The 55993-nt window shown below is 59.0% G+C and carries 59 protein-coding genes (1 of these 59 cut by a window edge); 33 read left to right on the forward strand and 26 right to left on the reverse strand.

All coding sequences use genetic code 11. The features are described 5' to 3' along the window. Nucleotides 1–260: 260 nt before the first annotated feature. The 5 genes from rplT to LG31_RS0100045 all read right to left on the reverse strand — a co-directional run bounded on the left by rplT (nt 261) and on the right by LG31_RS0100045 (nt 4217). Complete coding sequence (gene rplT / locus LG31_RS0100025) at nt 261–617, reverse strand: 50S ribosomal protein L20 (protein WP_005300683.1); 357 nt, start codon at nt 615–617, stop codon at nt 261–263. Between the two features lie 15 nt (nt 618–632). Continuing rightward, nucleotides 633–830: a 50S ribosomal protein L35 gene (gene rpmI, locus LG31_RS0100030; RefSeq protein WP_005300673.1), complete on the reverse strand. Its 198-nt coding sequence runs from the start codon at nt 828–830 to the stop codon at nt 633–635. Nucleotides 831–916: 86 nt separating this feature from the next. Continuing rightward, on the reverse strand, nt 917–1465 hold the full coding sequence (gene infC, locus LG31_RS0100035) for a translation initiation factor IF-3 (protein ID WP_084059495.1): 549 nt from the start codon (nt 1463–1465) through the stop codon (nt 917–919). A gap of 3 nt (nt 1466–1468) precedes the next feature. Next, nucleotides 1469–3397 (reverse strand): threonine--tRNA ligase, encoded by a 1929-nt coding sequence (gene thrS, locus LG31_RS0100040; RefSeq protein ID WP_033112468.1) that lies wholly within the window; start codon nt 3395–3397, stop codon nt 1469–1471. Nucleotides 3398–3629: 232 nt separating this feature from the next. Next, nucleotides 3630–4217: a tetratricopeptide repeat protein gene (locus tag LG31_RS0100045; RefSeq protein WP_033112469.1), complete on the reverse strand. Its 588-nt coding sequence runs from the start codon at nt 4215–4217 to the stop codon at nt 3630–3632. Between the two features lie 174 nt (nt 4218–4391). Between LG31_RS0100045 and LG31_RS0100050 the strand changes: the two genes are divergently transcribed. Continuing rightward, a complete protein-coding gene (locus tag LG31_RS0100050) occupies nt 4392–5447 on the forward strand; it encodes a PA0069 family radical SAM protein (protein WP_033112470.1) in 1056 nt (351 codons plus the stop codon). A gap of 34 nt (nt 5448–5481) precedes the next feature. On the opposite strand, the gene LG31_RS21380 is transcribed toward LG31_RS0100050, so the two are convergent. Further along, a complete protein-coding gene (locus LG31_RS21380; RefSeq protein ID WP_167334746.1) occupies nt 5482–5637 on the reverse strand; it encodes a hypothetical protein in 156 nt (51 codons plus the stop codon). A 298-nt stretch (nt 5638–5935) separates the two neighbouring features. Between LG31_RS21380 and LG31_RS0100055 the strand changes: the two genes are divergently transcribed. Then, nucleotides 5936–7333: an alpha-amylase family protein gene (locus LG31_RS0100055; protein ID WP_033112471.1), complete on the forward strand. Its 1398-nt coding sequence runs from the start codon at nt 5936–5938 to the stop codon at nt 7331–7333. A 106-nt stretch (nt 7334–7439) separates the two neighbouring features. On the opposite strand, the gene gyrA is transcribed toward LG31_RS0100055, so the two are convergent. Beyond that, nucleotides 7440–10187 (reverse strand): DNA topoisomerase (ATP-hydrolyzing) subunit A, encoded by a 2748-nt coding sequence (gene gyrA, locus LG31_RS0100060; RefSeq protein WP_033112472.1) that lies wholly within the window; start codon nt 10185–10187, stop codon nt 7440–7442. 188 nt (nt 10188–10375) lie between these two features. Here gyrA and ubiG point away from each other — a divergent pair, with 188 nt between their 5' ends. The 5 genes from ubiG to yfaE all read left to right on the forward strand — a co-directional run bounded on the left by ubiG (nt 10376) and on the right by yfaE (nt 16202). Beyond that, nucleotides 10376–11092, forward strand: coding sequence for a bifunctional 2-polyprenyl-6-hydroxyphenol methylase/3-demethylubiquinol 3-O-methyltransferase UbiG (gene ubiG, locus LG31_RS0100065; RefSeq protein ID WP_033112473.1), 717 nt, complete (start codon nt 10376–10378; stop codon nt 11090–11092). Further along, a complete protein-coding gene (locus LG31_RS0100070; protein ID WP_033112474.1) occupies nt 11092–11778 on the forward strand; it encodes an HAD family hydrolase in 687 nt (228 codons plus the stop codon). The genes ubiG and LG31_RS0100070 overlap by 1 nt, the downstream gene beginning before the upstream one ends. Nucleotides 11779–12403: 625 nt before the next feature. After that, complete coding sequence (nrdA, locus tag LG31_RS0100075; protein ID WP_033112475.1) at nt 12404–14671, forward strand: class 1a ribonucleoside-diphosphate reductase subunit alpha; 2268 nt, start codon at nt 12404–12406, stop codon at nt 14669–14671. Between the two features lie 80 nt (nt 14672–14751). Next, on the forward strand, nt 14752–15885 hold the full coding sequence (gene nrdB / locus LG31_RS0100080) for a class Ia ribonucleoside-diphosphate reductase subunit beta (RefSeq protein WP_033112476.1): 1134 nt from the start codon (nt 14752–14754) through the stop codon (nt 15883–15885). Then, nucleotides 15882–16202 (forward strand): class I ribonucleotide reductase maintenance protein YfaE, encoded by a 321-nt coding sequence (yfaE, locus tag LG31_RS0100085; RefSeq protein ID WP_033112477.1) that lies wholly within the window; start codon nt 15882–15884, stop codon nt 16200–16202. Before nrdB ends, yfaE begins: the two co-directional genes overlap by 4 nt. 132 nt (nt 16203–16334) lie before the next feature. Here the strand turns inward: yfaE and mltA are convergent, their stop codons facing one another. Then, complete coding sequence (mltA, locus tag LG31_RS0100090; RefSeq protein ID WP_033112478.1) at nt 16335–17486, reverse strand: murein transglycosylase A; 1152 nt, start codon at nt 17484–17486, stop codon at nt 16335–16337. Nucleotides 17487–17635: 149 nt separating this feature from the next. Here mltA and LG31_RS0100095 point away from each other — a divergent pair, with 149 nt between their 5' ends. Continuing rightward, nucleotides 17636–17887, forward strand: a complete 252-nt coding sequence (locus LG31_RS0100095) for a DUF1289 domain-containing protein (protein WP_033112479.1) — start codon at nt 17636–17638, stop codon at nt 17885–17887. Nucleotides 17888–17994: 107 nt separating this feature from the next. Here the strand turns inward: LG31_RS0100095 and fruA are convergent, their stop codons facing one another. The 3 genes from fruA to fruB are packed head-to-tail and all read right to left on the reverse strand — an operon-like array spanning nt 17995 to nt 21820. Continuing rightward, entirely contained in the window at nt 17995–19719 is a 1725-nt protein-coding gene (fruA, locus tag LG31_RS0100100) for a PTS fructose transporter subunit IIBC (RefSeq protein WP_033112480.1), read from the reverse strand. Then, nucleotides 19716–20705, reverse strand: coding sequence for a 1-phosphofructokinase (gene pfkB / locus LG31_RS0100105; protein WP_033112481.1), 990 nt, complete (start codon nt 20703–20705; stop codon nt 19716–19718). Before pfkB ends, fruA begins: the two co-directional genes overlap by 4 nt. Beyond that, nucleotides 20705–21820 (reverse strand): fused PTS fructose transporter subunit IIA/HPr protein, encoded by a 1116-nt coding sequence (fruB, locus tag LG31_RS0100110; protein ID WP_033112482.1) that lies wholly within the window; start codon nt 21818–21820, stop codon nt 20705–20707. Before fruB ends, pfkB begins: the two co-directional genes overlap by 1 nt. A 307-nt stretch (nt 21821–22127) precedes the next feature. Here fruB and cra point away from each other — a divergent pair, with 307 nt between their 5' ends. The 5 genes from cra (at nt 22128) to LG31_RS0100135 (ending at nt 27060) form a co-directional block, all read left to right on the forward strand. Further along, a complete protein-coding gene (gene cra, locus LG31_RS0100115) occupies nt 22128–23114 on the forward strand; it encodes a catabolite repressor/activator (RefSeq protein ID WP_033112483.1) in 987 nt (328 codons plus the stop codon). Nucleotides 23115–23751: 637 nt separating this feature from the next. Beyond that, nucleotides 23752–24945 carry an aromatic amino acid transport family protein gene (locus LG31_RS0100120; RefSeq protein WP_033112484.1) on the forward strand — a complete coding sequence of 398 codons (1194 nt, stop codon included), beginning with the start codon at nt 23752–23754 and terminating at the stop codon, nt 24943–24945. Nucleotides 24946–25113: 168 nt separating this feature from the next. Next, nucleotides 25114–25779 carry a hypothetical protein gene (locus LG31_RS0100125; RefSeq protein WP_033112485.1) on the forward strand — a complete coding sequence of 222 codons (666 nt, stop codon included), beginning with the start codon at nt 25114–25116 and terminating at the stop codon, nt 25777–25779. Between the two features lie 144 nt (nt 25780–25923). Continuing rightward, on the forward strand, nt 25924–26481 hold the full coding sequence (locus LG31_RS0100130; protein WP_033112486.1) for a hypothetical protein: 558 nt from the start codon (nt 25924–25926) through the stop codon (nt 26479–26481). Between the two features lie 192 nt (nt 26482–26673). Then, a complete protein-coding gene (locus tag LG31_RS0100135; RefSeq protein ID WP_033112487.1) occupies nt 26674–27060 on the forward strand; it encodes an MAPEG family protein in 387 nt (128 codons plus the stop codon). A gap of 112 nt (nt 27061–27172) precedes the next feature. Here LG31_RS0100135 and LG31_RS0100140 read toward each other — a convergent pair whose 3' ends face one another. Beyond that, nucleotides 27173–28576, reverse strand: a complete 1404-nt coding sequence (locus tag LG31_RS0100140) for a DEAD/DEAH box helicase (protein WP_033112488.1) — start codon at nt 28574–28576, stop codon at nt 27173–27175. 341 nt (nt 28577–28917) lie between these two features. Here LG31_RS0100140 and LG31_RS0100145 point away from each other — a divergent pair, with 341 nt between their 5' ends. Beyond that, nucleotides 28918–29733, forward strand: a complete 816-nt coding sequence (locus LG31_RS0100145) for a substrate-binding periplasmic protein (RefSeq protein WP_033112489.1) — start codon at nt 28918–28920, stop codon at nt 29731–29733. Nucleotides 29734–29824: 91 nt separating this feature from the next. Here the strand turns inward: LG31_RS0100145 and aroC are convergent, their stop codons facing one another. Together aroC and prmB are read right to left on the reverse strand one after the other, a co-directional pair. Further along, entirely contained in the window at nt 29825–30913 is a 1089-nt protein-coding gene (gene aroC / locus LG31_RS0100150) for a chorismate synthase (protein ID WP_033112490.1), read from the reverse strand. A 12-nt stretch (nt 30914–30925) separates the two neighbouring features. Beyond that, nucleotides 30926–31861: a 50S ribosomal protein L3 N(5)-glutamine methyltransferase gene (gene prmB / locus LG31_RS0100155; protein WP_033112519.1), complete on the reverse strand. Its 936-nt coding sequence runs from the start codon at nt 31859–31861 to the stop codon at nt 30926–30928. A 65-nt stretch (nt 31862–31926) separates the two neighbouring features. Here prmB and smrB point away from each other — a divergent pair, with 65 nt between their 5' ends. After that, nucleotides 31927–32451: an endonuclease SmrB gene (smrB, locus tag LG31_RS0100160; protein WP_033112491.1), complete on the forward strand. Its 525-nt coding sequence runs from the start codon at nt 31927–31929 to the stop codon at nt 32449–32451. A 57-nt stretch (nt 32452–32508) separates the two neighbouring features. Then, nucleotides 32509–33804, forward strand: a complete 1296-nt coding sequence (locus tag LG31_RS0100165) for a sensor domain-containing diguanylate cyclase (RefSeq protein WP_033112492.1) — start codon at nt 32509–32511, stop codon at nt 33802–33804. A 360-nt stretch (nt 33805–34164) separates the two neighbouring features. Here the strand turns inward: LG31_RS0100165 and LG31_RS0100170 are convergent, their stop codons facing one another. From LG31_RS0100170 to LG31_RS0100185, 4 genes are all read right to left on the reverse strand, one after another. Next, nucleotides 34165–34782 carry a histidine phosphatase family protein gene (locus tag LG31_RS0100170; protein ID WP_033112493.1) on the reverse strand — a complete coding sequence of 206 codons (618 nt, stop codon included), beginning with the start codon at nt 34780–34782 and terminating at the stop codon, nt 34165–34167. Nucleotides 34783–34851: 69 nt separating this feature from the next. Further along, on the reverse strand, nt 34852–35205 hold the full coding sequence (locus LG31_RS20190; protein ID WP_084059496.1) for a GFA family protein: 354 nt from the start codon (nt 35203–35205) through the stop codon (nt 34852–34854). 472 nt (nt 35206–35677) lie between these two features. Continuing rightward, complete coding sequence (locus tag LG31_RS0100180) at nt 35678–37141, reverse strand: chitinase (protein WP_084059498.1); 1464 nt, start codon at nt 37139–37141, stop codon at nt 35678–35680. A 304-nt stretch (nt 37142–37445) separates the two neighbouring features. Beyond that, on the reverse strand, nt 37446–38636 hold the full coding sequence (locus LG31_RS0100185; protein ID WP_084059499.1) for a methyltransferase: 1191 nt from the start codon (nt 38634–38636) through the stop codon (nt 37446–37448). Between the two features lie 216 nt (nt 38637–38852). Between LG31_RS0100185 and LG31_RS0100190 the strand changes: the two genes are divergently transcribed. Continuing rightward, entirely contained in the window at nt 38853–39431 is a 579-nt protein-coding gene (locus LG31_RS0100190) for a PhnA domain-containing protein (RefSeq protein ID WP_033112496.1), read from the forward strand. A gap of 882 nt (nt 39432–40313) precedes the next feature. On the opposite strand, the gene LG31_RS0100195 is transcribed toward LG31_RS0100190, so the two are convergent. Next, nucleotides 40314–40592 (reverse strand): YcgL domain-containing protein, encoded by a 279-nt coding sequence (locus LG31_RS0100195; RefSeq protein ID WP_033112497.1) that lies wholly within the window; start codon nt 40590–40592, stop codon nt 40314–40316. A 107-nt stretch (nt 40593–40699) separates the two neighbouring features. On the opposite strand from LG31_RS0100195, the gene minC reads away from it, so the two are divergent. The 5 genes from minC (at nt 40700) to mtgA (ending at nt 43828) form a co-directional block, all read left to right on the forward strand. Further along, on the forward strand, nt 40700–41425 hold the full coding sequence (gene minC / locus LG31_RS0100200) for a septum site-determining protein MinC (protein WP_033112498.1): 726 nt from the start codon (nt 40700–40702) through the stop codon (nt 41423–41425). A gap of 18 nt (nt 41426–41443) precedes the next feature. Beyond that, entirely contained in the window at nt 41444–42256 is an 813-nt protein-coding gene (gene minD / locus LG31_RS0100205; RefSeq protein ID WP_033112499.1) for a septum site-determining protein MinD, read from the forward strand. A gap of 2 nt (nt 42257–42258) precedes the next feature. Continuing rightward, nucleotides 42259–42528, forward strand: coding sequence for a cell division topological specificity factor MinE (gene minE, locus LG31_RS0100210; RefSeq protein ID WP_033112500.1), 270 nt, complete (start codon nt 42259–42261; stop codon nt 42526–42528). A 191-nt stretch (nt 42529–42719) separates the two neighbouring features. After that, nucleotides 42720–43046 carry an HI1450 family dsDNA-mimic protein gene (locus tag LG31_RS0100215; RefSeq protein WP_033112501.1) on the forward strand — a complete coding sequence of 109 codons (327 nt, stop codon included), beginning with the start codon at nt 42720–42722 and terminating at the stop codon, nt 43044–43046. Continuing rightward, nucleotides 43031–43828 carry a monofunctional biosynthetic peptidoglycan transglycosylase gene (gene mtgA / locus LG31_RS0100220; protein ID WP_033112502.1) on the forward strand — a complete coding sequence of 266 codons (798 nt, stop codon included), beginning with the start codon at nt 43031–43033 and terminating at the stop codon, nt 43826–43828. The genes LG31_RS0100215 and mtgA overlap by 16 nt, the downstream gene beginning before the upstream one ends. A gap of 3 nt (nt 43829–43831) precedes the next feature. Here mtgA and LG31_RS21745 read toward each other — a convergent pair whose 3' ends face one another. Continuing rightward, the gene (locus LG31_RS21745) at nt 43832–43960 is read right to left on the reverse strand and encodes a hypothetical protein (RefSeq protein WP_255933624.1); all 129 of its coding nucleotides are present in this window, start codon (nt 43958–43960) and stop codon (nt 43832–43834) included. A gap of 149 nt (nt 43961–44109) precedes the next feature. Here LG31_RS21745 and LG31_RS0100225 point away from each other — a divergent pair, with 149 nt between their 5' ends. Continuing rightward, entirely contained in the window at nt 44110–44433 is a 324-nt protein-coding gene (locus tag LG31_RS0100225; protein ID WP_033112503.1) for an HI1450 family dsDNA-mimic protein, read from the forward strand. 43 nt (nt 44434–44476) lie between these two features. Here the strand turns inward: LG31_RS0100225 and LG31_RS0100230 are convergent, their stop codons facing one another. Both LG31_RS0100230 and LG31_RS0100235 read right to left on the reverse strand, forming a co-directional pair. After that, the gene (locus tag LG31_RS0100230) at nt 44477–44788 is read right to left on the reverse strand and encodes a DUF1289 domain-containing protein (protein WP_033112504.1); all 312 of its coding nucleotides are present in this window, start codon (nt 44786–44788) and stop codon (nt 44477–44479) included. Next, a complete protein-coding gene (locus LG31_RS0100235; RefSeq protein WP_033112505.1) occupies nt 44789–45670 on the reverse strand; it encodes a CvfB family protein in 882 nt (293 codons plus the stop codon). A 193-nt stretch (nt 45671–45863) separates the two neighbouring features. Here LG31_RS0100235 and LG31_RS0100240 point away from each other — a divergent pair, with 193 nt between their 5' ends. From LG31_RS0100240 to LG31_RS21385, 4 genes are all read left to right on the forward strand, one after another. Continuing rightward, entirely contained in the window at nt 45864–47078 is a 1215-nt protein-coding gene (locus LG31_RS0100240) for a YecA/YgfB family protein (protein ID WP_033112506.1), read from the forward strand. A gap of 170 nt (nt 47079–47248) precedes the next feature. Continuing rightward, nucleotides 47249–47713 (forward strand): MarR family winged helix-turn-helix transcriptional regulator, encoded by a 465-nt coding sequence (locus LG31_RS0100245; RefSeq protein ID WP_033112507.1) that lies wholly within the window; start codon nt 47249–47251, stop codon nt 47711–47713. Nucleotide 47714: 1 nt separating this feature from the next. After that, the gene (locus LG31_RS0100250; protein ID WP_033112508.1) at nt 47715–47903 is read left to right on the forward strand and encodes a DUF4250 domain-containing protein; all 189 of its coding nucleotides are present in this window, start codon (nt 47715–47717) and stop codon (nt 47901–47903) included. A 152-nt stretch (nt 47904–48055) separates the two neighbouring features. After that, nucleotides 48056–48232, forward strand: a complete 177-nt coding sequence (locus LG31_RS21385; RefSeq protein WP_164536729.1) for a hypothetical protein — start codon at nt 48056–48058, stop codon at nt 48230–48232. A 114-nt stretch (nt 48233–48346) separates the two neighbouring features. Here LG31_RS21385 and LG31_RS0100255 read toward each other — a convergent pair whose 3' ends face one another. Next, a complete protein-coding gene (locus LG31_RS0100255) occupies nt 48347–48934 on the reverse strand; it encodes an FMN-dependent NADH-azoreductase (protein WP_033112509.1) in 588 nt (195 codons plus the stop codon). Between the two features lie 213 nt (nt 48935–49147). Here LG31_RS0100255 and LG31_RS0100260 point away from each other — a divergent pair, with 213 nt between their 5' ends. The 4 genes from LG31_RS0100260 to LG31_RS0100280 all read left to right on the forward strand — a co-directional run bounded on the left by LG31_RS0100260 (nt 49148) and on the right by LG31_RS0100280 (nt 52845). Then, the gene (locus LG31_RS0100260; protein WP_050513373.1) at nt 49148–50038 is read left to right on the forward strand and encodes a DMT family transporter; all 891 of its coding nucleotides are present in this window, start codon (nt 49148–49150) and stop codon (nt 50036–50038) included. Nucleotides 50039–50123: 85 nt separating this feature from the next. Beyond that, a complete protein-coding gene (gene purT / locus LG31_RS0100265) occupies nt 50124–51302 on the forward strand; it encodes a formate-dependent phosphoribosylglycinamide formyltransferase (RefSeq protein ID WP_033112511.1) in 1179 nt (392 codons plus the stop codon). A 129-nt stretch (nt 51303–51431) separates the two neighbouring features. After that, nucleotides 51432–52091, forward strand: a complete 660-nt coding sequence (hxpB, locus tag LG31_RS0100270) for a hexitol phosphatase HxpB (protein WP_033112512.1) — start codon at nt 51432–51434, stop codon at nt 52089–52091. Between the two features lie 550 nt (nt 52092–52641). Next, entirely contained in the window at nt 52642–52845 is a 204-nt protein-coding gene (locus tag LG31_RS0100280; RefSeq protein ID WP_033112514.1) for a CPXCG motif-containing cysteine-rich protein, read from the forward strand. Nucleotides 52846–52908: 63 nt separating this feature from the next. Here the strand turns inward: LG31_RS0100280 and LG31_RS0100285 are convergent, their stop codons facing one another. The 3 genes from LG31_RS0100285 to LG31_RS0100295 all read right to left on the reverse strand — a co-directional run bounded on the left by LG31_RS0100285 (nt 52909) and on the right by LG31_RS0100295 (nt 54915). Continuing rightward, nucleotides 52909–53292, reverse strand: coding sequence for a VOC family protein (locus LG31_RS0100285; protein ID WP_033112515.1), 384 nt, complete (start codon nt 53290–53292; stop codon nt 52909–52911). A gap of 18 nt (nt 53293–53310) precedes the next feature. After that, on the reverse strand, nt 53311–53925 hold the full coding sequence (locus LG31_RS0100290; RefSeq protein ID WP_033112516.1) for a riboflavin synthase: 615 nt from the start codon (nt 53923–53925) through the stop codon (nt 53311–53313). A gap of 87 nt (nt 53926–54012) precedes the next feature. Beyond that, on the reverse strand, nt 54013–54915 hold the full coding sequence (locus LG31_RS0100295; protein ID WP_033112517.1) for a DMT family transporter: 903 nt from the start codon (nt 54913–54915) through the stop codon (nt 54013–54015). Between the two features lie 130 nt (nt 54916–55045). Here LG31_RS0100295 and LG31_RS0100300 point away from each other — a divergent pair, with 130 nt between their 5' ends. Together LG31_RS0100300 and LG31_RS0100305 are read left to right on the forward strand one after the other, a co-directional pair. Then, complete coding sequence (locus tag LG31_RS0100300; RefSeq protein WP_005352334.1) at nt 55046–55252, forward strand: YaeP family protein; 207 nt, start codon at nt 55046–55048, stop codon at nt 55250–55252. A gap of 147 nt (nt 55253–55399) precedes the next feature. Next, a protein-coding gene (locus tag LG31_RS0100305) for an MATE family efflux transporter (protein ID WP_033112518.1) crosses the window boundary here: on the forward strand, nt 55400–55993 show its beginning. The gene runs 786 nt beyond the window's last position; the window shows 594 of its 1380 coding nt (coding positions 1–594); it begins with the start codon at nt 55400–55402; its stop codon lies off the right edge, out of view.

The raw sequence follows: 55993 nt of genomic DNA on the forward strand, positions 1-55993 counted from the left end.
GAATAGTTTTAGGTAAAATTATATAACCAGAATAGGTACCAAGATGAACATTGATGGAAAATCGCAAAGGTAGCGTAACTATAGGTTTCGAAAAATTATTACGTTAGATAGATCAGATGAAACTTGATTTGTAACTTTGAATTAAGAATATCAATCTTAATTTAGCTCACTAAAGAATATATATATAAATACTGAAATTAAATATTACACCAACAAAAAAGGAGGCCTGAGCCTCCTTTATTTTTTATAACAGAGCTGGATTAGACCAGAGCTGCTTTAGCTTTTTCAACCAGGGCGGTGAAAGCCAGCTTGTCGTGAACGGCGATATCGGACAGGATCTTGCGATCGATCTCGATAGAAGCCTTCTTCAGACCGTTGATCAGACGGCTGTAGGACAGACCGTTCTGACGGGCAGCAGCGTTGATACGCGCAATCCACAGCTGACGGAACTGACGCTTTTTCTGGCGACGGTCACGGTAGGCATACTGACCAGCTTTGGTTACCGCTTGTACCGCTACGCGGTAAACACGGGAACGGGCGCCGTAGTAACCCTTGGCGGCTTTCATTACTTTCTTGTGACGAGCACGAGCAGTCACACCACGTTTAACTCTTGGCATTTTTCACATCCCCCCTTATGCGTACGGCAGACAAGCGACAACACGTTTGTGGTCGGCAGCGGAAACAAAGAACTTCGGTCCCAGCTGACGCTTACGCTTACTGCTCTTCTTGGTCAGGATGTGACGCAGGTGGTTGTGCTTGCACTTGAAGCGACCTGAGCCAGTCTTCTTGAAGCGCTTTGCGGCGCCCCGGTTGGTTTTCATCTTCGGCATTTCATACTCCGCATTGTGAGTGACAACAAAATCGCAAGGCGAACCGACTCATGGAGCGAGCCCCATGAGTCAATTTCTTGTGGGCCTTAAGATTTCTTCTTAGGTGCGAGGACCATCACAGCTTGACGGCCTTCGACTTTCGGGAACGACTCGACTACGGCCAACTCTTCCAGATCGTTCTTGACGCGCTCCAGAACCTTGATACCAAGCTCCTGGTGTGCCATTTCACGACCACGGAAGCGCAGGGTGACCTTAGCTTTGTCCCCGTCTTCCAGAAAGCGAACCAGGTTGCGTAGTTTTACCTGATAGTCGCCTTCGTCAGTGCCAGGACGGAATTTGATTTCCTTGACCTGGACGACTTTCTGCTTTTTCTTCTGTTCTTTGGTTGTTTTGCTCTTTTCGTAGAGGAATTTGCCGTAATCCATGATCCGGCAAACGGGCGGCTCAGCATTTGGACTGATCTCGACCAGATCAACTCCGGCCTCTGCGGCCAAGTTCAGAGCATCCTGAATGGAGGTGATGCCAATGGCTTCACCATCCAGACCAGTCAGACGAACTTCTTTCAGACGGATCTCTTCATTGATCCGGTGAGCGCGGGCTTGCGGTTGCTTGCCCAGTTTTTTTCCGCCTTTTATAGCTTATTCCTCCACTTTCTTTTGTCCGCGGGTCTGAACTTCCTGGGTCAACAGAGCGATGAACTCTTCGACAGGATAAGTGCCCAGGTCAGCCCCTTTACGAGTACGTACTGCAATCTGGCCGGCTTCAACTTCTTTATCGCCACAGACCAGCATGAACGGTACTCGCTTCAAAGTATGCTCGCGGATTTTAAAGCCAATCTTCTCATTTCTCAAGTCCGCTTTTGCGCGAAGGCCCGCATCATTCAATGCTTTGGCTACTTTCACTGCATATTCGGCCTGATTGTCGGTGATATTCATGACCACTGCCTGGGTCGGAGCCAGCCAGGCCGGGAACAGGCCTGCGTACTCTTCAGTCAGGATACCGATAAAGCGCTCGATGGAGCCCAGAATTGCACGGTGGATCATGACTGGCACGTGGCGCTCGTTGTTTTCACCTACATAGGTGGCGCCCAGACGGCCCGGCAGGGCAAAGTCGAGCTGCACGGTACCACACTGCCACGCACGATCAAGACAATCGTGCAGGGTAAATTCGATCTTCGGACCGTAGAAAGCACCTTCACCCGGCTGCAGATCGTATTTCAGACCGTTGAGCTCCAGCGCTTCGGCCAGTGCCTGCTCAGCGCGATCCCACATTTCGTCGGAGCCGATACGCTGTTCCGGACGAGTGGAGAGCTTGACCACGATGTTCTCGAAGCCAAAAGTACCGTAGACGTCATAGACCATACGAATACAGCCGGAGACCTCTTCCATGATCTGCTCTTCGGTACAGAAGATATGAGCGTCATCCTGAGTAAACCCGCGCACCCGCATCAGACCGTGCAGGGAGCCTGACGGTTCGTTACGGTGGCAAGAGCCAAACTCGGCCATACGCAGCGGCAGATCACGGTAGGATTTCAGGCCCTGGTTGAAGATCTGGACGTGACCCGGGCAGTTCATCGGCTTGATGGCGTACTCGCGGTTCTCGGACTGGGTGGTGAACATGGCCTGGGCATATTTCTCCCAGTGACCTGAACGCTCCCACAGGACGCGGTCCATCATGAACGGACCTTTAACTTCCTGATAGTCGTACTCTTTGAGCTTGCCGCGGATGAAGGTTTCCAGCTCGCGGAAGATGGTCCAGCCATCGTTGTGCCAGAACACCATGCCCGGCGCTTCTTCCTGCATGTGATACAGGTCGAGCTGCTTGCCGATCTTGCGGTGGTCGCGCTTGGCGGCCTCTTCCAGACGCTGCAGATAGGCCTTGAGCTGCTTCTTGTCAGCCCAGGCAGTACCGTAGATACGCTGCAGCATCTTGTTGTTGGAGTCGCCACGCCAGTAGGCGCCGGACATCTTCAGCAACTTGAAGTGGTGGCAGTGACGCATGTTGGGCACGTGGGGGCCACGACACATGTCGATGTACTCTTCGTGATGATAAAGACCGGGCTTGTCATCACGGGCAATGTTCTGATCCAGGATTTCGACCTTGTAGGTCTCGCCACGGGCAGCGAACACGTCGCGCGCTTCCTGCCAGGAGACCTTTTTCTTGATAACGTCGTAATCCTTGGCTACCAGCGCCAGCATGCGCTCTTCCAGGGCAGCCAGATCTTCATCGGTCAGGGTACGGTCAAGATCAACGTCATAGTAGAAGCCGTTGTCGATGACAGGACCGATGGCCATCTTGGTCTGGGGCCAGAGTTGCTTGATAGCATGACCCAGCAAGTGGGCGCAGGAGTGGCGCAGAATGTCCAGACCTTCTTCGTCTTTGGCAGTGATGATGGCCAGCGAGGCATCGGCTTCGATCAGCTCGCACGCATCCACCAGTTCACCGTTTACCCGACCGGCAATGCACGCCTTGGCGAGACCGGGACCGATGTCCGCAGCCACATCCATGACGGAAACAGAGTGGGCAAATTGACGTTGGCTGCCGTCAGGCAGAGTAATGATTGGCATTATGTGTTTCCTTATACAGTGGTGACCCCTACCAAAGGTCACATGCGGGATGGAAAAGAGATTCAAAAAGGTGATGTTCTGGTTCTCCACAGCACTTTGCGAAGACGGCCTGCCACCCGAGCGAAAGGTTCAAGGTGACAAACCAAGCCAAAACGGCCCCATGCTACCAGAAGTAACCGTGGCTGTATCGGGTTTGATGAGATTTTCTACAGTTAAATGAGATGCTTGCCGACTATTCACCAAGCAGCGGCTGCCAGTTGAAGTCAAAATCGCTGGCCCCCTCCTCGGCCTGTGCCAGTTGCTGCAGCACGTGCAGCGCCAGCTTGTTGCCCTTTTGGGCCGCCTGATAGAGCCACTGTTTCCCCTGCGAGAGCTCGACACGCCCGCTCGCCCCCATCAGATGGAGCACCCCGACTTTCAGCATGGCCGGCACATCGCCATTGCGGGCGGCAAGATCCATCCAGTGAAAGGCTTGGCGCAGATCCCGCTTCACCCCGGCACCACGCAAATAGGCATCCGCCAACCGGTACTGGCCAAAGGGGTCGCCTGCCTGCGCCGACTGACGATAGAGCGTGATGGCCAAGTTGATATCTTGCTCGCTCCCCTGCCCCACTTCATGGCTCCAGCCCATCAGCGCCTGCGCCCTTGGTTGCCCTTGCTCGGCCAGCGGCGACCAGATCCGGGTTGCCTCATCAAAATGGCCGGTTCGCCAAGCCCGATTGGCCGACGCCAGCTCCTGCTCCGTGGTGAGCGGAACAAGCCGCCAGATAACCAGGGCGATCAGCGTGATGAAAAGCCAGCGAGTAGTGGTTGGGGTCATCTTGATTTCCGTGATCCAGTTCGCATTTCGCTTATGTAAACGAAATGTAGCCGCAGGATCAAGCCAGAGATGCCCTACCGATGCAATTTAAACTCCGGGAGTGACAAAGAGACTTGTCTTTGGTGAGCGATGATCACAGAATTACTGTATGCACATACAGTAAAGATGGAATTCATGGCCGGACGAGGCAGCAATCACAATATCGACCACCGCTTCAGCGGCCCGCGGATCGAGACGGTCGACGATGGCTGGCAGCCTTCCGATTGGGATGCCGCCTTCACTGCCTCTGCCCCCGGCACAGAGGTGCGCGAAATAGAGGCCCGCAGCATTATCAGTTACAACAGCTCGCCGGATGTGCCCTTTGGCCGCTCCATCAATCCCTATCAGGGGTGCGAACACGGCTGCATCTACTGCTATGCAAGACCCAGCCACACCTATCTGGAGCTCTCCCCCGGCCTCGATTTCGAAACCAGGCTGTTTGCCAAACGCAATGCGGCCGATCTGCTGCGCCGAGAGTTTGTCAAACCGGCGTATCAGCCACAGACCATCGTCATCGGTGCCAATACCGACCCCTACCAACCTGTTGAGCAACGCTATCGCCTCACCCGTCAACTGCTGGAAATGATGCTGGCCCACCGCCATCCGGTGGGGCTTATCACCAAAAGCGCCATGATATTGCGCGATCTCGACTTGCTGAGCGAACTCGCCAGAGAAGGGCTCTGTCAGGTGATGGTATCGGTGACAACCTTGAATGAAACCCTGAGACGCCAGCTTGAGCCCAGAGCCAGCTCGGGCGCCGGTCGCTTGAAAGTGGTCGAGAAGCTGGCCAGCGCCGGGGTGCGGGTTGGTGTGTTGGCTGCTCCGATGATCCCTCGCCTCAATGAACCTGAGCTGGAGCAGATCATCAAATCGGCTGCCAACGCTGGCGCCTGTTGCGCCGACTATATCCTGTTGCGGTTGCCTCACGAGCTGGCACCGCTGTTCAGTGACTGGCTGGATGAGCACTACCCCGGCCAGAAGGAGGCGATCCTGAACCAGTTGCGGGCCAGCCGCGGTGGCGGGCTCAACAGTGCAGCCTTTGGCACGCGAATGCGTGGCGAGGGACACTTTGCCGACCTGTTGTCCCAGCGCTTTCGCCTGATCAGCAAGCGGCTGGGGCTTGGCAAACGCCACGTTCAATTAAGGGAGGATCTCTTTATCCGCCCGGGCGAGCAGCTGACACTCTTCTAAAAAGCCATGGGCTGCGAGATGTATCTTGCAACCTTCAGGGTGCGTGCTCATCCCTGCCCTGCTCCAGCAGTTCTGCCGGGAGTCGTGACGGCTCATGGGCCACTTCCAGCGACTCTTCACCACGGATTGGCAGCTCTGCTTCACCCCATACCCGACTCCACCAGATCTCCCAGGTTATCCAACTGGTCATATGCAGCTCCCTGTACGGTCAATGTGAACCACGCTGAGTGTGATGCCAGGATGCATCACTCACCGGACAAGATATCGCGCGGTGATGACAAGCCAGTGACAAACAAATTACTAAAAAACGTCACCTCGGCAGCACAATTTCCAGTGCCATTGAAACCTGAAAGCGCTCACAACTTCGGCGAACTCACCTTGAAATCCATCACAAATTCACCGGAATGCGATTGCGATTGACCTTGGTTGTGCCAAAGCTGCTCTGCCCATTTCAGGCATTGTCACAACAACAAGAAAGGGAAATAACAATGAAACACACAGCGGGAATGCTGGCGATCGCAGGAATGCTGATCGCCCCCTTGGCGCACGCCGATGTCATACTGCACGCCTTCAACTGGAAATACAGTGAAGTGACCGCCAAAGCCGATCTCATCAAGAGTGCCGGCTATAAACAGGTGCTCATCTCACCGCCACTGAAGTCCTCGGGCAACGAGTGGTGGGCCCGTTACCAACCCCAGGATCTGCGCCTTGTCGACTCCCCCCTTGGCAACAAGCAGGATCTCGAGCAGCTGATCGCCGCCATGAAGGCGCGAGGTATCGCCGTCTATGCCGATGTGGTGCTCAACCACATGGCCAACGAAAGCTGGAAGCGCCAGGACCTCAACTACCCCGGCAACGAGCTGCTGCAGAGCTACGCCAGCAACCCCAGCTACTTCGAGCGCCAGAAACTGTTTGGCGATCTGGGGCAAAACTTCCTCTCTGGCCAGGATTTTCATCCGGAAGGGTGCATCACCGACTGGAACAATCCGGGCCATGTCCAGTACTGGCGGCTGTGCGGTGGGCCGGGTGACAAGGGCTTGCCGGACCTTGACCCCAACAACTGGGTGGTGAGCCAGCAGCAGGCCTACCTGCAGGCGCTCAAGGGGATGGGGATCAAAGGCTTTCGGGTCGATGCGGTCAAGCACATGAGTGATTACCAGATCAATGCCATCTTCACCCCCGAAATCAAACAAGGGATGCATGTCTTTGGCGAGGTGATCACCACGGGGGGCGCTGGCAACAGCGACTATGAGAACTTCCTCAAGCCCTACCTCGACAGCAGCGGTCAGGGTGCCTACGACTTCCCGCTCTTTGCCTCCCTGCGCGGGGCGTTCAGTTACGGTGGCAGCATGAACCTGCTGGCCGATCCGGGTGCTTATGGTCAGGCACTGCCCGGCAGCCGTGCGGTCACCTTCGCGGTCACCCACGACATCCCCACCAATGACGGCTTTCGCTACCAGATCCTGAACCAGACAGACGAGTCGCTGGCGTATGCCTACCTGCTCGGCCGCGATGGTGGCTCGCCACTGGTCTACTCCGATCATGGCGAAACCCGAGACAAGGATGGCTTGCGCTGGCAGGACTACTACCTGCGCGCCGATCTCAAGGGGATGATCCGCTTCCACAATGCGGTACAAGGGCAACCGATGCAGCTGGTCGGCAGCGACAACTGTTTCGTACTGTTCAAGCGCGGCAAGCAGGGGCTGGTTGGCATCAACAAATGCGGGCAGGAGCAGGAGTTCTGGCTCGATACCACCAAGTACGAGATGAACTGGTATCGCAACTACCGGGATGTGCTCGATCAGAATGCGGTGGTCAATGTGCAGAGTCAGTGGGTACGGCTGGCGATCCCTGCTCGCAGCGCCAGAATGTGGCTGCAGGAGTAATGATGCCCCGGCATCGCGGGCCCTGTTAAAGAAAATACCCAAGCGAAGAAAATAAAAGAGCGACCGCAAGGTCGCTCTTTTTATCTGCTGCAGCAAGGAGGAACGATTACTCGTCGCCCGCCTCGCCATCAACGGAACCGGCGGCGTCTGCTGCGGTATCAGTGCCTTCGGACACCTCCCCCTCAGCAACCACTGCATCGTTCTCGTCTTCATCGCTTTCGGCAATGCGCTGCAAACCGACGACGGTTTCATCTTCACCGGTACGGATCAGACGCACACCACCAGTGTTGCGACCGATAATGCTTACCTCAGCCACTCGGGTACGCACCAGAGTGCCGCCGTTGGTGATCAGCATGATCTGATCGGTCTCTTCAACCTGGATGGCATCGATGACCTTGCCGTTGCGATCGTCCACCTTGATGGAGATAACGCCCTGGGTACCACGGCTCTTGGTCGGGTACTCGGCCAACGCAGTCCGCTTGCCGTAACCGTTCTCGGTCGCGGTGAGGATGGCACCTTCGCCGCGCGGAACGATGAGGGAAACAACCTTGTCACCGGCGCCCAGCTTGATGCCGCGCACACCGGCCGCGGTACGACCCATCGGGCGCACGCCCTTGAAGGTGCCCTTGCTTTCGGTGCCTTCACCGTTGTCGCTGCCATCATCGTCGTTACCGGCATCATCGTCGGTTTCGACCTCATCGCTGACATCGGCATCAGCGCGACCGCTGCCTTCGGCGAAGCGAACCACTTTGCCCGCGTCGGAGAAGAGCATGATCTCGTTGCTGCCGTCGGTGATATCCACCCCGATCAGCTCATCACCCTCTTTGAGGTTGATGGCACGAATACCGGAGGAGAGCGGACGGCTGAAGTCAGAGAGGCTGGTCTTCTTCACGGTACCGTTGGCGGTGGCGAAGAAGACATACTTCTCGGCGTCATATTCCTTGACCGGCAGGATGGCGGTGATGCGCTCACCCTCGTCCAGCGGCAGCAGGTTGATGATCGGACGACCACGGGCGCCACGGGACGCTTCCGGCAGCTGATAGACCTTGAGCCAGTAGACCTTGCCGCGGGTGGAGAAGCACAGAATGGTGTCGTGGGTGTTGGCCACCAGCAGACGCTCCACAAAGTCCTCTTCCTTGATCCGGGTGGCTGACTTGCCACGACCACCGCGGCGCTGGGCCTCGTAGTCGGAGAGCGGCTGATACTTCACATAGCCTTGGTGAGACAGGGTAACCACCACGTCTTCCGGGGTGATCAGATCTTCGATGTTGATCTCGGCACTGGACATGCTGATCTCGGTGCGACGCTCGTCGCCATACTGCTCGCGCACGGCCAGCAGTTCATCGCGGATCACTTCCATCAGACGAGCCGGGCTCGCCAGGATGTGCAGCAACTCGGCGATCAGATCCAGCAGAGATTGGTACTCTTCCAGGATCTTCTCGTGCTCGAGGCCGGTCAGCTTGTGCAGACGCAGGTCAAGGATGGCCTGTGCTTGCTGTTCGGTCAGGAAGTATTGGCCTTCACGGATACCGAACTCCGGCTCCAGCCACTCTGGCCGTGCCGCGTCGTCGCCCGCTTTCTCCAGCATGGACGCCACGTTACCGAGTTCCCAGCCTTTAGCTACCAGGCCCGCTTTCGCGTCGGCCGGGGTCGCGCTGTGGCGGATCAGCTCGATGATGGGATCGATGTTGGCCAGCGCAACCGCCAGACCTTCCAAAATGTGCGCCCGATCCCGCGCCTTGCGCAGTTCGAACACGGTCCGACGAGTCACCACTTCACGGCGGTGCAGCAGGAACGCATCCAGGATCTCTTTAAGGTTCATCACCTTGGGCTGGTTGTTATCGAGCGCCACCATGTTGATGCCGAACGTGGTCTGCATCTGGGTGTGCTTGTAGAGATTGTTCAGCACAATCTCGCCGGACTCGCCGCGCTTGATCTCGATAACGATGCGCATGCCGTCTTTGTCAGACTCATCGCGCAGGGCACTGATGCCCTCGATCTTCTTCTCTTTGACCAGCTCGGCGATCTTCTCGATCAGACGAGCCTTGTTCACCTGATAGGGGATCTCGTGAACGATGATGGTCTCGCGACTGGTCTTCTCGTCCACTTCCACTTCAGCCTTGGCCCGCACATAGATGGAGCCACGACCGGTGCGATAAGCCTGCACGATACCGGAACGACCGTTGATGATGCCGCCGGTGGGGAAATCGGGGCCGGTGATGTAGGTCATCAGCTCGTCAATGGTGAGGTCGCCGTTTTCGATCAGCGCCAAGCAGCCGTTGACAATCTCGGTGAGGTTGTGAGGCGGAATGTTGGTCGCCATGCCCACCGCAATACCTGAGGAGCCGTTGACCAGCAGGTTGGGAACCTTGGTGGGCATGACCGCCGGGATCATCTCGGTACCGTCATAGTTCGGCACCCAGTCCACGGTCTCTTTGTCCAGATCAGCAAGCAGCTCATGGGAGATGCGGGCCATCCGCACTTCGGTATAACGCATGGCCGCGGCGCTGTCGCCGTCGACTGAACCGAAGTTGCCCTGACCATCGACCAGCATGTAACGCATGGAGAAATCCTGCGCCATCCGGACAATGGTGTCATACACAGCGCTATCGCCGTGCGGGTGATATTTACCGATTACGTCACCGACCACACGGGCCGATTTTTTATAGGGCTTGTTCCAGTCGTTCCCCAACTCGTTCATAGCAAACAGAACGCGGCGGTGAACCGGTTTCAAGCCATCACGCACATCCGGCAGAGCTCGTCCTACGATCACGCTCATGGCGTAATCAAGATAGGAACTCTTGAGCTCTTCTTCGATGTTGACCGGCGTGATCTCTCTGGCCAGATCGCTCATAGAAAGCCTTAATCCCTAATTAGTTGTTCTTTGGCTTAAACAGCGCGACATGGTAACACACCAAGGCGGATTCCTTAAGCCACAAATCGGGCTGGTTTGACAAAGTCCGTCCGTTATAATGCCCGCCAGGACAATAGATTGCGCGCGAGTCACCCGCTCTGCGCGCCCTGCCACAGGATCTTCGATAAATGAACAGTGACGCCAATGTCGACCTGACCGAAATCGCCAAATTTGAAGCCATCGCCTCTCGCTGGTGGGACATGGAGGGCGAGTTCAAGCCTCTGCACCAGATCAATCCGGTGCGCCTTGACTGGATAACCAACAAGAGCGGTGGCCTGTTTGGCAAGCGCGTGCTCGACATCGGCTGCGGCGGCGGCATTCTCGCCGAGAGCATGGCCCGCCGTGGCGCCAAAGTGACCGGCATCGACATGGGCAAGGAGCCCCTTGGCGTCGCTCGCCTGCACGCTCTGGAGCAGGGTGTCGAGCTCGAGTACCGCCAGATCACTGCCGAAGCACACGCAGAAGAAGCCCCCAGCCAGTATGACGTGGTCACCTGCATGGAGATGCTGGAGCACGTGCCGGATCCGGCCTCGGTGCTGCGCGCCATCGCGACCCTGGTGCGCCCGGGTGGCCGGGTGTTCGTCTCCACCATCAACCGCAACCCCAAATCCTATCTGATGATGATCCTCGGCGCCGAGTACCTGATGAAGATGGTGCCCAAGGGGACTCACGATCATAAAAAATTCATCATGCCCGCCGAACTCTGTCGCATGGGTGAAGCCGCGGGCCTGTTGGTGCGCGACATGAGCGGCGTCCACTATGCGCCGCTCTCCAACAGCTTCCGGCTCGGTCGCAACGTCGACGTCAACTATATGGTGGAGTTCATCCGCCCGGAGCACGGCTGATGAGCGCCTCTCACCCGCAGCCCCTTGGCTGTGTGCTGTTCGATCTGGACGGCACCCTGCTCGACACAGCGCCGGATCTGGGCGCGGCCGTCAATCACGTGCTGATAAGCGAAGGCTTTGCGCCGCTTTCTGACGAGATCATTCGCCAGACCACCTCCCACGGCGCCCTCGGGCTGCTCAGGGCTGGCCTCGGCGACGATCTGCTGGAAGAGCTGGGCGCCAACCGCCTGCGCAATGCCCTGCTCGACTACTACGCTGCCAACCTCTGCGTCGGTACCCGCCCCTATGAGGGGATGGTGGATCTCATCGAGTGGCTCGACGAGAAGAAGCTGCCCTGGGGCATCGTCACCAATAAGCCGGCCTTTCTCACCGAGCCGCTGCTGGCGGCCCTGCCCGAGCTCGCCAGTTGCGGCGTCACCGTCAGCGCCGATACCCTGCCGGTACGCAAGCCCGACCCTGCCCCCATGTATTTTGCCTGCGAGAAGCTCGGCGTCGAAGCGAGTCACTGCCTCTATGTGGGGGATCATGTGCGCGACATCGAAGCGGGCCGCAACGCCGGCATGCGCACTGCAGTCGCTGGCTGGGGCTATCTCAATGATGAGGAAGATCCTGCCCAGTGGGGCGCCGATCTGCACTTTGATACCGTGCAGGCGCTGCACCACTGGCTGCGCTACGAGCTGGGCTGAAACTGCCGGTCGTAACGTAGCAAGCGTTGGGGCATCAGGGATCGATGCCCTTTTTTACGGCCTTCTCCTGTCCCGACAGCTAACGAGAAGAGAGCGTAGATAGATAGTCAAGGCAACTTTAACTGTCGCAAAGAGTCCATATGACAACCTTGCTCCCGTTTCACTGAGGCAACTGTCAGCAAGCAGACCGAGAAAGTGCGCTTCACATTTTGCAGTGACAACCGAGAGCTGGACAGCTTTTGTCCCTTGTTGGGCAATGGATAATCAGCAGCGGTTTGCTAGTAAAAAGGCCCCCTTTTCGCAAGCAAAAAAAGTTATTTAAATTTTCCATCTTCGATCGGGAGGCTTGCATTTGACGAAGCGGACGAATGAAAACCCGCTCACTGTGAGCAACCACTAACAGAGACAACAACACCCACAATTTATCCACAGCAAGCCAGTTATCCACACATTGCAATGCGCAGTCGACCTCACTATCTTGTAGCTCGACATCAAAATAACACTATATCTTGTGATTCATCGCACAATAGTTACCCAACAACTGCACCGGCCCGTCCTCCTGTGACCGCCAGCAGCCGGGTGGCGTGCGATGGTTTTTCGGGAATCAACTAAAGGTCATCAGCCAATGAACTTGTTTGTGACGAAGCGTAACGGACACAAAGAACCCATCGATCTGGATAAAATTCACCGCGTGCTGGACTGGGCCGCCGAGGGTCTCGACAACGTGTCGGTCTCCCAGGTAGAGCTCAAGTCCCACATCCAGTTCTATGACGGTATCCGTACCGCCGACATTCACGAAACCATCATCAAGGCAACGGCTGACCTCATCTCCGAGCAGACCCCGGACTACCAGTACATGGCTGCCCGTCTGGCCATCTTCCACCTGCGCAAGAAGGCCTACGGCCAGTTCGAACCGCCTCACCTCTACCAGCACGTGGCTCGTCTGGTTGACATGGGCAAGTACGACAAACACCTGCTGGAAGACTACACCCAGGCCGAATTCGAAGAGCTGAACGCGCACATGGATCACTGGCGCGACATGAACTTCTCCTACGCGGCGGTCAAGCAGCTGGAAGGCAAGTATCTGGTACAAAATCGCGTCACCGGCGAGATCTACGAGAGCCCGCAGTTCCTCTACATCCTGGTAGCGGCCTGCCTCTTCTCCAAGTACCCGAAAGATACCCGTCTGGACTACATCAAACGCTTCTATGATGCGGTTTCGACCTTCAAGATCTCCCTGCCGACCCCGATCATGAGCGGTGTGCGCACCCCGACCCGTCAGTTCAGCTCCTGCGTGCTGATCGAGTGCGACGACAGCCTGGACTCCATCAACGCCACCGCCAGCTCCATCGTGCGTTACGTCTCCCAGCGCGCCGGGATCGGCATCAACGCCGGGCGCATCCGTGGTCTGGGCAGCCCCATCCGTGGCGGCGAAGCGTTCCATACCGGTTGCATCCCCTTCTACAAATACTTCCAGACTGCCGTGAAGTGCTGCTCCCAGGGCGGCGTGCGCGGCGGTGCGGCCACCCTGTTCTACCCGCTGTGGCACACCGAAGTAGAGAGCCTGCTGGTGCTGAAAAACAACCGCGGCGTGGAAGAGAACCGTGTCCGTCACATGGACTACGGCGTGCAGATCAACAAGCTGATGTACCAGCGCCTCATCAAGGGCGGTGACATCACATTGTTCTCCCCGTCCGATGCGCCGGGTCTGTACGATGCCTTCTTCGCCGATCAGGACAAGTTCGAAGAGCTCTACGTCAAGTACGAGCAGGATCCTGCCATTCGCAAGAAGACCCTCAAGGCAGTCGATCTCTTCTCCCTGATGATGCAGGAGCGTGCCGGTACCGGTCGCATCTACATCCAGAACGTCGATCACTGCAACACCCACAGCCCGTTTGATCCGAGCGTGGCGCCGGTACGCCAGTCCAACCTCTGCCTCGAGATTGCGCTGCCGACCAAGCCGCTCAACAACATCGACGACGAGAACGGCGAGATCGCACTGTGCACCCTCTCCGCCTTTAACCTGGGTGCCATCGACAAGCTGGAAGATCTGGAAGAGATGGCCGATCTGGCCGTGCGTGCCCTCGACGCCCTGCTCGACTATCAGGACTACCCGATTGCCGCCGCCAAGCGAGGCAGCATGGGGCGTCGTACTCTGGGTATCGGCGTCATCAACTACGCCTACTACCTGGCCAAGAATGGTGCCCGCTACTCTGACGGCTCCGGTCTGGCGCTGACTCACCGCACTTTCGAAGCGATCCAGTACTACCTGTTGAAAGCCTCCGTGCAGCTGGCACGCGAATTTGGCCCCTGCCCGCTGTTTGGCGAGACCACCTATGCCCAGGGCATCCTGCCGATCGATACCTACAAGAAGGATCTGGATGCACTGTGCAACGAGCCGCTGCATCTGGATTGGGAAAGCCTGCGTTCCGATATCAAGTCCGTGGGCTTGCGCAACTCCACCCTGACCGCCCTGATGCCAAGCGAGACCTCCAGCCAGATCTCCAACGCCACCAACGGCATCGAGCCGCCGCGCGGTCTGGTCTCGGTCAAAGCCTCCAAAGACGGCATTCTCAAACAGGTGGTGCCCGAGTATGATCGCCTGAAAGATCAATACGAACTGCTCTGGAAGCAACCGAGCGTTGACGGCTACCTGCAGCTGGTCGGTATCATGCAGAAGTTTGTGGATCAGGCGATCTCCGCCAACACCAACTACGATCCGGCCCGTTTCGAAGGCAACAAGGTGCCGATGAAGCAGCTGCTGAAGGACTTGCTGACCGCCTACAAATACGGCCTCAAGACCCTCTACTATCACAACACCCGTGATGGTGCGGACGATGCCCAGACCGATCTGCAAGATGACGGTTGTGCTGGCGGGGCTTGCAAAATCTAAGTCACGGCAAGATCTGATAACCGGGCGGGAGCGACAAGCTCCCGCTCTCCTGTTTTCTCCATACAGACATTCTGGTAACCATGGCCTATTCAACTTTCTGCCAAACCCAAAACGACCAGCTCAAAGAGCCGATGTTTTTTGGCCAATCGGTCAACGTAGCCCGTTATGACCAGCAAAAGCACGAAGTGTTCGAGCGGCTGATCGAAAAACAACTCTCCTTCTTCTGGCGCCCGGAAGAGGTGGATGTCTCCCGTGATCGCATCGACTATCAGGCACTGCCCCCGCACGAGCAGCACATCTTCATCTCCAACCTGAAGTACCAGACACTGCTGGACTCCATTCAGGGTCGCAGCCCCAACGTGGCGCTGCTGCCGTTGGTCTCCATTCCGGAGCTGGAAACCTGGATCGAGACCTGGGCGTTCTCCGAGACCATCCACTCTCGCTCCTACACCCATATCATCCGCAATATCGTCAACACCCCCGCTCAAGTGTTCGACGACATCGTGACCAACGAGCAGATCCTGAAGCGCGCCGGCTCCATCAGCCACTTCTACGACGATCTGATCGAGGCGACCGCCCTCTACAACCTGCACGGTGAAGGGACCCATATTGTCGCTGGCCGCGAGGTGACCATCACATTGCGCGAGCTCAAGAAGAAGCTCTATCTCTGCCTGATGAGCGTCAACGCGCTGGAAGCAATCCGCTTCTACGTCAGCTTCGCCTGCTCCTTTGCCTTCGCCGAGCGTGAGCTGATGGAGGGCAACGCCAAGATCATCAAGATGATCGCCCGCGATGAAGCTCTGCATTTGACCGGTACCCAGCACATGCTGAACCTGATGCGCAGCGGTCAGGATGACCCCGAGATGGCCGAGATCGCCGCCGAGTGCGAACAGGCCTGCTTCGAGCTGTTCAAAGAGGCAGCCATTCAGGAGAAAGAGTGGGCCGAGTACCTGTTCCAGGGCGGCTCCATGATCGGCCTGAACAAGGACATCCTCTGCCAGTACGTCGAGTACATCACCAACCTGCGGATGGCCGCCGTCGGTCTGCAGCCAGCCTTTGCCGGCACCAAGCAGAACCCGATCCCCTGGATCAACACCTGGCTCTCCTCCGACAACGTGCAGGTCGCCCCGCAAGAGGTGGAGGTAAGCTCCTATCTGGTGGGTCAGATCGACAGCGAAGTGAATGCCGACGATCTGGGTGATTTCGAGCTGTGAGTGACGCCATCCGCACGCTGACCCCTGCCCCGCACTCGCCTGCCGAACAACAGGCGGTGCAGGCACCACGGGTACATACCCGGGATGGCGTGCTGCACGCCCATCCCGGCGAAAGCGTGCTGGAGACGCTGGAGCGCCATGGCCATAGGGTCGAGTTCCAGTGCCGCAGCGGCTATTGCGGTGCCTGCCGAACCCCGCTCATCGCGGGCAAGGTGCACTACCCCAATGTGCCGCTCGCCTTTGTCTCCCTGGGGGAGTGTCTCCCCTGCTGCTGCAAGCCGGTAGGTGCCATCAAGCTGGATATCCAGAAACGCTGATCCCGTTTGCAACACCTAGTTCAGCCAAAGAGACCCAAACAAAAAGCCGCCGGATTGCTCCGGCGGCTTTTTTACATCTATCTCGATGCCTCAGTGGGTTGCTGGCTGATACACCACCCGCCAGCTCTGGCGTTACAACCAGGGTGCGGCAGTCGGCCCATGGTGCAGACCCAACTTCCAGACCCGGCCGAAGTGCTTGTAGTGACCCGCTGCGACACCGGCCTTCTCGCCCATGCCGTGGTAGAGGTCGAGGTGGCCCTTCTTCACCGCTCCGCCCACATCCAGCGCAATCAACAGCCGCAGCTGATGCTTGCCGGTCCAGTTGCCCTCTTTGTCGAGCAAGGGCACTTCGGCGAGGATTGGGGTTCCCATCGGCAACAGGGTCTTGTCGGCAGCAACGGCCGCCATCGGCAGCAGTGGAATACCGGCGGCACCGATCACATCGTTGGTCGGGCGGCGCTCGAAGAAGACATAGGAGGGGTTCTGCTCCACCAGCTCCTTGACGCTCTCCTCCGGCTGGCGGCTCGCCCAATCCTTGATGGCCTTCATCGACATCTGCTCCTTGGGCACTTCGCCGCGGTCGATCAGCACCCGGCCGATACTCACATAACCGTGACCGTTCTTGCCGCTGTAGCCCAGATACTGCAGCCGGTCCTCATCGCCATAGTGCACAAAGCCGGAGCCCTGTACGTCCATCAGGAAGTTGTCGATAAGGGATTTGCTGTAGCCCAGCTCCAGACCGCGGTTGGCCAGCGCCCCCTGATGGATCTGGGCCCGGGTCGGACAACGGCTGCCACAGTTGGGCATGGCATAAATAGGATATTTGTACTTGGCATCGGGACGACGACGCACCTCAAGCACCGGCGAGTAGTAACCGGTGAAGAGCACGTTACCCATCCGATCCGCCCCGCCTAGCTGGGCCAGGCTGATACCGTAACGGGTGATGTCGGCAGGGTTGCCGCCATTGGCCACCCAGCGGGAGAGCTTGTGGTAGAGCTCGCCATAACGGCGGTTCATTTTGCCGGAACGCTCCAATACCAGCCGGCTCTGCGGGCCAAACTTGCTGTAATCGGCTCGTGCACGGCTATTGACCCGCTCAACCCTGACCAGCTCCCCCGGCAAGGTACCATCCAGATACTGCTTGCCCAGATTTACCGGCACCTCGCAGTTCAGGAAACATCTGTTGTCGGTCTGTTTTTTGGGCACCTGATTTTGCTCAGAGTTGCCTGCACACCCGGCCAGACCCAGCACCACGGCGGTCAGCCAGTACGCGTGTTTATTCATATGTCCTCATATAACGCCAATAGCCATGCTCGGCGGGGAAGATGCCAAATTTGCAGGGGGAAAGCAAACGACATCAATCACTTGAAGAGGGATTTCGCCAAAGGTGACAGCTGGGTTATAACAAGGTGACAGGATGTGCGAGGTGATGGATGGAACAGCTCGAGATCTTCCCGCTGCAGAGCCCCTGCATCGGGGTCTGCGAAGTGAACAACAAGGGCTACTGCAAAGGGTGTTTGCGCAGCCGCGAGGAGCGTTTCAACTGGCTCGCCATGACCCCCGCCCAGCAGCAGGATGTGATGCGTCTGTGCCGCGCCCGCAAGGCGCGGGTTGACGCCGCCCGCCGCAAGGCACAGGAAGGAGCCCAACCCGAGCAGCCAGAACAACCGGGCTGGGATTTTTAACCTCCGCCAACCTGCAATCCCCTCTCACAGTTTACCTATACCCTCGGCAAAACAAAAAGCGGCCCGCAGGCCGCTCTTGGATATGACGTGTTGCCGGGTGGCAAGGCTTATGCCGTGGCCAGCTTGGCCTGCTCCTCGCCGCGCTTGAGCATGGCGTAGGAGACGCCGGTCAGCAGCGAGCCTGCGGCAATGGCCACGATATACAGCATGACGTTGCTGATGGCATGGGGAATGAACAGCACGAACAGACCGCCGTGGGGTGCCATCAGCTCGCAGCCGAACAGCATGGAGAGCGCACCGGTCAGGGCGCCACCGACCATACAGGCCGGAATGACCCGCATCGGATCCTTGGCGGCAAACGGGATGGCCCCCTCGGAGATAAAGCACAGACCCAGCACGAAGGAGGCCTTGCCCGCTTCCTGCTCCGCCTTGATGAACTTGGTGCGGGCCAGGAAGGTGGCGATGCCCATCCCCAGTGCCGGTACCATACCGGCGGCCATCACCGCCGCCATCGGGGCGTAGGTTTTGGAGGCCAGCAGGCCGACCCCGAAGGCGTAGGCAGCCTTGTTGACCGGGCCACCCATGTCGAAGCACATCATGGCGCCGATGATGACACCCAGCAGCACGGCGTTGGCAGAACCCATGTTGTTGAGGAAGGTGGTCATGGCATTCATGATGCCGGCCACCGGGCCACCCACCACGTAGATCATCACCAGACCGGTAAACAGGCTGGCAAAGAGCGGAATGATCAGGATGGGCTTGAGCGCTTCCAGGGTCACCGGCAGGCGCACCTTGTCACTCAGGTATTTGGCGCTGTAACCGGCCAGGAAACCGGCCACGATACCGCCAAGGAAACCGGCGCCCAGCGAGCTTGCCAGCATACCGCCGATCATGCCGGGAGCGAGACCCGGGCGGTCAGCGATGGAGTAGGCAATGTAACCGGCCAGCACCGGGATCATCAGGGCAAAGGCGGAGCCGCCACCGATCTTCATCAGAGCCGCGGCCAGAGTGCCTTCCACCTTGAACGCCTCGATCCCGAACACGAACGAGAGCGCGATGATAAGGCCGCCCGCCACCACCATCGGCAGCATGAAGGAGACACCGGTCAGCAGATGCTTGTAGGGGCCAGCTTTTTCCTCTTTCTTGGGCTGGCTGGCGCCGCTGTGGCGATAGGTTTTCGCCTCACTCCACGCCTTGTCGAGCTCGGCACGGGTTTTCTTGAGCGCCGCACCGGTGCTGGTGCGATAGACCGGCTTACCGTCGAAACGGGCCATGTCCACCTCGATATCGGTGGCGAGGAACACCAGATCAGCGGATGCAATCTCCTCGGTAGTCAGGGCGTTCTGGGCACCGACCGAGCCTTGAGTCTCGACGCGGATCTGATAACCCAACTGTTTGGCCATGGTCTCCAGCGCTTCTGCCGACATAAAGGTGTGGGCAACGCCAGTCGGGCAGGCGGTCACTGCCACGATACGCTTGCCAGCAGTGGCCGGTTTGGCAGCAGCGGGCGCGGCTTGGTGGCGATAGAGGCTGGCGCCGCTGGCGGCTGCTTCCAGCAAGGCGGCAGGATCCTGCAGGGCGAGATCCATGCTGCCCTGATAGACCCGCTTGCCATCATAAGCAGCGAGATCCACCGGAGCACTGGCGACAACCAGCACCAGATCGGCGGCGGCAATTTGCTCCTTGCCCGGCACCTGACGGGGCTGCACGCTGGAACCGACGTCGAGGGTGAGCTCCCAGCCAGCCAGTTTGGCCTGCTGTTCTATCCGTTTTGCAGCGAGAAAGCTGGTGGCAATGCCCGCCGGGCAAGCCGTAACCAAGATTGCTTTCATTGGGCATCTCCTGAGTTTTCCATTGAGGGGGTATGGCATTGAACCGGTGCCAGCGCATCCAGACGCTGTACGCGCACCTGTTCAAGCAAGGGGTTGAGCACATTGATATCGTCAAAGCCGACCGCGACCTGACTGACCGCCAGTGCCGAGACGGCGGTGGCCAGCCGCAGGGTCTGCTCCGGCGCCCAGCTGAGGCTCAGACCATGGGCGAGACCTGCCACCAGGGAATCGCCAGCACCGACCGTGCTGACCACCTGCATCCGCGGCGGAATGGCCTGCCAGACGGCATCCGGGGCAAACCAGATAAGGCCATCGGCGCCGTTGGAGATCACCACGTTGGGGATGCCGCTGGCCTGCAGCGCGCGGGCACACTCGGCCTGCTCGCTCAGGGTCTTGATGGGGCGGCCCGCCCACTGGCTCAGCTCCTCCAGATTGGGTTTGACCAGGGTCGGCGCCGCCTTGATCCCTTCGCTTAACGCCGCACCACTGCAATCGAAGATCACCTGCTTGCCCTTGGCTTTCAGCAGGCGGATCAGATGGGCGCAGTAATCGGGGGCCACCCCTTTGGGCAGGCTGCCCGCTAGCACAAACCAGTCGGCGTGAGGGGCCAATTGGTCGATGGCCAGCTCCAGCGCGCTCACCTCCCCTTGCTGGATGGTGAGCCCCGGCAGGTTGAGATCGGTGACCCGACCGGATTGCTCGGAGATCTTGACGTTGATGCGGGTGCTGCCCGCGACACGGACAAAGTGATCATCCAGCGCCCGCTCTGCAAACAGGGAGACAAAGCTCTGTTCATTGTCAGCGCCCAGCCAGCCGGTGACGCCTACCTCGCGGCCCAAATCCTTGAGCACCATGGCGACGTTGATCCCCTTGCCTGCCGCCCGCAGGTTGGCCTCACTCACCAGATTGACCTCGCCAAGGCTCATCGCCTCGAGACGAGTGGTGAGATCAAGGGCAGGGTTGAGGGTAATGGTGACAATCTTCATCAATGCGCCCCCTCGCCCAGACCAGCGGCGATCGCCTCACCGATCCCCTTGAGAGCCGCTTCGGCATCTGCCCCTTCGGCGCGAAATGCCAGACGGTGCCCGCACTTGACCCCAAGGCCGATCACCTTCATCAGGCTCTTGGCGGAGACTGCCTCGCCGCTGCCATCCAGATTGGCAACCCGGATATCTGATTCAAACTCTTTGGCCACCTTGACCAGCATGGCACCGGGACGAGCGTGCAGGCCGTGGGGGTTGATGATGGTGAAGGTTTCGGAAAGACCGCTCGCGGGGCCCGCTTGCAACATGGCCAGCCCGTCGCTGCCAGTAAGCGTCGCCAGCTGACCGGCGGCGGCCAGTTTGGCCAGATTCTCCAGTTGCGGCAGATGACTGCTATCTGCGGCACACAGCAGCAGCATGGCGCTGACCGGCAGCTCACCTGCGCGAAGTTTGCTGCTCGGGGTGGCCAGCACCCAGCCAGTCTGTGCCGCTTGCGCGCGGGCCAGCCAGATGCCCTCGCCCAGATAGGCAGGTTCGCTTGCCAGCAGGGCGCTCACCATAGCGGCATCGCCCCAATCGGCCGATTTGGCGCGGGCGGCCGCCCCTAGCAGCAGCTGGTCACGATCATCGGCCGGGAAGTCGGCCAGGGTCAGGTATTGCACCTCTCTCTGCTGGACCGATGCGGCGGCAGTGGCGCCGGTCAGTATATTGATGATGGTGTCGGCGTCGGTGGCCTCTTTCAATTGCGCTGCCGCCTGCTCGTCACCCAGCACATGGGTGAGCTGGCGCAAGATGCCCAGATGCTCGTCTGACTTGGCGGCAATCCCGATGGCGACATAGGCAATCTGCCCCTCGTCCCACTCGATGCCGTGGGGGAACTGGGCCACCATGACGCCGGTGCTCTTCACCAGATGGCGGGTGTCCGTGGTGCCGTGGGGAATGGCGATGCCGCTGCCAAGGTAGGTGGCATGCTGCGCTTCACGGGCCAGCATGCCATCGACATAGCCCGCCTCCACCATACCGGCCTCGGTCAGTTTGCCTGCCAACAGGGCAATCGCCTCGCCCTTGGTCGCCACCGACTGCCCCAGCAAGATCTGCTCTCGCACCAACTTCAACATAGCCACTCTCCATCAGATCCCGGCATCGCCGGGTCAACACAATTGAACATTCGGTTTGCCTGCCAGCTGACGATAGTCGGGATACCTCGAAATGTGATCCTGACCGGGTTTTATCACCCTGCTCTGCATCTCTGCGAAGCGGCGCTGCTGACAAGCTGAATCGATTCACTTACACTCAGACTGAATCGTTTCAGCGAATTGATCAAGTACCCACAAAGAGCGGTTTTCAATGATATGATCCCGCGCACACTTTTCGGTGCCCTTACCAGGCAGTGCCCGTGGGCCTAGCAACTCAAACAGAGCCAATATGATGAAACTGGATGAAATCGCCGCCCTCGCCGGTGTCTCGCGCACCACGGCCAGCTATGTGATCAACGGCAAGGCCGACCAATACCGCATCAGTCAGGCCACCCGCGACAAGGTGATGGCCGTCGTCACCGCCCACAACTACCAGCCGGACAGCCGCGCCGCCTCCCTGCGCGGCGGCCAGACCAAAACCCTCGGCTTTATCCTGCCCGACCTTGAGAACGCCAGTTACGCCAAGCTGGCCAAACGGCTGGAACAGGGGGCGCGGGCGCAGGGCTATCAGCTGCTGATCGTCTGCTCGGAGGATGAACCCGCCACCGAAAAAGAGCTGGCCCAGATGCTGGTGAGCCGCCATGTGGATGCCCTGCTGGTGGCCAGCTGCCTGCCACCTGACGATCCCTTCTATGGCAACCAGCAGGCGCAGGGGGTGCAGATCCTCGCCATCGACCGGAGCATGGCGGCCGATCGTTTCGTCACCGTCGCCAGTGAAAATGAGAAGGCGAGCTTTGATCTCACCGCCTCCCTGCTCACCCCGGCCATCCGCCATATCGCCTTGATCACTGCACTGCCTGCACTCACGATCAGTAAAGAACGAAAAGCGGGCTTCGAGCAGGCCATCGCCAGCCACAGTGCGACCTGCCACCTCTGTGAAGGGGCCCACTTCTCCCGCACCGAGGGGTATCGCCTGATCAAACATCTGCATCAGCAGCTGGGCCAGTTGCCCGAGGCGCTGATCACCACCTCCTACATCCTGATGGAGGGGGTACTGGACTACCTGCTGGAACAAGAGACCGATATGAGTCAGCTTGCCATGGCCACCTTCGGCGACGATCGGCTGCTCGACTTCCTCCCCTTTGGCATCAACTCCCTGCCCCAGCAGCACGACGCGCTGGCCAGCCAGGCGCTGGAGCTGGCACTCAAGGCGGTCAATGGCGACTACCAGAGCGGGCTGCACTATGTAAGCCGCACCCTCAAGCGCCGTCGCTAAGCCGCCAGCAACAACCGCCCACGACCACACAGGCTGCCGGCACAAACTGCCGGAATGGGCAGCCAGAACTGACAGCCTGTGCGGCAGCTCTTCTCAACGCCCATCTTTGCACGCGTATGTTTGGCCAGCGGAAATCGGCCAACCGGCCGACAGGGCTTGCAACCCCTGCTCAGGGCCCGTTTATCGCCCCATCGGCTCGCCATAAATTGAATTTATGGCTTTTGGCCATATAACCTTATTTTTACTTATACCGAACCAATCGGGCCGCTAGCGATCCCTTTGGCCCTCTGCCGCGCCTTCCAGACGCCTGCACCAAGCCCCTCCGATCCCGAAGGCCGGTTCAACCGGATTGGCATCAATACCTCAAGGCGCACATTTTTTCGGCGCATAGCGTCAAGTGTCATTTTTTATTTCCACTTAAATACCCTTCACAGCACAAGATCCGCTTTTTAGGGGTTGTCTCCGCTATTTTGATCCGCTAACGTGGCAACCATCTTTTACAACCGACAGGTTTCAGGTACAGATGTTTCCACGCCGATATTGCTAGCCTCCGGCTTTTCCCCCGGAGGCGCCTCCCGACACAGCCAACTGGCTCTCTCTTGTTTGCAACATCTCCGCTCACTTTCGGATGGATAACATGAACACCAAGACTCTGGGTTGTACCCTGTTGATTGCCGGCACCACCATAGGCGCCGGTATGCTGGCCCTGCCGCTGGCCTCCTCTTCCCTCGGCGGCCCCGCCACCCTGCTGCTGATGATTGGCCTGTGGGCTCTGATGGCCTTTACCGCCATGCTGCAGGTGGAGGCCAGTCTCAATACCGGCAAATGGTACCTGCACCAACTGGCGGATCACCTGCTCGGCCCCTGGGGCAAGCGCATCGCCTCCTGCTGCATCCTGATGCTGTTTTACGCCCTCGCCTCCGCCTACATCAGCGGTGGCAGCAGCTTGCTGGCACAGGCGCTGGCCGATGCCGGCATCACCCTCAGCCAGGAGCAGGCCGCCTGGGCCTTTACCCTGCTGTTTGGCGGCATGGTCTGTGTCGGCACCCGCTCGGTGGATTACCTCAACCGGCTGATGTTCACCGTCAAGCTGGTGATCATGGTGGGCGTGCTGGCGCTGCTGCTGCCGCGCGCCCAGGGCGAACACCTGCTCGCCATGCCGCTCGGGGAAGGGCTGCTGCTGGCTGGCCTGCCGGTGATCTTCACCTCGTTCGGCTTTCACGGCTCGATCCCGAGCGTGATGCTCTACCTCGGCGATTGCCCCAAGCAGCTGCGCCGGGTCTTTGTCTGGGGCTCCGCCCTGCCGCTGATCCTCTACGTGCTGTGGCAGGTGGCCATTCTGGGGCTGCTCGGCCAATCCTCTCTGCTGGCCAATGGCGGCGCGCTCGACAGCCTGCTCGCCAGCGTCGGCAAGCTGGTGAGCTGGCCTGCGTTTAATCAGGCGATGCACCTGTTTGCCGATCTGGCGCTCGCTACCTCCTTCCTCGGGGTGACGCTGGGACTGTTCGACTTTATGGCCAAGGTGACCCGCCGCAAGGACAGCTGGCAGGGCCGCAGCCAGACCGGCCTCATCACCTTTGTGCCACCGCTGCTGTTTGCCCTCTACTTCCCGCAGGGCTTTATCATGGCCCTCGGCTACGCCGCCATTGCGCTGGCCATCCTCGCGGTACTGCTGCCGGTAGCGCTGGTGTGGCAGAGCCGCAAACAGGCGCCCGCCCACCACTACCGCGCCCCGGGTGGCGTGGTGGCGCTGGGAGTGGCCGGCGCCATGGGTGTGCTGATTGTCGGCGTCCAGATCAGCGTCAGCATGGGACTGCTGCCCGCGCTCTAAGCCCTCACCGATACCGAATGCCCCAAATAACAAAGCCCCACCAATCAGATTGGCGGGGCTTTGTGCTATCAACACGGCAATGATTCTGCCCATTCCCGCCTCGCACCAGAGGGATGAAGGACGTTTCAGCTACGCTTTTTCCATACGCAATAGTGTGGGGAGCAAGGTATGAAGTGGGCTGGCTGGTGGCTGCTGTGTTGTCTGAACCCGATTGCCCAGGGCGCGCCCCTGTCGCTGGCGGCGCCCGTGGAATATATCACCCTGCTGCGCCCCTTCTATGAGGAGTGGTTTGGCAAGGCCAGGGTCGATTTCACCTTTATCCCCTGCACCAGCGCCCGCTGCAAAAAGCTGCTTGATTCCGATAGCACCATCGATGGGGATATCGCCCGGATCAAGGGCTTTGAGCAGACCCACCCGCATATGATCCCGGTCGGCACGGCGATTGGCGAAGTCACCATCTATGCCCAGAGCAAGCAGGACGCCAGCTGGCCCCCCGCCAGTCAGGAGCTGATTGGCTGCCTGCGCGGCATTCAGTGGTGCAGCCGTTATCTCGACAGTCGGCGCATCGTCTGGTTCAACGATGAGAAGCAGGGTCTCGCCCTGCTCCAGCGCGGCAGAACCGACTGGGTGATCCGGCTACTGCCCACCAATCAATCTCCCCTTGCCGCGCCATGGAAACGGGTCTCCGATATCGAGGTCTATCTCTACCTCAACAAGAGCCGCCAAGCGGATATCGCCGCCCTTGTCCAATCCCAGCAGCAGCTGATAGCGAGCGGCCGCTGGCAGCAGATGCAGGAGCGCTACTTCTCGGCCCTGCTGACCCCCGTCCGCTGATCACGGCACCACCGAACAAACCGCCAAAAACCGTGTTTTATACAATCTTTTTTGCCAGCAAAACCTGAACAAACAGTTCAAAACCCGTTCATGCCCGCTCGCTACACTGCCCCCTCGTTTATCGCTTTCAGGAGTTTGAAAACAATGATGTTGCACCTCACGAAGAGTTCCCTTGCCCTTGTTCTGCTGGCTGCCAGCGGCGCCCTCAGCGCGGCCGAGATCAGCAACAACAATATCACCGAGGCCGAAATCAGGGCGGCGCAGGATGCCTGGGGCGCGGCGCTCATCAAGATCAGCGATGACTATCGGGCCAGCGGCATTGAACGCGCCAAAGCCACTGCCGAGGCGGTACTCGACAGCGCTTATGGCTACCAGCAGGGGCCGGTGCTGTTCAAACCCACCCTCGCCGGTGGCGAGCAGACCTTTCGCACCACCCGTGAGGGGGCGCTGGCCTATTTTGTCGGCAACAACAGCGCCTATCCGGCCGACAGCGGCTTTGCCCTGAAAAACTGGCAGAGCTACCGCCATGACAATGCAGCCGTCTATATCAACGGCAACATGGCGCTGACCATGGGCAAGGTGCATCTGGTGGATCGCGACAACAAGGAGACCACGGTCGACAAGAGCTGGGGTTTCAAGAAGGGGGATGATGGCAAGGTGCGCATCGTGCTGCACCACTCCTCTCTCCCCTACGGCGCCTGACTGGCGAAGCGCAGCTGACAGAGCACGCAACCTAAAACCAGACAACAAGCCCTGCCAGACTGGCGGGGCTTTTTTATCCGGCAAGGGTGCTCAGGACGTCATGGCCGAGCCCTCTTTACTGCTACCCTCAAGGGCAAGCCATTGAGCGCACAACAGATCCATGCTTATCCATCACTTCGGGAGCCCTACACCATGACCATACTGCCCATCTATGCGGCCCTCCTTGCCCTGCTCTTTGTCCTGCTCAGCGTGCGCACCATTCGCACCCGCCATCGTCAGAAAGTGGCGCTCGGCCATGGCGATGATCCCGCCATGCTGCGGGCCATGCGGGTGCACGCCAACTTTGCCGAATATGTCCCCCTCTCCCTGCTGCTCATCTATTTCGTCGAAACCGGCAGCCATGCCCCCTGGCTGGTTCATCTGCTGGGGAGTGCCTTGCTGCTTGGTCGCCTCTGTCACGCCTTCGGCATGAGCCGCACGCCGGAGAATTTCCGCTATCGGGTGGTGGGAATGGGGCTGACCTTCACCGTCATTTTGCTGAGTGCGGCCTGTCTCCTGATCACCGCCCTGCTCTCCTGACTACGCCAGAGCGGGTCAGCCAAACGCGGCTCAGCAGAAACAGAAAAGCCCTGCCGATATGGCAGGGCTTTTCGTTTAACCGATCAGAGCGGGAGAGTGGCTCTCCTTGCCCTTACTGGTTGTGGCTGGCGCGACGCGGACGACGGGCCTGAGCCGGTTTACCAGCGCCCTCAGCCGGGCGCTGACCACCCTGGGGCTTGGGCTTGCCGCCGTTGCCGGAGCGGTTAGCGCCTGCGTTGCCACCGTTGTTGCCGGAGCGAGCGGCACCCTGACGCTGGCCTTGACCTTGCGGACGCGGCGCTCGGCGCTGCTCGCTCGGATCACGGGGCTCTTTGCGCAGCGGCGCGCCGATACCACGGGCGATGTTGTCCAGGGTCTCGCGGGAGGCTTCAAAGCCGGCCACCTGCTCGCACGGGATGTTCTGCTTGGTCAGACGCTCGATGGCTTTGATCAGCTTGCCTTCATCGGCCGCAACCAGGGAGATGGCGTGACCGGCAGCGCCGGCACGGCCGGTACGACCGATACGGTGCACGTAATCTTCCGCCACGTTGGGCAGCTCGAAGTTGACCACTTGCGGCAACTTGTCGATATCCAGACCACGAGCAGCGATATCGGTCGCCACCAGCACCTTGACGCTACCATCCTTGAAACCGGCTAGTGCGCGGGTACGGGCACCCTGGCTCTTGTTGCCGTGGATGGCGGCAGCGCTGACGCCGTTCTTGTCGAGGGTCTCGGCAACGCGGTTAGCCATGTGCTTGGTACGGGTAAAGACCAGTACCTGCTGCCAGTTGTTGCTGGTGACCAGATGGCTCAGCAGGGCAATCTTGTTGGCCTTGTCGCACGGGTGCACCAGCTGCTCGATACGCTCGGCGGTGCTGTTGCGCGGGGCGACTTCGATCACCGCCGGGTTATCCAGCAGACCGGTGGCCAGTTCGCGGATCTCGTCGGCGAAAGTAGCGGAGAAGAGCAGGTTCTGGCGCTTCTTCGGCATCAGGGCCAGGATGCGGCGGATGTCGCGGATAAAGCCCATGTCGAGCATGCGATCCGCTTCGTCCAGTACCAGGATCTCCACTTCGTCAAACTTGACGGCATTCTGGTTGTAGAGATCCATCAGGCGGCCGGGACAGGCCACCAGCACGTCCAGACCACGGCGAGTCGCCATCATCTGCGGATTGATGCTGACGCCGCCGAAGACGACGTGGCTGCGCATCGGCAGGTGTTTGCCGTAGTTACGCACGCTCTCGCCCACCTGGGCGGCCAGCTCGCGCGTCGGGGTCAGCACCAGCGCACGAATGCGGTTCGGAGAGACCTTGCGCTTGCTCTCCATCAGACGTTGCAGCATCGGCAGGGTAAAGCCTGCGGTCTTGCCGGTCCCTGTTTGGGCCGCCGCCATCAGATCGCGGCCAGCCAGAACGGCGGGGATCGCTTGCTGCTGAATGGGAGACGGGGTGTCGTAGCCTTGTTCGGCAACGGCACGCAACAAGGGTTCGGCCAGACCGAGGGAAGTAAAACTCATAGTTACCTGCTAGGGATAGTGGCGCCGGGGATTTGTGGTGGGGCTCCTCTGCTGAGCCGATGCCATCTCACAAGATCTGGGCCTATTGAGAAAACAACGATTTCCCCGGGGAGCAGAGCAAAGGGGAAAGAATAGAGGCGCAGTCTAACGGAGTTATTGAGGAGAAACGAGAAAAATGTGATGTTCCTCCCAGCACGAGGAGAAAAGCATGCTCCCCCTGCCTGAATATCTCCCTTTCTCCCGCACTTTTGCTGCCACCCTATTAACATCAAACACAATAAAAAGACTCTGTTGCCAGCAAGGCGCGGGGATTAAAAAAGATCAGGGATGATGAGGTTTATATGAAGAGGCAATCAGGCTTTCCCATCAGCTGGCCACTCTGGCTCGCCCTGCTGCTGTTGTGGGTGATGCCGGCACAGGCAGAAAAGCAGGTTTTCACCGTGGCCTGGAGCCACTGGCCCCCTTTCAGTCAGCTCAACAATAAAGGAGAACTGGACGGCCTTGATATCAGCCTGACCAGCCAAATCCTCACAAAGGCGGGTTTCACCCCCAAATTTCGTGAAATTCCCTGGGCCCGGGCACTCCATCTGGTGGAGCATGGCCAGCTTGATGTGGCGATGGGCGCGCTGGCGCTGCCGGAGCGCGAGCAATACGCCCGCTTCTCGGCCCCCTATCGCCACAGCGCCTACGTGCTGCTCAGCAACGATCCCATTCCCGGCCAGCAAGATCGCTGGGCCGGCTACCCGACCCTCTCTGCGCTGTGCAACGCCAAGGGACTCAAGATCGGCAAGCTACGCGGCACCCGCCCGATGCAGCAGTTGGAGAACTGCCCGGCACTCAAGGAGGTAACAGAGTACAACGCCGACGACCGGCTGATCGATCTGCTGCTCGCCCGCCGCCTCGACGGCGTCATCATGGAGTGGCAATACGCCCGTTATCGCCTCGAACAACTCGGCGCCACCGGTTTTATCAGCTGCCAGTTGCTGCTCCACCACCAGCCGGTCAGCCTGATGTTTGCCAAAGATCGCATCAGCGATGACCAGCTCACCAGCATCGACAAGGCGATCGCCACCCTGCCCAAAACCGACCGCAACTTTCCGCCCCCCACATGTCGCCTGAGCGCCGCCACCGATGGCGATGAACCCGCGCTGCATTAACCCGAACAGACAAAACAAAAAGGCGACCCAGAGGTCGCCTTTTTCATGCTGGCCAATCAACGGTTGATGAGCCAGTTGGTCGTTATGCCGCTCAACGCAGTTGCGGCGTCTGGGTCAATACACCCTGATTCTGAGCGCGATGGCGCAGCAGGTGATCCATCAGCACCAGTGCCAGCATCGCCTCGGCAATCGGTACAGCACGGATGCCGACGCAAGGATCGTGGCGACCCTTGGTGATCATCTCGGTAGCCTCACCCTCGGTGGTGATGGTCTTGCCCGGTACCGTGATGCTGGAGGTAGGCTTGAGCGCCATGCTGACCACGATATCCTGACCGGATGAGATACCGCCCAGAATGCCGCCCGCATGGTTGCTGGCAAACCCGGCCGGGGTCATCTCGTCACGGTGCTCGGAGCCTTTTTGCTCCACCACCGCAAAACCGTCACCGATCTCCACCCCTTTCACCGCATTGATGCCCATCATGGCGTGAGCGATGTCAGCATCGAGGCGGTCAAACACCGGCTCACCGAGGCCCACCGGCACATTGCGCGCGATGACCTGCACCTTGGCACCAATGCTGTTGCCCTCTTTCTTCAGGTCACGCATGTATTGATCGAGTACTTCCAGCTTGCCCGCATCGGGGAAGAAGAAGGGATTCTGCTCGATCTGCGCCGCGTCAAACGCCTCGGCCTTGATGGGGCCAAGCTGGGAGAGAAAACCGGTGATCTCAATGCCATGCACCTGTTTCAGGTACTTCTTGGCAATGGCTCCCGCCGCCACCCGCATCGCAGTTTCGCGGGCGGAGGAGCGACCACCGCCGCGATAGTCGCGCTGACCATACTTCTGGTGGTAGGTGTAGTCAGCATGGCCCGGGCGGAAGAGATCCTTGATGTCGGAGTAATCCTTGGAGCGCTGATCGGTGTTCTCGATCAAGAGCCCGATGGAGGTACCGGTGGTCCTGCCCTCAAACACCCCGGAGAGGATCTTCACCTCATCCGGTTCGCGCCGTGGCGTGGTGTAGCGGGAGGTGCCGGGCTTGCGCCGATCGAGATCCCCCTGCAGATCCGCTTCGCTGATCTCCAGCCCCGGCGGGCAGCCATCGACCACGGCGCCCAGCGCCAGACCGTGGCTCTCGCCGAAGGTGGTTACCCGAAAGAGTTGGCCAAAACTGTTCCCTGCCATAGGCGCTCCTGCTTAGTTCTTGTAGATGGCAAAATGATCCTGATACTGCACCAGCTCGTCGCGCGTCATCACGAACACACCGTGGCCGCCGTTCTCGAACTCCACCCAGGTAAAGGGGATCTCGGGGAACTGGGCTTCCAGATGGATCATGCTATTGCCCACCTCGACCACCAGCACGCCGTCATCCTTGAGGAAGTCGGCCGCATTGGCCAGCAGGCGCTTGGTGAGCTTGAGACCATCGCTACCGGAGGCGAGCGCCAGCTCCGGCTCGTGACGGAACTCGTCCGGCAGATCCGACATGTCTTCGGAATCCACGTAGGGCGGGTTGGAGACGATAAGATCGTACTTGTCGCCGGCCGGCAGATCGCGGAACAGATCGGAGCGGATCGGGATAACCTGCTGCTCCAGCCCGTGATCGTTGATGTTGCGCTCGGCCACATTCAGGGCATCGACGCTGATGTCGATGGCGTCAACCTCAGCGTCCGGGAACTCGTGAGCCATGATGATGGCGATGCAACCGGAGCCGGTGCAGAGATCCATGATCCGGGTCGGCTCCTGTTTGAGGAACGGCGCAAAGCGGTTGGCCACCATCTCGGCGATGGGAGAACGGGGAATGAGTACCCGCTCGTCAACGTAGAACTCCCAACCGGCATACCAGGCCTTGTTGGTGAGATAGGGCGCGGGAACACGCTCCTGCACGCGGCGCACAATCAGTTCGGCAATCCGGTGACGCTCGCTGCTGGTGAGACGGGAGTGGCGCATCGCCGGATCCACGTCCGGCGGCAGATGCAACGCGGGCAGTACCAGCTGCACAGCCTCATCCCAGGCGTTGTCGGTACCATGTCCGTAGAAGATACCGGCGTCGTTGAAACGACTCATGGCCCAGCGCAACATGTCCTGGATGGTGTGCATCTCGGCAACCACCTCATCGATAAATATCTTGTCCAAATCCACCTCCAAGTCGAGTAATATCCGGCCCGAGAATTTTATACAGCGAGCAAGACGAGTACCTGATGAAAAAAACGCCCTCACCGACAGACGAGGAAACCCTGCTGTTCCGCGATGCGATAAAAGGTACCCGGAAAATCAAGCAAGATACCATAAGGGCCGAGTTACGCCCGGTCAAGCAGAAACGCGAAATGCGCGAAAGCCGCGAATCACTTGGGGTTGACCACTATTTCAGCGATGAGTATCAGCCTCATCTCGAGGACGATGGCCCGACCCGTTACGTGCGCGACGATGTGTCGAAATTCGAGCTGAAAAAGCTCAAGCGGGGCAGTTATCCGCCGGAGATCTACCTCGATCTGCACGGCATGAACCAGCATCAGGCCAAACAGGAGCTGGCGGCCCTGCTCACCCTCTGCCAGAAAGAGAACATTCACGTCGCCTCAGTGATGCACGGCATCGGCAAACATATCCTCAAACAGCGCATTCCGAGCTGGCTGGCCCAGCACCCCAACGTGCGCGCCTTCCATCAGGCACCACGCGAATGGGGCGGCGACAGCGCCATTCTGGTCTTGCTGGATATCGAGGAGTAGCTCGTAAAATCGGCAACCTATACTGAATATCAATACGTTATTGACAGTGGAGGTTGCATGTTTACACGAGGCTCCCATGCCGACATAAAGTCATCCCTCGATGCCATCGGTGCCGCCGTGGCGGTATTCAGCCTCGACAAGGATGACCACTTTGTTCTGGTATCAGCCAACGACACCTTCGCCAAAGCCTTCGAGATCGAGGTGCTTGGTTGCATTGGCAAACGGCTCAACGAGATGTTTCCCCGTTACATCACCAGCAGTATCGAGCAGCCGATGCACGAATGCGTGAGCCAGCAGACCGGGGTGGAGAGCGAGCTCCCCATCGATACCCTGTCCCGCACCAGCTGGTGGCGCTTTGTCCTCTCCCCTATCATTCCCGAGCAGGCACGGATCAACCGGATCATCGTCACCGCCATCGACATCACCGCCAAGAAACAGCTGGAAGATGCGCTCACCACCAGTCGTCGCCGTTTTGAAGCAGTGGTCAACTCCGCCTATGACGGCATCATCAGCGTCAGCAGCGAATCGCGGATCGAGCTTATCAACACCGCCGCCTGTGAGATGTTCGGCATCGACGAGAGCTATCTTGGCAAACGGCTGGAAACCCTGCTGCCGCAGCGCTTTCGCGCCAATCACGACAGCTACTTCAAGGCGTTCAGCAACTCCCCCATCAATTCGCGTCCCATGCATGCCCGCGCCTCCGTGATGGGGCTGCGCCGTGATGGCAGCGAATTTCCGCTGGAGGTGACCATCGCCAAGATCAATATGGGCCAGACCACCGAGATGACCGCCATCCTGCGCGATATCTCCGAGCGGGCGCGGCTGGTGGAAGAGCTGAAAGTCGCCGCCACCACGGATCCCCTGACCGGCATTGCCAACCGGCGCCGCTTCGATGAACTGGTCAACGCCGAGATGCAGCGCTGCCAGCGCTTTGGTCACACCATGAGCCTGCTGCTGATCGACATCGATCACTTCAAGGAGGTGAACGACACCTTTGGCCACCAGCAGGGGGATCAGGCGATCTTGAGTCTGGTTAGCCGGATCGGCAAACAGCTGCGCGAGGTAGACATGGTGGGACGCTGGGGCGGCGAGGAGTTTATCGTGCTGCTGCCGGAGACCTCGCTGGAGCTGGCCTGGGCCAGTGCCGAGCGGATAAGACTGGCGGTGGAATCGGCCCGCCATGCGCTCTCCGGAGCGCTAGAGGTCTCACTCACCATCAGCATCGGGATCAGCTCAAGCAAGGGGCCCCTCGACAGCGTGGAGAAAATGGTCAGGCGGGCCGACACCGCCCTCTATATGGCCAAGAAACAGGGGCGCAACTGCTGTCGCAAGGAGGAGCCGGAGCCGACCTGATGGCTCGGCCCCTCCTTCGGTCACGACGGCTTGCCCCTAGACCAGCCGCAAAGAACCATTCATTCGTTATCGCAACCAGATCGGAGCCACGCCACCTTGAGTGGCGTGATGCTTTTTACCCGCCCCCATACATAGGTAGTTTCACAGGCGTAACAGAGTTAACCATCGCTTTTGCACAGGTGCAATAATGGAGCTCGGCCACCGCTGCTGGTCTCTGATTGCGATAGCGCTTTGCCGCGGCAATGCCTCCTCCGATCACTATCAGATAGCGGTAAAGCAGCCCCCGAATGACCAGCAAACACGATGCAAAGTGAGCACAACAGGATTAAGGGTGATCGGGAGTCACAAAGGTCGGTTCACTCATAGCCCACCGGTTGAGGGGGATCGGCAAAATAGCAGAGGTTCATCCGGTGTCAAAGGTACCGGAAAATGAACCGTCAGCATGCCGCCGTTGGCCAACTGCCAATCGAAAAAGTCATCAAATCTGGCGCTTGTCACGGCACGGATCACCTTGGCGACGACCCCATGTGCGACCAGCAGCACCCGCTCCCCTTGCGCGCTCGAGGTCAGTTCGAGCAGCCCTTGCGACACCCGGGCAACTACCTCATCCAATGTTTCACCGCCGGGAGGTGCCTCTGCCCAACGCCGGGTAATATTGCGCGCCCACAGCTCGGGATGACGCGATTTCGCCTCTGCCTGTGTCAACCCCTCAAACAGGCCGACATGCCGCTCACGAAAGGCTGGCGCGAGCTCCACTGGCAAATCCAACTGGCGAGCGAAGATCGCAGCGCTCTCTCTGGTTCGCTGCAGCGGCGAAGCCAGCAGCCGATCGAACGGGGCCTGAGTGGCCGCTATCTCGTCAGCCAACTGGGCAATGTGCCATTGGCCACTCTCATTAAGCGCGATATCCAGCGCGCCCTGATACCGTCCTTCAGCATTGGCTTGCGTCTCGCCATGGCGGATAACTACCAGCTCCATGCCAACCTCCTTTGTTGGGGCTACCCAAGTTTGGTTTTACTTCCCTTCGGGATAACGGGGATGCTCATCCTAGATCGGCAACCAGGGCAGCTGGCTGTCGGTATGGATGTGATAGGTTGGCGCAACGACATCCGGATTATCGAGGGAGGCAATAGCCAACGTGAGATACTCAGGGTACTGGGTGCTGCGATAGGTCAGGGTGGAGCCACACTCGGCGCAAAATCCTCGGCGGATAAAGTCTGAAGACGCATACTCGGTCGGTTTGCCGCATAACCACTGCACCTGTTCGGCGCGAAAGTCCATCCAGGCCCCGACCGGTGCCCCCGTGGTGCGCTGGCAATCCCGACAATGGCAAAAATCGGCCGCAAAAGGGGCTGCCAGCACCTCATAACGGATCACCCCGCAATGACAACCGCCCTTCATCTTGCCCCCTTGTTGCAATTTTGCACAAGCCAAAGAGATTACCAATATAAACCGGCCGTTTACATCTATTTTCTCAAGAGAATAAGCGACAATGTGCCGAGATAAAACTGCGCAATATAGCAAGACCTCACCATTTCTGGTGATAAATAGCAGTTTACCAATAGAGAAGATGCTCCCCTTATTCGCACAACGAGAGGATTCATTTAATGATGGAAAATGAATTAGCCCGCAGTGCGCTACTCTTATCAGAAGACGCCAACTTATGGGGCTAACGAAGCGGTATATAACACTGTTGTTTGCAACTTTAATCCAACACTATTCCAATTCAATTTCCAGACAAATAGTTCGCCTTATCAGTTCGGACAAAAGCACCATTATAAATACAAGAAAATATTCAGTGATGCACTGTTTTGAATTAACGAGGAGAAGGAGTTATTCCCCCTCTCCTCTTTGAGAGTTCAATTACGCCATCTTATTTGGCAGGAACCACAACCCAGGGGCCACCCTTGGTTGGATCATCACCCTGCGTCCACCATTTGGCCTGATAGACAACGCCTTTGTAGCTCACCTTGCTGCCGGCGGTATAGACCTTGGTCGCTTCCCATGCCGGGTTGCCACCGATGGGCGGTTCGCTCGGATCGACTGGCGGCGGGGTCAGTTTGTCCACGACCCGCACTTTCGGCCAGTTGGCGTGGGAGCCGTAGAAGTTGGTCACGCACTTCTGGTAATCGCCCGGCACCAGCGCCGAGTAGGCGGTCTGGAAGCCGACCAGCTCACACTCGAAGGAGTAGCCGCCCGGGCGATCCGGGTAGTATTTCCAGTTGCCATCCCAGTTGGTGTAGAGCACGTCGGCGGCGCCGTTGAGGTTGAGGCTGCCATAAGGCGTCTGCTGCCAGCAGGTATTCTTCTCATCGGCTTTGACCGGGATCTGGTAGTGATTGGCCAGTCCTTCCCAATAGCGAATTCGGTTGACCGGCTGCCCCTTGTCCTTGTTCTGTTCGCCACACTCGATGCCGCCATTGATGACGTTGATGGTGGTGCCAAAGCCGTAGCCGATACCGGCATCCACTTCCCGTTTGGAGGGTACCCAGGTGCGGTCAATTACGTGCAGCATGGCAGGTTTGGGCGCCTGTGGTGTCAGGAAGAACCAGATGGCCGAGGCGAGGTTGAGCCAAGAGTCGGCCACCAGCCCCGGGTTGTTGAGCAGCACGGAGGCATCGCCATCGAACATCGCCTCGGAGAAAGCGCCGTAGTTGAAGTGGTAGGAGAGCTGCTTGGCACCGCGGCCGAAGTAGCCTTGTCCGGTACTGCAGGGCCACTTCTTGTTTTGCCAGTCGTTCTGACCGCAGCCGGTGGTGTAGCCGGTCTGTCCCTCTGACCAGCCCATCTCGCGCACATGCACCAGCGCCTGCTGCCACTCTTCCAGCCCCAGCGGGTTGTCGGAGACATTGTCCTTGGAGATATGCCCCCCCGTCTCCTGAGAGAAGTGGGCAAAGGCGGTCACGATGGATTTTTTACAGATCGCATCGGAATCACGCCCGTCAGTATATTCGCCGCAAAATGCCGGGAATTTACCGATAGCACGCAAGAACCGGACATAGGTGTATTCCGGCGCTGCCATCTGGGTTAAATAATCCCATTCCGACTGGGGAAATACCCGTTCAACCCGTTTTACGTTGTCAGGGTTGCTTGCCAACCCGGGTTCAATGGCATCGACTATTTTATTGGATCGGGTCGCCAACGCCTTGGCCCAAATTGCATACATGGGATTGGCTGTCTTGGCTTTTTCCACGGCAGCCACATCAGAGGCAGCAATAACATATCCACCGGGGTTCTGCGGATCGGGTTGAATATTCATGGTTGCGCTCATTGCACTATAACTTGGCAATGCGCAGGCAGCCGCAATCAACCAGGCACAACGCTTGGGTTTGAACATAAATCACAGTCCTTGTTTTAATATAGGGCGCTACAAGAGTAGGTGTTTTATTAACTAAATTCACGATGAGAATTAAGAAATAAAACAGATTTGTGAGCCATTTCACCTTGTCAGAAAAATTAGCAATGAACCGACACAAAGAACTCATACGAAACAATTTTTGACAAGGTGGCACCAGTAAAACTGGATCCGCGCGAGTGGATGGAGTGGCTACCACCCGTACATTTTTTTAGACGCAAAAAATGGCTGACAAGATGAGCTTGTCAGCCATTCGCAACCATCAAGCAGCAGGGAGGCAAGCGACTCAGGCTTGTGCCTTCACCGCGCGGATCAGGATGTTGCGCGGCGTCATCGGTTTGGCGCAGAACTCCCCCACCTCGACCCGATAACCCTGCTCTTGCAGGAACAAGGCTCTATCGAGGGCAAGCCAGATCTCGAGGGGACGGCGAAACAGGTGACGCACCAGCTCCATCCGGGCGACAGCACCAAAACGAGCCTTCCCTTTGGCCACAAAGGCACCGTAGTCCACACCGCTCGGCAACGCGATCCCCTTGCGCTCGGCAGCCCAGTCGCAAAATACCGCAAAACTGCCGGTCAACAGGCTCTTTTGCATATTGGGCACCGGAAGATACTCATCGACCCCGCGCACTTCCCGTTGCAGACAATCAAAGGCGAGCCGCCATACCACCTCCTGCTCACGCAAGCGGGTGATCCGCGCGCCGCCGGTCACCGTCTCCTGCAGCGGCAGTTTGAGATCGGCCTTGGCCAGACGCAGCGCACTGCCCTGAGCCGCTTGGGAGAGCGGACGGTAATCCGGGGTGCGGATCAGATGGTAACAGCAGGGGGAGATGGTCACCCCGCGGGCGCTGCGCTCGGCCACTTGCGCCAACAGATGGGTGTGCAACTCGCCACAGGCATGCAGCGCCATGGCGTGGTGCTCGGGCGCAATAAGCTCGGCAGACTCGGGAGCAAAGGCATCTGCGCAGCAAAAAGTCATGGTGGCGCCATCCCGCTCGGCCAGCTGACGCCCCTCTTCACAGAGCTGCTCTTGCAATTCGAGGCTCAAGACCGATGCGTGACGATGACGTGACACCAGTCGCCCAAGATGCCCCTTGCCGGCACACCACTCCAGATAAGGCCCCTGATGCACGGGCAGGCAGGCAGTAAACGCCTCGATTTGAGCCTGCTTGCGCCCCGGCATATGCAACGCCATCTCCTTGCTGCAACTGATGGGCTCGGGGGGAAAAGGTTCAAGCTGACTGAGTTGCCGCAACGCCTCGCCATCGGCAATCCAGGGGGAGAGCAACGTACCAAGGGCCGCCATATTGCCATCGAGTTCAGCCAATTGCTCCAACGTGAGGCCATCGAGCAGCGCCACCAGCTCCGGCGCCTCGCTGGCAAAGGGCATGGTCAGGTGGTGATAGGGCTGATATTGCCACCAGCGCCGATGGCGGATCAGCAGCTGATCCAGTTGTTGAAAGCGTTGCGCCAGCACAGGAGCCTCTATCCGGCAGTCAAAAGGAGGCTCATTCTAGCGATCCCGCTTCAAATTGCACTCCCGCTGCGCAGTAAAGTGCCCTTCAAGGGAGTAGCCTGACCCGGCTTGCTGCCCGACCTGACAAAATGCGGGGTTTTATGCTATATTCCGCCCCCTCTTTGATGCGCCCCGCCCGATGCGGGTCGTTTTACTACCAACCAGGGGATCAATAACATGACCATCAACGCCATCCTGCAAGCGCGCGCAGGCGCCAAGTGTGAACTGTGCGGCGCCGAGCAGGCACTGACCGCTTTCGTGGTACCCCACTCCCCCGCCAGCGATGATGATCACAGCGTGGCCATCTGCGATACCTGCCGCGGCCAGCTGGAGCAGCCGGAGACCGTGGTTGTCAACCACTGGCGCTGCCTGGGCGACAGCATGTGGAGCCAGGTGCCGGCCGTTCAGGTAATGGCATGGCGTCAGCTGAAAACCCTCTCCGCTCAAGGCGAAGTATGGGCTCAGGACATGCTGGACATGATGTATATGGAAGAAGAGACCAAGGCCTGGGCCGAAGCGGGCATGGCCTCCGAAGATGACGACAGCGTGCCGACCGTTGACTCCAACGGTGCCGTGCTGCAAGAGGGCGACTCCGTTACCCTGATCAAGGATCTGGACGTCAAGGGCGCCGGCTTCACCGCCAAGCGCGGCACCCTGGTCAAGGGCATCCGCCTGACCAACAACCCGCTTCATATCGAAGGCAAGGTCAACGGTGTGCAGATCGTGCTGGTCGCCGCCTACCTGAAAAAGGCGTAATACCGCTCGGCAACTTGTGCCGACGACAATAAAAGGATGGCCAGGCGCCATCCTTTTTTATTTGCCGCCGCTTTATGAGCCACAGGGTTATCAGCAGCCCAGAAATAACCTTTCAGCCCTCGCCAAACCGCCTATTTTCACCAACAAGGCACCTTGCAAGCAGCCATACACCTAATCCATATTCGCGATTTGTGATGTGCAACTATATGGCTCTCTCCCCTTTATCCTGCACCACACCTCCCCAGAACCCTCTGCTGCGCCGGTTTGATTACGCCAACGTATTCACACTTATTGCCACGCTTGCCTTGACCACTATTGGCTACTAACAGCAAGCCTTTGCTCGCCTGCCCGTATAGTCTCCCAAACGAGACGCTCTCACCCAATGAGCCTCTCATAAGATGGCGGCAATATATTGGTGGCCAAACTCTTTTTTCCTCGATGGCTGGCAAGCGCGTTTCGCAAGGCTGCTTGCGCAGGAAATTGGCTAGAAACAGCGGGGCTATTTTGTGAGCAAGGACAAAAATTGACTAAAAGCAGGCCATAGAGGCTTGACTTTATATTTTAGAAAAGAGGGCGAAACGAGGTAAGGCGATAAGAAAATAACGGTGTAAATAACCCCTCCCCCAATCGATGAAACAGCTCGGAAAAAATTGGCGCACGTGTTGTGCTCACCAAAAGTAACTCCGTGGACAAGCTGGCAATATATCGAGCAGATGACCAATATTGTCCGGTTAAGCCCCCCGTTAATTTGTCATCAGTTGTTCAGGCACTGAACATGAGCGATGAATCGCAAGGTAAAAATGGCGGCAACCGGGTAAAAAAACAGCCCCGTCACACGCACTGTTGCGATGGGGCCGTCTTGATGGTTTCAGGCAGGAGAGGTCACGCACCCTTTTTCTGGCGGGCCTTGTGCTCTTCCAGCAAGTTCTCCGGCGGGGGCGGCACCTGCAGGTAGAATCCCTGCATGGTCAACGCCTCCATTACCTTGCCGACTTCGGCCAGCCCGAGGGGTTTGGCCGGGTCCAGTTTGGTCATCAGCACCAGCTCGGGACGACCAAAAACCGCCATCAAGGGAGCGGGTACGCGGGAAAAGTCCTCTCTTTTTTCAACAAAAAGGTAGGTCTCGGCTTTTTTGCGACTTTTATAGACTGCACACAACATGGAAATTGATATAATCCGACGAGTTTATTGCCTCTGATGGGGGCAAACTATAACATCAGGAATTGAATAACAATAACGGATTAGCATCTCTGCCTCGGGGAAGATTCATGGTTGAGCGCGATAACGAATTGAAAGGGACCACCTTCACTATTTCTGTGTTGCATATCAGCGATGGCGAGCCAGAGCGGATCCGTCAGTTGTTGGCGGAAAAAGTGGCTCAGGCGCCCTACTTCTTTAATTGCGCACCGCTGGTGATCAATGTTTCCCGACTGGAACAGATCCCCGATTTTGAACAGCTCAAGGAGCTGGTGGAGTCGGAAGAGTTTGTGCTGGTCGGCATCACGGGCGCGCGAAGTGAAGAGATGAAGACGGCGGCCAAAGCGGTGGGCCTTGCCGTGATGGCCTCGGGCAAGAGTCGCAAGAGCGATCCCCAACCTGAACCAGAGCCTGTGGTGGCACCTGCCGCCCCTGTTACGCCCCCTGAGCCGGAGCCAGCCCCCCTCATCCCGACCCGGGTGCATGTGGGCCCGGTGCGCTCCGGCCAGCAGATTTATGCTGCCGGCACCTCGCTTGTGGTGCTGGGCTCAGTCAGTCCGGGGGCCGAAGTGCTCGCCGATGACAGCATTCATATATATGGCACCCTGCGTGGCAGAGCCATAGCCGGTGCCCGCGGCAATACCCGGGCCCGGATCTATTGCCAGCAATTACAGGCCGAGCTGCTCTCCATCGCTGGCACATTCCAGCTCAGTGATGCATTGCCGGCAGGCCTCATCCAGCAACCGGTTCATATCCGGCTGGATAATGAACAACTCCGTATAGACCGTATCAAATAGAGTTACAAGGAAGCGAGAATGGCGCGAATCATAGTCGTTACATCGGGTAAAGGTGGCGTTGGCAAGACCACAACCAGCGCGGCCCTGAGTACCGGTTTAGCCCAGCGTGGCCACAAAACTGTGGTCATCGATTTTGACATCGGTCTGCGAAACCTGGACCTCATCATGGGCTGCGAGCGCCGCGTGGTGTATGACTTCGTCAACGTCATCAACGGTGAGGCCAACCTCAATCAGGCCCTCATCAAGGACAAGCGCAGCGAGAACCTCTATATCCTGCCGGCGTCCCAGACCCGTGACAAAGATGCCCTGACCAAAGAGGGTGTCGAGAAGGTGCTGGAGCAACTGGCCGAGATGAAGTTTGACTACATCGTCTGCGACTCTCCGGCGGGGATCGAAGCGGGCGCGCTGATGGCCCTCTACTTTGCCGATGAGGCGATCGTCACCACCAACCCGGAAGTCTCTTCCGTGCGTGACTCCGACCGGATCCTCGGCATCCTCTCCTCCAAATCCCGTCGTGCCGAACGTGGTGAAGATCCCATCAAGGAGCACCTGCTGCTGACTCGCTACTGCCCGACCCGCGTCAATCGCGGCGACATGCTGAGCGTGCAGGACGTGCAGGAGATCCTGGCCATCCCGCTGCTCGGGGTGATCCCGGAGTCACAGGCCGTGCTGCGTGCCTCCAACTCGGGCGAGCCGGTTATTCTGGACAAGGAGTCCGATGCCGGTCAGGCCTATGATGATGCGGTTTCCCGTCTGCTCGGTGATACCAAGGAATTTCGTTTTCTGGAAGAAGAAAAGAAGGGCTTCTTTAGCCGACTGTTCGGGAGTTAAACATGTCATTATTGGATTATTTTCGTTCCAACAAGAAACAGAACACCGCACAACTGGCCAAGGAGCGGTTGCAGATCATCGTTGCTCACGAGCGTTCATCCAGAGGGGGGCCGGATTACCTGCCCCAGCTCAAACAGGATATCCTCGACGTGATCCGTAAATACGTCAACATCGATCCGGACAAGATCACCGTCCAGATGGATCAGAAGAGTGACGAGCTCTCCGTTCTCGAGCTCAACATCACCTTCGCCGATGACAACAAGAAGGGATGAGCTGACGCCATATGCGTGACCCCTTCCCTCAATGAAGACCGGATCCCCTGGCTGGATCCGGTTTTTTATTACGTCAACCTGGCGAAGCGCCTGTAACCGGCTCGCCAAGGGGTCTGGCGACAGCTAGAATAGCGCCGCCTTCGCTTGCATCGGCCAGCGAGGCTTCTTCTCTTTTTTCTGGAACAGAACTTATGTCCTTGAATGACGAAATGCACAGCGTCGAAGAGCTGCTCGACACCGCCCTCGAACTCTTTATGGAGCTGGCCTCCGACAACCTGCCGGAGCAGGAGATCATCCGCTTCAATCAGGAGTTCAACGATCGCGGCCTGCTGGCAGAGACCGATCCGGCCGACGACTGGGAAGCGGATGTGGGTTTTGCCGTGAGCGATGCCGAGTACGCCGAGATCTGGGTTGGCCTTGGCAACGAGCAAGAAGAGTACGAGCACCTGTTTGCCCGCATGCTGCTCTCCCGCCGTGTTGACGAGAAGTTCTGCCACATCGAATGGCTGCCCCAATAATTCCGGATCCCGATGATCCGAGCCAGTATGTCTGGGAGTCTGACTCTGACGCCCGGCAGATGGCGCCTGAAACCCCGGCCCCCTCATTGGGGCGCCGGGTGCTGAAGTGGGTTGGCAAGGGGTTGCTGGCCGGGCTTGTCTGCTCGGTCGTCTCCGTCTTGCTGCTGCGCTTTATCGATCCCCCCATGTGGAGCTGGCGCATCGAGCGAGCCCTCTTTCCGCCTGCCAAAGTGGCACAAGTGCGCCATGAGTGGGTGGATCTGGAGTCCATCTCCAAAGAGCTGCAACTGGCGGTGATCGCCGCCGAGGATCAGCGCTTTGCCGACCACAACGGTTTTGACATGGACGCCATCAATGCGGCGCTCAAGCACAACCAGCACAGCGAGCGGGTACGGGGTGCCAGCACGCTGAGCCAGCAGACCGCCAAGAATCTCTTTATGTGGAGTGATCGCAGCTTCCTGCGCAAAGGGCTGGAAGCCTGGTTTACCCTGCTGATGGAGCTGGGCTGGGACAAATCCCGCATCCTCGAGATGTATCTGAACATCGTGGAATTTGGCCCCGGTATCTATGGCGCTGAAGCCGCCGCCAACTACTACTTTGGCAAACCGGCCAGCCGGCTGACCCGCTACGAGGCTTCACTGCTGGCTGCCGCCCTGCCCAATCCCTGGCGCTATCGGGTCAAGCCCCCTTCGCCCTATGTGCAAAAGCGGGCGGTCTGGATCCGCCGCCAGATGGGGCAACTGGGTCAGGTGACCCTCAACCGGGTCTATCAGGCCAATTGATCATCAGGCGCCACCGGATTTTACCGGTGGCTCCTGCCCCGCCTCTGCCGGCTCCTGATTGAGGGGCAGAGAGTGCCACCACCAGCTCTCCCGTCGTCGCTTGATCTGCTGTCGTCTCGTCCGTAACCGCATCGCGTCGTCCCCACGCCTACTCACCCGCCACTTCTTAACCATACCCCCGATATGACCGGTTGGACAGGTCGTACCCCGCGGCGCAGTGGTCTGGCCGCCACAGCCAATAATTGTTACAGTAGCGGCCTCGATGTATCTGGAGTGATTTCATGGAACAGCGTACCCCGGATCAGCTGGTCGAATGGGCCTATGATCAGTTTCTTGAGCAGGCCGCCGACATGCTTGCCCCCGAACAAATCGTCGATATCACCCTGGAGTTTGAACAGCGCGGCGCCGTGGAGGCGACCCTGCCCAATGCCGACTGGTCAGCAGAGCTGGGTGAGCCGGTCGATATGGAGCGCTGGGTCGAAGTGTGGGTGGGTCTGCTGGATCATCAGGAGGAGTTCGAGGTGATCTTCGCCACCTTCCTTCTGCCCCGCCTGAACACTGAAAATCAGGTTCATGTGCGCTGGCACCGCCAGCAACAAGCATAAAAAAGGCGCCATCGGCGCCTTTCTCTTTTCTGGCTTCCCATGCTCAGGGCTGCGCAGCGATGGCCTTGGCCAGACAGCGACGGCACCAGCAGGCACTGGCCTCTGTCATCGGCAAAGCCGGCAACTGACTGCACCAGCACTGCTCGATGGTCATCCCGGCGGAGACGGCGCAATAAGCCGGTTCACCACAGCCCGGACAACGGTGGGTACTCCTGGTGCCATCCAGCTCGGCCATCACTGCCAGCTGGGCATCGCTCTCCATCGCCGACCAGTGACCGATCTCGGTCAGGGTGCGACCGCAGCCAAGGCAGAGGCCATCCTTGGCCTTGCAAAGCCCGATGCAGGGACTCGGCACTTACTCCTGCTCCCCGCTCTGGGCAGCAGCTCCCGCCTCGGTCAGGGTGATGGCATTGTCTTCGATGACGATCTTGCCCTGCTTGTAGAGGCCGCCGATCGCCTTCTTGAAGGTTCCCTTGCTCATGGCAAAGAGCTTGTAGATGAGCTCGGGTTCACTCTTGTCACCCACTGCCAGACTGCCACCCTGCTTTTTCATCCGGGCCAGAATGCGCTCGCCGGCATCGTCCACCTTGGCCATGCCCGGCTTTTGCAGGGTCAGATCCAGCTTGCCATCGTCACGTACCTGCTTGACCCAGGCGGTCTGTGGACGACCCGTCATCACCCGGCCGAACACTTCGTTGCGAAACAGCATGCCGGGGTACTGGCCGTTGACGATTACCTTGATACCGAGGGGAGAGTGTTCACCGGGCAGGGCGGTCACCTCGTCTCCCGCCTTGAAGGGGGGCTTGGCGGTGCTCAGGAAGCGCTCGAGGCGGCTGGTACCCACCATGCGCCCCTCGTTGTCCAGCATCAGACGCACCAGATAGACGTGACCCACCTGCATCGGCTTGTTCTGCTCGCGGCTTGGCACGAACAGATCCTTTTTCATGCCCCAGTCGAGGAAGGCACCGATCTTGTTGGCGTTAACCACCTTCAGTCCGGCAAACTCGTCCACCATGGCGAAGGGCTTGTCGGTGGTGATGACCGGCTCGCAGTCGGCATCCAGATAGAGGAATACCTGTACGCTCTCTCCCTCCTTGATCCCCTCGGGAAGCTGGCGCTTGGGCAGCAGCAGCTCGCCGTATTCGTCGGCTGCCAGCCAGGCGCCGCGATCTTCGAGTTCAACGACAGTGAGGGTGTTCATCTTGCCAATCTGTATCATGGTGCTCTCTTTTTTCATTACCCGGACGGGCCGGCTGGATCACGGCCCCTATGGCCGCGCATGTTACCCCAAGAGGGGTGATCCGGCCTAGTCCCCTCGCCTCACTCTGACCGGCCGATGGCGATATAATCGCCATTCAACCGTCCCTTTGCTGCAAATACCCCCACATTTAGGTAGACTTCGCGGCTGCTCAAATCCAGAGGAACTGTCGATGAACCCATCCACTCGTACCCGTCATCTCAATCAATGGATCCAGACCCACAGCCAGCAGGCGATGACTTATCCCGCTCTGCACGGCTTTTTGTGTGCACGTCTGGTCGGGCCAGATGCCCCTGACTGGCAAGCTCCGCTGGCCGGTCTGCTGCCCCATGACGCCGAGCTGGACGAAAAGAGTGGCGAGGCCCTCATCTATCTGATCGCCGAACTGGAAGCGCAGGCAGATGAGGCACAGCTGGCCCTGCCGAGCCAGTGCCGACTCCCTACCGACAACCCGGAACAGGTCTTTGAACAGAGCCACCCGCTCGGACAGTGGTGCTACGGCTTCAGTCAGGGCTTTGCCACCTGGCCCAAGCCGAAGGATTTGAACGACCCGACCACCCAGTATCGTTTCAGTCTGGCCGCCGAGCTGAGCCTGTTTCGCGACAAACAGATGGCGCAGATGCTCTATAGCGCCGCCGCCAGCGAACTCCCCTTTGTCGAGTTTTGCAAACGCCAGCGCCAGAACATGAAGACCGCCCTCAACCAGCTGCTCCAGCTCGATCAGTATCAGGCCGCGCCGAGCGCCGATGTAGCCCTCGACAGCGAGCAGGCCCAGCAGTGGCAACGCTGGTTCGAACTGGCGGACAACTGCCGGGATCATCAGGCCCGTCTCGGCTGGTTCGAGAAGATCATCGCCGATGCCACCCCGCTGTTTGATGCCAGCTTCTGGCAACAGCTGGGCGGCCACGGCTGGAGCGCTCCGGAAGTGCGCCCCTTGCTGGCGGCCCGCGCCGGTCGCGCCGACTGCCTGCTGCGCCTTGGCAAGCTGGACGAGGCCAGGGAGGAGTATCTGGCACTACTGGCCATCTGCATCACCGACGAGCTGGGTTGTCGCTACAACCTCTCTTCCCTCTATTCCCTGCAGGGCGACTGGCAGGCGCTGGCCGGGCTGCTGGTGCGTTTCGATGAAGCCTCCAGCTGGTTGCTCTACAACCGCGCCCTGATGATCTTTGCCTGCGAAGGGGCGGATGCCGCCCGACCCCATCTGCTGGCCGCCATCAATGCCAACCCGCACGTACCGGCCTGTCTGCTCGGTCAGCGCAAGTTGCCAAAGCAGGAGCCGATGAGCTGGCAGGCGGGCAGCCGCGATGAGGCAGCCCTCTACACCATGCACACCCGTGAGGCTTGGCTCAAGCAGAGCGCTCTGCTCTGGCTGCGCAAGGGCTGACCAATCCCGGATTAAAATCCCGGCGAACTGACCCGGTTTTTGTCTGATGGCGTGCGTCACCGCACATTTCATCGCAACCGGGTCAGACAAACTCGCTTGAGTTTCGTATCATCAATGTCAAAGTATCAAAAGAAACTGCATCTGATGCAGCCGTCACAGCAGGGTGTAATATGTCAAAAATCATAGCGTTACTCGCTCACTACCCGCCCTATCAGTTGGTACATGCCGCCGAAATGCTACGGGATACCTTCGAGCAGTTTTATGAACAGCGTTACCAGCTGACCGTCCCCCAGTGGCGTCTGATGATGGTGCTCGGCCCCAACTACCCCATCAGCCAGAAAGAGCTGGTCGAGGCGAGCGGCATGGACAAGGTGCGCATCTCCCGCGAGATCCGCCGTCTGGCCGAAAAAGGCATCATCTTCACCGAAAACAGCGAGCAGGATAAGCGAATCAGCTTGGTCTCCCTGACCGATAGCGGCCTCGCCCTGTTCCAGCAGCTCAAGAGCGAAGCGGGCAGCTGGCAGCATACCCTGACCGACTACCTGCCCAGTGAATCCCGCGAGGCGATCCGCCAGCATCTGCACAGCGTCAGCGCGGCCATCGAACAGCTGCACTCCCTCGACAAGGAGAAATAGGATGGATCTGAAGAAATTTGCCACCATGGACGTCAACATGCTGCTGAGCCTGATCAATATGCAGCTGCGTGATCGTTACGATGATCTGGAAGACCTCTGCAAGGCACAGGATCTCGATCAGGCTGCACTGGAAGCACGGCTGGCCAACGGTGATTTCCACTACCTGCCGGAGCAAAAACAGTTCAGATAGGGATCGGGATCACAACGTCAGCAGCCGCAGTGGCACCGGGGCCAAAACCTGATATGGTCACTCAAGCCTCGGCAGTGCGATGAACGGATACATCACACTGTCATACGAAGGCGCTACTCTTGCTACCAGTGAGCAAACCCAAGGATGACCCCATGACGTTGAACCGCGAACATTTTCTGATCACGCTCTGCATGCTGTTGATGATCAGCCTCTTCACCCCGCAGATCCCGCAAAGTGTCGAACAGTGGCTCACTGCGCTGATGGTTGGCTCGCTCGCGGCAGTGGTGTTGATGCTGATACGTGGCTGCCGCCGCTTTATGCTGGAGTAGCCTCTGCACCTGCCAGCGGTTCTGTGAACGCAACAAGCTTGAAAAAACAAACGCAGCCAGATGGCTGCGTTTGTTTTTTTATGGCGGAGCGGGTTGCCCTTGCTGGCAAACGGCTTAGATAGCCAGCGTCTCGAGCTGCGCCTTGGCGGCTTCAATCCCCTTGCTCTGGGCATCCGGGCCCATGCCCATCCCCTCGGCGTAGATGAAATCAACCTCCTTGATACCGATGAAGCCCAGCACGGTGCGCATGTAGGGGGTCACCAGATCGGTGGCACTGCCGACATGCATGCCGCCGCGGGGGCTGATCACCAGCGCACGGGTGTTCTCAACCAGACCGACCGGACCGGTTTCGGTGTAGCGGAAGGTGACGCCGGCACGGGCAACCAGATCGATCCAGTTCTTCAACTGGGTCGGGATGTTGAAGTTGTACATGGGGGCGGCAATCACCACCAGATCGCTCTCCTTGAGCTCGGCGATCAGCTCGTCGGACTGGGCGATCACCGCCAGTTGACGCTCATTGAGGTTGTCACCACCGCGCAGGCCGGAGGCCAGCTCGCCATCCAGCACCGGCAGGTTGAGGGCCGCCAGATCACGCACTGTGACGGCATCATCCTGATGGTCAGCCAGGAAGCCGTCGATCAGGGCGTTGGATTGGGAATATTGACCCAGGATGCTGGATTTGAGAACGAGGATATTGGCCATGGTGAAACTCCATTTGGTTGTCGGTTGAACAGCAACGCTGTCGATGGAGGTCACTCTAAACATTGCGCTTCTTTGCTGATAGCGAAAATAGATGCTCAACTTGTTCAAAAATTTTGATATTGGTTGATTGCGCGGCAACGGGCGCATCAACCCTTGGCAGAACAAACGATTGCCGCTATGATCCGCCGCACTTTTTTCAGTGACCCGGATCCCATGGCCCACTCGCGCAGCCACTCCCCTTTCGCCGGTGCAGTCTGGATGATGGTGGCAGGCCTCTGTTTCGCCGCCGTCAACAGCCTGAGCCAGTATGTCAGCTTCAAGCTTGGCCTCCCCTCGACCCAGGTTGCCTTTCACCAGTACCTGATCGCCCTGATCTGCCTGCTGCCCTGGCTGGTCCGCCACGGCTTGCGCCAATCCCTGATGACCAACCAGCTGCGCCTGCATCTGCTGCGCGTTGCTCTGGCGGTGATCGGCATCCAGTTCTGGCTCTGGGCGCTGGCCGAGCCCGTTCCCATCTGGCAGGGGATCGCCTTGCTGATGACGTCACCGCTGTTTGCCACTCTGGGATCGGCTCTCTTTCTCAAAGAGCAGGTGAGCCGCGCCCGCATCGTGGCGACGCTCTCCGGCTTTGTCGGCGCCATGCTGATCCTCGCCCCCTGGAATGATGATTTCAGCTGGGCCTCCCTGCTGCCGGTGGCGGCGGCGCTGTTCTGGGCTGGCTACTCCCTGCTGGTGCGCTATCAGGCGGCGAGCGAATCGTCCCACACCATCGTCGTCTACCTGCTTATTTTCAGCACCCCGTTCAACGCCATGCTGGCGCTGCCGGAGTGGCAGTGGCCAACGGAAAGCCAGTGGCTGCTGGTAGCCGCCTCCGGCGTGCTCTCGGCTCTGGCCCAGATGTCCATCGCTCGCGCCTACAGCGTGGCGGAGGCGTCATTCATCCAGCCCTTTGATTTTGCCAAGCTGCCGATGAACGTACTGGCCGGCTGGCTGGTGTTTGGCTGGGCGCCGCCCGGCCGACTGTGGCTTGGCGCCGCCATCATCATTGGCGCCATCACGTTGCTGACCCATCTGGAGCAGCGCGCTCACAAACCCGTTTCCTGAGGTACGCCATGCGTGCCTCTTTTTTTGCCCGCTATTCGTGCGATAGCGATCATCAACAATGACCAACGACATCAGGAGAGATCGTATGTTTGGAACCGCAACCCGCCCCGGCGCCACCCGCGCCCTGCTGCTGGGCTCCGGCGAACTCGGCAAGGAAGTGGCCATCGAGTTGCAGCGCTTCGGTATCGAAGTGATCGCCGCCGACCGCTATGCCAACGCCCCCGCCATGCAGGTGGCCCATGCCGCCCGGGTGCTGGATATGCTCGATGGCGCCGCCCTGCGCGAGCTGGTCGCCGAGATCAAACCCGACCTCATCATCCCCGAGATTGAGGCTATCGCCACCGATACTCTGGCAGCCCTTGAGCAGGAGGGGGTCAAGGTGGTGCCCAACGCCCGCGCTACCCAGCTCACCATGAACCGGGAAGGGATCCGCCGTCTCGCCGCCGAGACCCTGGGCCTGCCCACCTCCCCCTACCGCTTTGCCCAGAGCAAGGAGGAGTTTGTCGCCGCCGTCGAGGCCATCGGCCTGCCCTGCGTGGTGAAACCTGTGATGAGCTCGTCCGGCAAGGGACAGAGCGTGCTGCGCGATCTCGCCAAGCGGGACGATAGCTGGACCTACGCCCAGGAGGGTGGCCGCGCCGGTCGTGGCAAGGTGATCGTCGAAGGGTTCGTCCCCTTCGAGTACGAGATCACCCTGCTCACGGTACGCGCCGTCGATGGCATTCACTTCTGCGAGCCGATTGGCCACCGTCAGGAAGATGGCGACTACCGCGAATCCTGGCAGCCACAGGCGATGAGCGAGCTGGCACTGGCCCGCTCCAAAGAGGTGGCGGCCAAGGTGGTTGAGGCCCTCGGTGGTTACGGCCTGTTCGGGGTCGAGCTCTTCATCAAAGGCGACGAGGTGTGGTTCAGCGAAGTCTCGCCACGTCCCCACGATACCGGCATGGTGACCCTGATTTCACAGGATCTCTCCGAGTTCGCCCTACACGTGCGCGCCATTCTGGGGCTCCCGGTCGGCACCATCACCCAGTACGGGCCGAGCGCCTCTGCCGTGGTGCTGCGCGAAGGGCACAGTCAGGATATCCGCTATCAGGGGATTGGCGAAGCGCTTGCCAAGGTGCCGGGTGCCCAGCTGCGGCTGTTTGGCAAACCGGAGATCGCCGGTCGCCGCCGTCTCGGCGTGGCGCTGGCCCGGGGTGAAGATTGCCGCGAGGCGGTCGAGCAGGCCAAAGCGGTTGCCGCCAGCGTCGAGGTCATTTTCTAAACGCTGTTTTTTCGCCGCACCGAAACAAACGTTTACTGGTGTGATCGGGCGCAAGGGGCATGGCAATGCCCCTTTTGCATTTGCCCGTCAGGCTTATAATCCCCTCTTCAAATTTGTCAGGAGTACAAGATGTTAGCTGCCGTGATCTTCGATATGGATGGTGTTCTGATCGACTCGGAACCCTTTTGGCAACGTGCCCAGATCGCCGTGTTCTCCGAACTGGGTCACCCTCATACGGTAGAAGATTGTGAGTCGACCATCGGCGTGCGCATCGATCAGCTGGTCGCCCACTGGTATCGCCTACGCCCGTGGAGCGGCCCCAGCCAGGAAGAGGTGGTGCAGCGCATTCTGGATCGGGTCAACGCCCTGATCCTCTCCGAAGGTCAGGCCAAGGCCGGCGTGCTGGAGGCACTCGACCTTATCGAAACGAGCGGCCTGAAAGTGGGTCTGGCCACCTCCTCCCCCTTCGCCATGGCAGAAGCGGTACTCGGCAAACTCGGCATCCGCGATCGCTTTATGGCGGTTCACTCCGCTGAAATCGAGCGTTTCGGCAAACCGCACCCGGATGTCTACATCCACGCCGCCGAAAAGCTGGGGGTGGAACCGGTACACTGTCTGGCCATCGAAGACAGCTTCACCGGTCTGCTGGCGGCCAAGGCGGCCTCGATGAAGGCGCTGATCGTGCCGGATCCTGCTTTAGTGGGAGACCCGCGTCTGGCCATCGCCAACTACCAGCTGAACTCGCTGGCCGAACTCAATAGCGAGATGCTGGCCAGCTGGGTCAAGTAAAGGACAAGCTGGCGCAGATCGTTCCATGTGCCCGGCTCTGGTAGGTGACCCGCGTCTGGCCATCGCCAACTACCAGCTGAGCTCGCTGGCCGAACTCAATAGCGAGATGCTGGCCAGCTGGGCCAAGTAATCTGCCCGCGACAAACCGTTCGCATCCTTCACGGGGCCGCAGGCATACCTGCCAACGGCCCCGTTTTTATGGGTGAATAGGCGCCAAAGGATAGATATCCGCCCAGCGGCGAAAAGGGGAAAACCGGCCGGATGTACTGCCCCCCTCTCAGATGGTGAAATGACCTTTTTGGACAGTAAAAACCGCCGTGCAGCCCCCTCTATTGCCAACCTGTAGTTGGTAATAACACCTAAAAATCGCCGATTAAAAACCAACTATCGGGCCATTTTTGCCCCTGCAGCGCCTTCGGATCCCCTTTTCCGATCCGGGTTTGATCCCTGTCATGCCGTCTTCATAAACGTGCGCTTGCTCGCGGTTAGCCTGTGCCTGCGCAGCTAGAATCAAGGGAGATTGGCGGCCCACGAGCCCGAGGAGGTTATCATGATCGAGTACACCAGCAAGCGCATCGTCTGCCCCCACTGCGGCCACCACACCCGGGTCGAGCTGGATGCCAGCCAGGGGGATCAGGAGTTCTACGAAGATTGCATGGCCTGCTGCAATCCGATCCACCTGCGACTGCATCGGGATGAGGAGCGCGACCGTCTGCAACTCTTCGTGGATGCTGACGACGAGCAGATGTTTTAAGAGCGGCCGGGATAGCAAAAGGGGCGTGACTCGCGAGAGTGACGCCCCTTTTTCGTTTCGTTGTCAGCGGTAGATGCTGCCCTGCCGCGATTTCGCTCTGGCCCAGAGCGTCTCGTCATCCAGATCGGTCTGGATCAGCTCGATAGGCACCCCGGCATCATTGATCACCGCCACCCGGTAATCGTCGATCGGCTCATAGGGCCCCAGGATCACCTCTTCCCCCTCGATGGCTGCCGCCAGATCATCCACCTTGAAGGCGACGTGAGGCACGGTTCTCAGTAGCGCGTGCAGCGGCGAATCATCGGTAAAGTAGTGCCACTGAACCCGAAACCGCCCCGGGTTATCCTCGGTATACATCCCCACCTTTTCGCTGTGGATGCCATGGGGCAAGGGCACGGCGCTGGGGATGCCGAAGTGGTGAAAGGTATAGTTCAGATCCGGTTTCATCTGCGCTTTTTCCTGACATCAGGCCATTCGGCTGGCCAGCACCCGCTCCACCGTATCGACGATGGCCTGGGTCTGGGGATCGATCTCGATGTTGGTCGGCCAGCCGGCGCGCACCCAGCCGAGGCTGGTGCGAGCCAGCGTCTCGGGGATCAGGTGAACGCAAAACTCCCGCTCACGCACCTCGCCGATGGTCAGGCTGATACCGTCAATGCCGATATACCCCTTGGTCAGCACATATTTCATCAGCTCGGGGGCGAGGCGATACCACACCTGACGGTTGTTGGGGGTGTCGATCACCGAGGTCACTTCCGCCATCCCGATGATATGGCCGGACATGGCGTGACCGCCGATCTCATCGCCAAAACGGGCGGCCCGCTCCACGTTGACCTTGTCCCCCACCTGCAGCTTGCCGAGGTTGGTCAGGCGCAGGGTCTCCTGCATCAGATCGAAGCTGACCAGATCCCCTGCAATCCGGGTCACGGTGAGACAGCAGCCGTTGTGGGCCACCGAGGCACCCAGGGCCAATCCTTCGCCCCACTGCCGGCTGGGCATGCGGATCACGTGGGTACGAAATGAAGCACTCTCTTCGATGGCGACCAGCTCGGCCACACCTTGCACAATTCCGGTAAACATCATCACCTCTTTGTTTCTGATAACACGCTCTGTTTTTTATCGCGGCCTGTGGCCGCTTCTTTTACACAATTCGTTTCATACAAACTGTCACACCTGCTCCGGCGCCGCTGACAGCGCCTGCACGCGAGCCCGGCGCTGGGAATGGATGACCACTATGCCAGCCAGCACGATGAGCAGACACCCCGCCATACTACTGAGGGTCGGCATTTCACCAAACATCAGATAGCCGCAGAGGGTAGAAAAAAAGATCTGGAAATAGAAGAAGGGTGCCAGAGTAGAGGCCTGCGCATACTGCATCGCCTTGATGAGACAATACTGGGAGAGCAGGGTCACCACCGGCAGCGCCAGCAGATAGGGCCAGTCGGCAAGCGCCGGAAAGCGCCACAGTGCGGGCTGCCAGCAGAGGGCGGCCATTGCCACCATCCCCAGCATGAAGCAGGTGACGATCAGGATATCGAGGGTGGTCAGACGTGGATCCACCAGCTTGGTGAGGAGGTTGTAGCCGGTGTTGGCCAGCACAATGACCAGTGGCAGCAGGTAGTAGAGGTTCGCTTCGCCCCCGTCGGGATGAGCCACCACCAGCACGCCAAACAGCCCCAGCAGCACGGCCGCCACCTTGGCCCGAGTCAGACGCTCCCTGAAAAAAATGACGCCGGCCACCACAAAGGCCAGCGAGCCGAGCTGGCAGATGATGGTGTAGACGCTGAGTGGCACATGGGCGAGCGCAATCACCGAGACCAGCGCACAGATCAGAAACAGCAGCGAGCGCAGCAACAGCCAGCGATCCACCGCCAGCAGCGCCGACACGGTGCGCCTTGGCAACAACAGCAGCAGACCGAGGAAAGGAACAAAGAAGCGAAACCAGACCATCTCCATCACGGAGTAGCCATGGAGTACCAGATATTTGTCCGCGCCATCCTTGAGCGTCAGGGCGAGAAGAGCAAACAGCGTCAGGAAGATCGCCAGTGAATTGCGCGAAGAGAGCAGCATCAAAGAGGCCGAAACAGGAAAAGGGGGTAACCAAACTAACGGGCTTGCCGCAAATTACAACCGCGAGACTGACAAAATGGGAGCAAAACCGCTATATTTGCTCGCCTTTTTACTTTCAAGGAAGCAAATCATGATGGTTTATGAGTGCTGTGAAGCGATCCGTATCGCCTATAACCAGATTGGCTCCGGCGAGCAGGGCTACGTGCCGAAGGCCATCGCCGCCACTATCCGCGCCCTCAACGCGGTCGCCGCCGATGAGCGGGTGCCCGCCGAACTGCGTGAACAGGCCGCCTATGCGGCAGCCAACCTGCTGATCAGCGATCACGAAGACGCCTGATCCCGCTGCCGGGGCGGCAACTATTTCGTCCTGGATGAATTTCAGGCTAAAATGCCTCCCCCACCCTTTGCATGCCCGCCCGGGCGTGCAAAGGCTCTTCCCGATTTCCGCTCTTTCTCTATCTATCTGATCCACTCGGAGGTGTCAGTGCAACGTTATTGGTCCGAGGCGAAGCAGCTCGTCCGTCTAGCCAGCCCCATACTGGTCGCCCAGGTCGCCCAGGTCGCCATGAACTTCGTCGATACCGTGATGGCGGGTCAGGTGAGTGCGGTCGATCTGGCCGCCGTGTCGGTGGCCTCCAGCTTCTGGCTACCGGTGATCCTGCTGGTGCAGGGGATCATCATGGCGCTCACCCCCATCGTTTCCCAGCTCAATGGCGCCCGCAAGCGGGATCAAATCCGCCCGGCCGTCCATCAGGGCTTCTGGCTGGCGCTCATCGTCACCCCGCTGGCGATGGTTGCGCTCTATTACAGCCCGCTGGCGCTGCAGTTCATGGATGTGGAGCCGGTGATGGCTGCCAAGACTACCGGCTACCTGCACGCCATCCTGTGGGGCCTGCCCGCCTTCGTGATGTTCCAGGTGCTGCGCAACTTCAGCGAGGGGCTCTCCCACACCATGCCCACCATGGTGATCGGTTTTGTCGGGCTGGCGGTCAATATCCCCGCCAACTACATCTTCATCCACGGTCACTTCGGCATGCCCAAGCTCGGCGGGGTCGGCTGTGGCGTCGCGACCGCCATC

It is taken from the genome of Aeromonas lacus (assembly GCF_000764665.1).
Lineage (GTDB): Bacteria > Pseudomonadota > Gammaproteobacteria > Enterobacterales > Aeromonadaceae > Aeromonas > Aeromonas lacus.

Coding starts and splice junctions, on each gene's coding strand:
- nrdA (WP_033112475.1), top strand. CDS start 12,404: ATGAACTTGTTTGTGACGAAGCGTAACGGACACAAAGAACCCATCGAT.
- LG31_RS0100170 (WP_033112493.1), bottom strand. CDS start 34,782: ATGGAGCTGGTAGTTATCCGCCATGGCGAGACGCAAGCCAATGCTGAA.
- minD (WP_033112499.1), top strand. CDS start 41,444: ATGGCGCGAATCATAGTCGTTACATCGGGTAAAGGTGGCGTTGGCAAG.
- LG31_RS0100245 (WP_033112507.1), top strand. CDS start 47,249: ATGTCAAAAATCATAGCGTTACTCGCTCACTACCCGCCCTATCAGTTG.
- LG31_RS0100120 (WP_033112484.1), top strand. CDS start 23,752: ATGAACACCAAGACTCTGGGTTGTACCCTGTTGATTGCCGGCACCACC.
- rpmI (WP_005300673.1), bottom strand. CDS start 830: ATGCCGAAGATGAAAACCAACCGGGGCGCCGCAAAGCGCTTCAAGAAG.
- LG31_RS0100135 (WP_033112487.1), top strand. CDS start 26,674: ATGACCATACTGCCCATCTATGCGGCCCTCCTTGCCCTGCTCTTTGTC.
- LG31_RS0100225 (WP_033112503.1), top strand. CDS start 44,110: ATGGAACAGCGTACCCCGGATCAGCTGGTCGAATGGGCCTATGATCAG.
- mltA (WP_033112478.1), bottom strand. CDS start 17,486: ATGAATAAACACGCGTACTGGCTGACCGCCGTGGTGCTGGGTCTGGCC.
- LG31_RS0100280 (WP_033112514.1), top strand. CDS start 52,642: ATGATCGAGTACACCAGCAAGCGCATCGTCTGCCCCCACTGCGGCCAC.
- thrS (WP_033112468.1), bottom strand. CDS start 3,397: ATGCCAATCATTACTCTGCCTGACGGCAGCCAACGTCAATTTGCCCAC.
- LG31_RS0100180 (WP_084059498.1), bottom strand. CDS start 37,141: ATGTTCAAACCCAAGCGTTGTGCCTGGTTGATTGCGGCTGCCTGCGCA.
- purT (WP_033112511.1), top strand. CDS start 50,124: ATGTTTGGAACCGCAACCCGCCCCGGCGCCACCCGCGCCCTGCTGCTG.
- LG31_RS21385 (WP_164536729.1), top strand. CDS start 48,056: ATGACGTTGAACCGCGAACATTTTCTGATCACGCTCTGCATGCTGTTG.
- LG31_RS0100070 (WP_033112474.1), top strand. CDS start 11,092: ATGAGCGCCTCTCACCCGCAGCCCCTTGGCTGTGTGCTGTTCGATCTG.
- LG31_RS0100045 (WP_033112469.1), bottom strand. CDS start 4,217: ATGACCCCAACCACTACTCGCTGGCTTTTCATCACGCTGATCGCCCTG.
- cra (WP_033112483.1), top strand. CDS start 22,128: ATGATGAAACTGGATGAAATCGCCGCCCTCGCCGGTGTCTCGCGCACC.
- LG31_RS0100165 (WP_033112492.1), top strand. CDS start 32,509: ATGTTTACACGAGGCTCCCATGCCGACATAAAGTCATCCCTCGATGCC.
- LG31_RS0100140 (WP_033112488.1), bottom strand. CDS start 28,576: ATGAGTTTTACTTCCCTCGGTCTGGCCGAACCCTTGTTGCGTGCCGTT.
- LG31_RS0100285 (WP_033112515.1), bottom strand. CDS start 53,292: ATGAAACCGGATCTGAACTATACCTTTCACCACTTCGGCATCCCCAGC.
- LG31_RS0100240 (WP_033112506.1), top strand. CDS start 45,864: ATGAACCCATCCACTCGTACCCGTCATCTCAATCAATGGATCCAGACC.
- LG31_RS0100050 (WP_033112470.1), top strand. CDS start 4,392: ATGGCCGGACGAGGCAGCAATCACAATATCGACCACCGCTTCAGCGGC.
- smrB (WP_033112491.1), top strand. CDS start 31,927: ATGAAAAAAACGCCCTCACCGACAGACGAGGAAACCCTGCTGTTCCGC.
- hxpB (WP_033112512.1), top strand. CDS start 51,432: ATGTTAGCTGCCGTGATCTTCGATATGGATGGTGTTCTGATCGACTCG.
- LG31_RS0100195 (WP_033112497.1), bottom strand. CDS start 40,592: ATGTTGTGTGCAGTCTATAAAAGTCGCAAAAAAGCCGAGACCTACCTT.
- LG31_RS0100295 (WP_033112517.1), bottom strand. CDS start 54,915: ATGCTGCTCTCTTCGCGCAATTCACTGGCGATCTTCCTGACGCTGTTT.
- minC (WP_033112498.1), top strand. CDS start 40,700: ATGGTTGAGCGCGATAACGAATTGAAAGGGACCACCTTCACTATTTCT.
- LG31_RS0100055 (WP_033112471.1), top strand. CDS start 5,936: ATGAAACACACAGCGGGAATGCTGGCGATCGCAGGAATGCTGATCGCC.
- LG31_RS0100260 (WP_050513373.1), top strand. CDS start 49,148: ATGGCCCACTCGCGCAGCCACTCCCCTTTCGCCGGTGCAGTCTGGATG.
- LG31_RS21745 (WP_255933624.1), bottom strand. CDS start 43,960: ATGCGGTTACGGACGAGACGACAGCAGATCAAGCGACGACGGGAGAGC.
- LG31_RS0100300 (WP_005352334.1), top strand. CDS start 55,046: ATGATGGTTTATGAGTGCTGTGAAGCGATCCGTATCGCCTATAACCAG.
- LG31_RS0100250 (WP_033112508.1), top strand. CDS start 47,715: ATGGATCTGAAGAAATTTGCCACCATGGACGTCAACATGCTGCTGAGC.
- nrdB (WP_033112476.1), top strand. CDS start 14,752: ATGGCCTATTCAACTTTCTGCCAAACCCAAAACGACCAGCTCAAAGAG.
- LG31_RS0100215 (WP_033112501.1), top strand. CDS start 42,720: ATGTCCTTGAATGACGAAATGCACAGCGTCGAAGAGCTGCTCGACACC.
- LG31_RS0100235 (WP_033112505.1), bottom strand. CDS start 45,670: ATGAAAAAAGAGAGCACCATGATACAGATTGGCAAGATGAACACCCTC.
- minE (WP_033112500.1), top strand. CDS start 42,259: ATGTCATTATTGGATTATTTTCGTTCCAACAAGAAACAGAACACCGCA.
- LG31_RS0100190 (WP_033112496.1), top strand. CDS start 38,853: ATGACCATCAACGCCATCCTGCAAGCGCGCGCAGGCGCCAAGTGTGAA.
- LG31_RS21380 (WP_167334746.1), bottom strand. CDS start 5,637: ATGACCAGTTGGATAACCTGGGAGATCTGGTGGAGTCGGGTATGGGGT.
- aroC (WP_033112490.1), bottom strand. CDS start 30,913: ATGGCAGGGAACAGTTTTGGCCAACTCTTTCGGGTAACCACCTTCGGC.
- LG31_RS0100095 (WP_033112479.1), top strand. CDS start 17,636: ATGGAACAGCTCGAGATCTTCCCGCTGCAGAGCCCCTGCATCGGGGTC.
- rplT (WP_005300683.1), bottom strand. CDS start 617: ATGCCAAGAGTTAAACGTGGTGTGACTGCTCGTGCTCGTCACAAGAAA.
- pfkB (WP_033112481.1), bottom strand. CDS start 20,705: ATGAAGATTGTCACCATTACCCTCAACCCTGCCCTTGATCTCACCACT.
- gyrA (WP_033112472.1), bottom strand. CDS start 10,187: ATGAGCGATCTGGCCAGAGAGATCACGCCGGTCAACATCGAAGAAGAG.
- fruA (WP_033112480.1), bottom strand. CDS start 19,719: ATGAAAGCAATCTTGGTTACGGCTTGCCCGGCGGGCATTGCCACCAGC.
- LG31_RS0100145 (WP_033112489.1), top strand. CDS start 28,918: ATGAAGAGGCAATCAGGCTTTCCCATCAGCTGGCCACTCTGGCTCGCC.
- mtgA (WP_033112502.1), top strand. CDS start 43,031: ATGGCTGCCCCAATAATTCCGGATCCCGATGATCCGAGCCAGTATGTC.
- LG31_RS20190 (WP_084059496.1), bottom strand. CDS start 35,205: ATGAAGGGCGGTTGTCATTGCGGGGTGATCCGTTATGAGGTGCTGGCA.
- LG31_RS0100290 (WP_033112516.1), bottom strand. CDS start 53,925: ATGTTTACCGGAATTGTGCAAGGTGTGGCCGAGCTGGTCGCCATCGAA.
- LG31_RS0100130 (WP_033112486.1), top strand. CDS start 25,924: ATGATGTTGCACCTCACGAAGAGTTCCCTTGCCCTTGTTCTGCTGGCT.
- fruB (WP_033112482.1), bottom strand. CDS start 21,820: ATGTTGAAGTTGGTGCGAGAGCAGATCTTGCTGGGGCAGTCGGTGGCG.
- LG31_RS0100255 (WP_033112509.1), bottom strand. CDS start 48,934: ATGGCCAATATCCTCGTTCTCAAATCCAGCATCCTGGGTCAATATTCC.
- LG31_RS0100125 (WP_033112485.1), top strand. CDS start 25,114: ATGAAGTGGGCTGGCTGGTGGCTGCTGTGTTGTCTGAACCCGATTGCC.
- ubiG (WP_033112473.1), top strand. CDS start 10,376: ATGAACAGTGACGCCAATGTCGACCTGACCGAAATCGCCAAATTTGAA.